General features: G+C 41.9%; 37 protein-coding genes and 1 riboswitch (1 of these 38 running past the window's edge). Of the genes, 32 read left to right on the forward strand and 5 right to left on the reverse strand.

Features of this window, described 5'->3' with window-relative positions; all coding sequences use genetic code 11:
* The first annotated feature begins 124 nt into the window (after positions 1-124).
* On the forward strand, positions 125-3,238 hold the full coding sequence (locus BSO02S_RS11815; protein WP_066067327.1) for an alpha-mannosidase: 3,114 nt from the start codon (positions 125-127) through the stop codon (positions 3,236-3,238).
* 53 nt (positions 3,239-3,291) lie between these two features.
* Here BSO02S_RS11815 and BSO02S_RS11820 read toward each other — a convergent pair whose 3' ends face one another.
* From BSO02S_RS11820 to BSO02S_RS11830, 3 genes are read right to left on the reverse strand one after another with little or no spacing between them, the layout of a single operon-like run.
* Positions 3,292-4,260: a sugar phosphate isomerase/epimerase family protein gene (locus tag BSO02S_RS11820; RefSeq protein ID WP_066067047.1), complete on the reverse strand. Its 969-nt coding sequence runs from the start codon at positions 4,258-4,260 to the stop codon at positions 3,292-3,294.
* A gap of 4 nt (positions 4,261-4,264) precedes the next feature.
* Positions 4,265-5,317: a Gfo/Idh/MocA family protein gene (locus tag BSO02S_RS11825; RefSeq protein WP_066067049.1), complete on the reverse strand. Its 1,053-nt coding sequence runs from the start codon at positions 5,315-5,317 to the stop codon at positions 4,265-4,267.
* On the reverse strand, positions 5,314-6,045 hold the full coding sequence (locus tag BSO02S_RS11830; protein WP_066067051.1) for a ThuA domain-containing protein: 732 nt from the start codon (positions 6,043-6,045) through the stop codon (positions 5,314-5,316). The genes BSO02S_RS11825 and BSO02S_RS11830 overlap by 4 nt, the downstream gene beginning before the upstream one ends.
* 211 nt (positions 6,046-6,256) lie before the next feature.
* On the opposite strand from BSO02S_RS11830, the gene BSO02S_RS11835 reads away from it, so the two are divergent.
* The 12 genes from BSO02S_RS11835 (at position 6,257) to manA (ending at position 24,974) form a co-directional block, all read left to right on the forward strand.
* The gene (locus tag BSO02S_RS11835) at positions 6,257-7,186 is read left to right on the forward strand and encodes an ABC transporter permease (protein WP_235846911.1); all 930 of its coding nucleotides are present in this window, start codon (positions 6,257-6,259) and stop codon (positions 7,184-7,186) included.
* A gap of 47 nt (positions 7,187-7,233) precedes the next feature.
* The gene (locus BSO02S_RS11840) at positions 7,234-8,226 is read left to right on the forward strand and encodes a carbohydrate ABC transporter permease (protein ID WP_066067054.1); all 993 of its coding nucleotides are present in this window, start codon (positions 7,234-7,236) and stop codon (positions 8,224-8,226) included.
* Positions 8,227-8,443: 217 nt separating this feature from the next.
* Complete coding sequence (locus BSO02S_RS11845) at positions 8,444-9,898, forward strand: ABC transporter substrate-binding protein (RefSeq protein ID WP_066067055.1); 1,455 nt, start codon at positions 8,444-8,446, stop codon at positions 9,896-9,898.
* A gap of 71 nt (positions 9,899-9,969) precedes the next feature.
* Positions 9,970-11,766 carry a sensor histidine kinase gene (locus BSO02S_RS11850; protein ID WP_066067057.1) on the forward strand — a complete coding sequence of 599 codons (1,797 nt, stop codon included), beginning with the start codon at positions 9,970-9,972 and terminating at the stop codon, positions 11,764-11,766.
* Positions 11,759-13,273: a response regulator transcription factor gene (locus BSO02S_RS11855; protein WP_066067059.1), complete on the forward strand. Its 1,515-nt coding sequence runs from the start codon at positions 11,759-11,761 to the stop codon at positions 13,271-13,273. The genes BSO02S_RS11850 and BSO02S_RS11855 overlap by 8 nt, the downstream gene beginning before the upstream one ends.
* Positions 13,274-13,690: 417 nt before the next feature.
* Positions 13,691-15,103, forward strand: coding sequence for a glycoside hydrolase family 1 protein (gene gmuD, locus BSO02S_RS11860; protein WP_066067061.1), 1,413 nt, complete (start codon positions 13,691-13,693; stop codon positions 15,101-15,103).
* A gap of 45 nt (positions 15,104-15,148) precedes the next feature.
* The gene (locus BSO02S_RS11865; protein ID WP_066067063.1) at positions 15,149-16,066 is read left to right on the forward strand and encodes an ROK family protein; all 918 of its coding nucleotides are present in this window, start codon (positions 15,149-15,151) and stop codon (positions 16,064-16,066) included.
* Positions 16,067-16,091: 25 nt separating this feature from the next.
* Positions 16,092-16,964, forward strand: a complete 873-nt coding sequence (locus BSO02S_RS11870; RefSeq protein ID WP_066067066.1) for an ROK family protein — start codon at positions 16,092-16,094, stop codon at positions 16,962-16,964.
* Positions 16,965-16,986: 22 nt separating this feature from the next.
* Positions 16,987-20,148 carry a beta-galactosidase subunit alpha gene (gene ebgA / locus BSO02S_RS11875; protein ID WP_066067069.1) on the forward strand — a complete coding sequence of 1,054 codons (3,162 nt, stop codon included), beginning with the start codon at positions 16,987-16,989 and terminating at the stop codon, positions 20,146-20,148.
* 173 nt (positions 20,149-20,321) lie between these two features.
* Positions 20,322-22,076 carry an ABC transporter ATP-binding protein gene (locus BSO02S_RS11880; RefSeq protein ID WP_066067071.1) on the forward strand — a complete coding sequence of 585 codons (1,755 nt, stop codon included), beginning with the start codon at positions 20,322-20,324 and terminating at the stop codon, positions 22,074-22,076.
* Positions 22,077-22,084: 8 nt separating this feature from the next.
* The gene (locus BSO02S_RS11885; protein WP_066067073.1) at positions 22,085-23,905 is read left to right on the forward strand and encodes an ABC transporter ATP-binding protein; all 1,821 of its coding nucleotides are present in this window, start codon (positions 22,085-22,087) and stop codon (positions 23,903-23,905) included.
* 82 nt (positions 23,906-23,987) lie between these two features.
* A complete protein-coding gene (gene manA, locus BSO02S_RS11890) occupies positions 23,988-24,974 on the forward strand; it encodes a mannose-6-phosphate isomerase, class I (RefSeq protein ID WP_066067330.1) in 987 nt (328 codons plus the stop codon).
* A 321-nt stretch (positions 24,975-25,295) separates the two neighbouring features.
* Here the strand turns inward: manA and BSO02S_RS11895 are convergent, their stop codons facing one another.
* Positions 25,296-25,775 (reverse strand): hypothetical protein, encoded by a 480-nt coding sequence (locus BSO02S_RS11895; RefSeq protein WP_066067075.1) that lies wholly within the window; start codon positions 25,773-25,775, stop codon positions 25,296-25,298.
* A gap of 207 nt (positions 25,776-25,982) precedes the next feature.
* On the opposite strand from BSO02S_RS11895, the gene BSO02S_RS11900 reads away from it, so the two are divergent.
* From BSO02S_RS11900 to BSO02S_RS11945, 11 genes are all read left to right on the forward strand, one after another.
* Positions 25,983-27,023, forward strand: coding sequence for a DUF3231 family protein (locus BSO02S_RS11900; RefSeq protein WP_066067077.1), 1,041 nt, complete (start codon positions 25,983-25,985; stop codon positions 27,021-27,023).
* Positions 27,024-27,246: 223 nt separating this feature from the next.
* Positions 27,247-27,708: a MarR family winged helix-turn-helix transcriptional regulator gene (locus BSO02S_RS11905; protein ID WP_066067079.1), complete on the forward strand. Its 462-nt coding sequence runs from the start codon at positions 27,247-27,249 to the stop codon at positions 27,706-27,708.
* Positions 27,709-27,711: 3 nt separating this feature from the next.
* Positions 27,712-30,834: an MMPL family transporter gene (locus tag BSO02S_RS11910; protein ID WP_066067080.1), complete on the forward strand. Its 3,123-nt coding sequence runs from the start codon at positions 27,712-27,714 to the stop codon at positions 30,832-30,834.
* Between the two features lie 258 nt (positions 30,835-31,092).
* Positions 31,093-31,725, forward strand: a complete 633-nt coding sequence (locus tag BSO02S_RS11915) for an FMN-dependent NADH-azoreductase (protein ID WP_066067083.1) — start codon at positions 31,093-31,095, stop codon at positions 31,723-31,725.
* 157 nt (positions 31,726-31,882) lie between these two features.
* Positions 31,883-32,422, forward strand: a complete 540-nt coding sequence (locus tag BSO02S_RS11920; RefSeq protein WP_066067085.1) for a hypothetical protein — start codon at positions 31,883-31,885, stop codon at positions 32,420-32,422.
* Positions 32,423-32,486: 64 nt separating this feature from the next.
* The gene (locus tag BSO02S_RS27065; protein WP_157081447.1) at positions 32,487-32,636 is read left to right on the forward strand and encodes a hypothetical protein; all 150 of its coding nucleotides are present in this window, start codon (positions 32,487-32,489) and stop codon (positions 32,634-32,636) included.
* A 113-nt stretch (positions 32,637-32,749) separates the two neighbouring features.
* On the forward strand, positions 32,750-34,903 hold the full coding sequence (locus tag BSO02S_RS11925) for a DUF5011 domain-containing protein (RefSeq protein WP_066067088.1): 2,154 nt from the start codon (positions 32,750-32,752) through the stop codon (positions 34,901-34,903).
* Between the two features lie 805 nt (positions 34,904-35,708).
* On the forward strand, positions 35,709-36,437 hold the full coding sequence (locus tag BSO02S_RS11930; RefSeq protein WP_066067090.1) for an amino acid ABC transporter ATP-binding protein: 729 nt from the start codon (positions 35,709-35,711) through the stop codon (positions 36,435-36,437).
* 17 nt (positions 36,438-36,454) lie between these two features.
* Positions 36,455-37,264, forward strand: a complete 810-nt coding sequence (locus tag BSO02S_RS11935) for a transporter substrate-binding domain-containing protein (RefSeq protein WP_066067091.1) — start codon at positions 36,455-36,457, stop codon at positions 37,262-37,264.
* A gap of 68 nt (positions 37,265-37,332) precedes the next feature.
* Positions 37,333-37,986, forward strand: coding sequence for an amino acid ABC transporter permease (locus BSO02S_RS11940; protein WP_066067092.1), 654 nt, complete (start codon positions 37,333-37,335; stop codon positions 37,984-37,986).
* 12 nt (positions 37,987-37,998) lie between these two features.
* Entirely contained in the window at positions 37,999-38,649 is a 651-nt protein-coding gene (locus tag BSO02S_RS11945) for an amino acid ABC transporter permease (protein ID WP_066067094.1), read from the forward strand.
* Between the two features lie 96 nt (positions 38,650-38,745).
* On the opposite strand, the gene BSO02S_RS11950 is transcribed toward BSO02S_RS11945, so the two are convergent.
* Positions 38,746-40,464 carry a sigma-54 interaction domain-containing protein gene (locus BSO02S_RS11950; protein WP_066067096.1) on the reverse strand — a complete coding sequence of 573 codons (1,719 nt, stop codon included), beginning with the start codon at positions 40,462-40,464 and terminating at the stop codon, positions 38,746-38,748.
* A 358-nt stretch (positions 40,465-40,822) separates the two neighbouring features.
* Between BSO02S_RS11950 and BSO02S_RS11955 the strand changes: the two genes are divergently transcribed.
* The 8 genes from BSO02S_RS11955 to BSO02S_RS11990 form a co-directional block, all read left to right on the forward strand.
* Positions 40,823-42,544 carry an N-tau-methylurocanate hydratase gene (locus tag BSO02S_RS11955; RefSeq protein ID WP_066067097.1) on the forward strand — a complete coding sequence of 574 codons (1,722 nt, stop codon included), beginning with the start codon at positions 40,823-40,825 and terminating at the stop codon, positions 42,542-42,544.
* 161 nt (positions 42,545-42,705) lie between these two features.
* Positions 42,706-44,136 (forward strand): amino acid permease, encoded by a 1,431-nt coding sequence (locus BSO02S_RS11960; RefSeq protein WP_066067333.1) that lies wholly within the window; start codon positions 42,706-42,708, stop codon positions 44,134-44,136.
* A 124-nt stretch (positions 44,137-44,260) separates the two neighbouring features.
* A complete protein-coding gene (gene hutI / locus BSO02S_RS11965; RefSeq protein ID WP_066067100.1) occupies positions 44,261-45,508 on the forward strand; it encodes an imidazolonepropionase in 1,248 nt (415 codons plus the stop codon).
* 27 nt (positions 45,509-45,535) lie between these two features.
* Entirely contained in the window at positions 45,536-46,702 is a 1,167-nt protein-coding gene (locus BSO02S_RS11970; RefSeq protein WP_066067101.1) for a M20/M25/M40 family metallo-hydrolase, read from the forward strand.
* 204 nt (positions 46,703-46,906) lie between these two features.
* Positions 46,907-48,427 (forward strand): histidine ammonia-lyase, encoded by a 1,521-nt coding sequence (gene hutH, locus BSO02S_RS11975; protein ID WP_066067103.1) that lies wholly within the window; start codon positions 46,907-46,909, stop codon positions 48,425-48,427.
* 121 nt (positions 48,428-48,548) lie between these two features.
* Positions 48,549-49,457: a DMT family transporter gene (locus tag BSO02S_RS11980; protein WP_066067105.1), complete on the forward strand. Its 909-nt coding sequence runs from the start codon at positions 48,549-48,551 to the stop codon at positions 49,455-49,457.
* A 200-nt stretch (positions 49,458-49,657) separates the two neighbouring features.
* Positions 49,658-49,739: riboswitch (cyclic di-GMP riboswitch) on the forward strand.
* A 372-nt stretch (positions 49,740-50,111) separates the two neighbouring features.
* Positions 50,112-56,963: a cadherin domain-containing protein gene (locus tag BSO02S_RS11985; RefSeq protein ID WP_066067107.1), complete on the forward strand. Its 6,852-nt coding sequence runs from the start codon at positions 50,112-50,114 to the stop codon at positions 56,961-56,963.
* 227 nt (positions 56,964-57,190) lie between these two features.
* On the forward strand, positions 57,191-57,671 hold the 5' portion of the coding sequence (locus tag BSO02S_RS11990) for a GGDEF domain-containing protein (RefSeq protein WP_066067108.1). It continues 380 nt past the right edge of the window; the window shows 481 of its 861 coding nt (coding positions 1-481); it begins with the start codon at positions 57,191-57,193; its stop codon lies beyond the right edge, outside the window.

Consider the following 57,671-nt stretch of genomic DNA (forward strand, 5'->3'; position numbering starts at 1 on the left):
GAACGGGAACTCAGAGGAGATCACAGTGCCCATGAGAGCAACCAAACGAAGGTACCGGGCACTCAGAGGGAATCTCAGTGTCCAAAATAACTTATTAAACCAACCAACCAAACGGGGTGAAGGCATGTTTTTAACCGAAAGAAAATTTGAAGCACGGATAAGGGAATTGGAAGGTTATCGTTATCGTGACTGCGTCAGCATTGAGCAATTTCACACACATGAGGATACAGGTGAGATTGGTGCCTTTCCGCCAGCCGTATACGGCGAAGAAAGCATCATGAAGATTGGCGACTATTGGAAGGGCCGCGACCGCTATATTTGGCTTCATGCTGATGTGGATTGCCACCTGCCCAACAACAATCATCAAGTCGCAGGTATCTTTTCATTTGGCAAGACGGGCGGAGGGAATAATTCCGGGTTTGAATCATTACTGTTTGTGAACGGCAAACCCTATCAAGGCGTCGACTCCAATCATGAGGAAGTGCTTTTTGATGAGGAAATCGCTAAAGGACCGATGCGTTTAGATTTCAGACTCTGGTCTGGACTTGAGGGCGGAGGCGTTCCGGTTGAAAATGAATTTAAACTGGAACAGGCAAAAATCGGCTGGCTTGACAAAAGAGTCGATAATTTATACTACACCCTTTTGGCCGCCTACGAAGTGTTAATGGAAACGGATCAAGCTGATTCTGCTTATACGACCATGAAACAAATGATTCAGGATGCCTTACAGCGAATAGATTGGACGGAACCTGGAAGTCCTGAGTTTTATGAGTCCTGCTATGGGGCGGAGACCGGTCTAACTGAGACGCTTCAGTCGATCGAAAAATCATCCGATGTGACGATTCATACAGTCGGTCATACCCATATTGATGTAGCTTGGCTCTGGCGCTTAAAGAACACAAGGGAGAAAGCAGCTCGTTCCTTTTCAACGGTCCTGCATTTAATGAAGCAATTCCCTGAATATTTATTCCTGCAAACGCAGCCACAGCTCTATGATTATATCAAAACAGACTATCCCGAAATTTACGAACAAATGAAGGAAAGAATTGCAGAAGCCCAGTGGGAAGCCGGCGGGGCGATGTGGCTCGAAGCTGACTGTAATATTCCAAGCGGCGAGTCGCTTGTCCGGCAAATCCTGCACGGCAAAAACTTCTTTAAAGAAGAGTTCGGCGTTGACTGTCAATACCTATGGCTCCCTGACGTTTTCGGTTACAGCTGGGCGCTGCCGCAAATTTTGAAAAAGGCCGGCATCAACACGATGATGACCACGAAAATTAGCTGGAATCAATATAACCGGATGCCGCATGATACCTTTCACTGGAAGGGAATCGATGGTTCTGAGATTTTAACGCACTTTATCACCACACCTGAACCATGGAACGGCCCGGATTCTTGGTTCTATACGTATAATGGCTACATTACGGCCAAAACGGTGAAAGGCGCTTGGAAGGGCTACCGCGATAAGGAATTATCAAAAGACCTGCTTCTATCTTATGGGTACGGTGACGGGGGCGGCGGCGTCAACCGCCATATGCTCGAAATGAGAAGACGATTGGACCAAATGCCTGGGATGCCAAATGTGAAAACAACAACGGCAGGGGAATTTTTCGAAAAGCTCCATGAAAATGTGGAGAAATCGAATGGCTATATTCATAAATGGGATGGCGAACTGTACCTGGAATACCATCGCGGTACCTATACAAGCCAGGCCTTTATGAAAAAACTGAACCGGAAGCTTGAGCTTTTATATCGCAGAGCAGAATTCTTGTCCTCCTGGATGTCCGCCGAAAATGGAGCGTGGCTTGGCGATGAGGAACTGAAAAATGGCTGGAAAATTATTTTAAGAAATCAATTTCATGATATTATTCCAGGTTCTTCGATTCATGAGGTATACGAAGATGCCAAGGAAGAATATGCTGAGGCGTTCCAAATTGTTAATAGAGTGGAATCGCAGATCATTCAAACCGGAGTGGAACAAGCGGACCGTTCTGTTGTTGTCTTTAATTCGACACATCGGAAAGGCAGTAAGAATGTGTTCATTTCCCAGTTTGCCGATTTTTCAGCAGGGAACTGGACAGATGGCAGTGGCAAACTGTTAACTCATCAAAAGCGCCCTGATGGCTGGCTCGTTGCAGTGGATGCCCTTCCATCGTTTGGAGCTCAAACATTGTTTTTTGAACCGCATGAAAATGCAAAGGAAACAAAAACAAACTTTAGCTATCAAGATCGAAAATTAGAATCGCCGTATTATCTCGTGGAGTGGAACGAGTTCGGACAGATCACCAAGCTTTTTGATAAAGAGGCGCAGCGCCATGTGTTAGCAGAAGGCCAAAGCGGCAACGTAATGCAAATTTTTGAAGATAAACCTCTTGCCCATGATGCCTGGGATATTGATATTTTCTACCAAGAAAAGATGGAGGAAATCCGTGATATCGCCACATTCAAAGTAGTGGACAACGGGGAACTTACTTTTGCGGTTGATGTCAAATGGAAGTATCATCATTCTGACATTTCTCAGCGGATTGTTTTTTATGAAAATGATCGCCGGATTGATTTTGAAACCAATGTTGACTGGCATGAAAAACGAAAATTACTCAAGGCCAGCTTTCCAGTCGATGTTCGCGCAACAGAGGCAACCTATGATATTCAATATGGCAATGTGAAGCGCCCGACCCATTGGAATACAAGTTGGGAAATGGCAAAATTTGAATCGGTCGGACACCAATGGGCTGATCTTTCAGAACCAGATTACGGAGTAAGTCTGCTGAATGACTGCAAATATGGGTATGACATTAAAGGAAATGTGATGCGTTTAACCTTATTAAAAGCAGCGACACATCCTGATCCGGAAGCAGATCAAGGCTTGCATTCCTTTACGTATTCGCTGTATCCGCATATGGGCGACTGGCGCCAGGCGAAGACCGTGGAAACAGCGTGGGATTTAAATGATCCAATTTTCGCTGTGGAAGGGAAATGGACAAAGGAAGATTCATTTATTGAAATGGATACAGACCATATTTGGATTGACGCGATTAAGCCGGCTTACGATGGCAATGGTGTGATTGTCCGGTTACATGAATATGAAGGACGTAGAGGCAAGGTGTCTCTGAACGTTCAAAAAGACATCACATCATGGGTTGAGACCAATTTGATGGAAGAACCAATCACAGAAGCATCGCAATCACCAATTGAGTTTGACATCAAACCATACGAAATCAAGACCTTTAGAATTTTATAATGGAAAAAAGATGACCGGCTGGAGTATTCCAGCCGGTCATCTCTATCATTCTGCTAAACCCACCACATTTGCGAGACAGGCTCCTCGATTAAAACAGACTTTAAATTAACGACCGCTCGGTTAAAGCCCTCATTAATGGACATAATTGGATCCTCATGTTCAATACTGACCACATAATCATAACCATACGTACGAAGTGCACTTAACATGTCGGACCATTCCTTTAAACTATGTCCGCAGCCAACTGAACGAAAGGTCCAGGACCGGGTTCTAATCTCTCCGTAGGGCTGCATATCCATTAATCCATACATATTGACTTGTTCCTGATCGATGTACGTGTCTTTCGCATGAAAATGATGAATGGCATTTTCTTTTGCCAGTATTTTTATCGCAGCAACCGGATCAATCCCCTGCCACCACATATGGCTTGGATCTAAGTTGGCACCAATCGCATCACATGTTTCCTTGCGCAATTTTAGCAGCGTATAGGGTGTATGGACTAAGAAGCCGCCATGAAGTTCAAGGCCAATCTTCACATTATGCTCCGTCGCATAGTGCCCAACCTCTTTCCAGTAGGGAATCAGCTTTTCTTCCCACTGCCACTTTAATACGTCACCATATTCATTTGGCCATGGTGTCACAGGCCAGTTAGGATACTTCGCCCCTTCATGGTCACCCGCCGTACCGGAGAAACAGTTGACCACAGGCACGCTTAGTAACGAGGCCAGTTTAATCGTTTTTAATAGAGTTTCATGAGACTTTTCGGCAAAATCTTTTTCAGGTGAAATCGGGTTGCCATGGCAGCTGAAGGCACTGATCATCAACCCGCGGTCTTTGACCTTTTGGGCATAGTCCACGCGGGCATCTTCGCTTTCCAATAACCCATCTAAATCACAATGATTGTTCCCTGGATAGCAGCCGGTCCCAATTTCAACGGCATGAAGGCCTGCTGCTTTTACAGTATCCAGCATCTCTTCAAACGATTTATCTGCAAATAATACGGTAAACACACCTAGTTTCATACTGTTAATCCCCTATTCTTGAAATCTGATTATCGACACGGACAATTTGCTTCGTTTGGTTTGACTCTAGTGCTGCCAGGATAACCGCTAATGATTTCATTCCTTCCTCACCAGGCACTGGCGGCACTTGATCAAGCAGGATAGAATCGACAAACTTCTCGACCACCTGAGAGGTGTTCTGCCCGCCCGCTTCATTCGATTGGATTCTTCCAAGTTCATATTTGACCACTTCCCCGTTGACATATTGAACAACGAGAGAATGGAGAGGGTCATCTTCTAAACGAAGAATCGCCTTTTCACCGTAAATAATGGTCGAGTTATCTTCCCTGCTTACATAGGCCCAGCTGGCAGCGAGAGTCCCAATGATGCCGCTTTCAGTTTTCAAAATACAAACCGCATTGTCATCGACATTAGCAAAATCCTTTGCGCTGGTTTCTACAAATGAACCGACCTCAACGACATCCTCATCAAGTAAAAACCTTAGTAAATCGGCTTTGTGGACACCTAGGTCGCCCATCGCGCCAACGAAGGCTTTTTCCTTTTGAAAAAACCAGCCGTCTTTGCCTTCGACGCTCCAATTTTCGGGGCCTCCATGTCCAAAGGTGGTGCGGAAGCTATAAATTTTGCCGATTTCTCCACTTTGAAGCAGCTGACGTGCTTTTTGATGGGAAGGGACAAAGCGCTGATTATGAGCTATCATTAACTTTTTTCCGCTCTTTTCCGCCGCGGCAATCATCGCTTCGGCCTCTTGTTTCGATGTAGCCATCGGTTTTTCACACAGGACATGGATTCCTGCTTCTAATGCCGCAATTGAAACCGGGGCATGAAGATCATTGGAGGTACAAACACTGACGGCATCCACCATGCCGCTGCTTAGCAACGCCTTAAAACTTGTAAAGGCAGCAACCCCGTATTTCTCTGCGATTTCATTCACCCGGTCTTCATGGATATCGCAAACAGCCGTTAACTCTACCTTTTGATTAAGCTTATATTCTGGCAAGTGGCGATGCTGGGCAATACTGCCACAGCCAATGACACCAACTCTTAACTTTTTCATTCTGATTTTTCTCCTTTCATTTCTTCGAGTGGTTTTCGATGTCCGTATACCGGACGTTCACGTTTGGCCGGCTCCGCCCATTTCAGCGCATTGATAATGACTCGCTGAATTTGTTTGTTGTGATAGGTCGGATAGGTTTCATGGCCTGGTCTAAAGTAAAACACCTTCCCAAGTCCGCGGTTATATGTACAGCCGCTCCGGAATACTTCTCCGCCTTCAAACCAGCTGGTAAAGATGAGCTCGTCAGGCTGAGGAATATCAAAATGCTCGCCATACATTTCTTCGTGTTCTAATTCAATATATTCGGGGATTCCTTCAGTAATCGGATGACCTGGGCTGATGACCCAAAGGCGCTCCTTTTCACCCGCTTCCCGCCATAATAGATCACAGCTGGTCCCCATTAATGCTTTAAATATTTTTGAAAAATGACCGGAGTGCAGCACAATCAGCCCCATCCCCTCAAGAACACGCTGTTTCACTTTTTCTACAATTGCCTCTTTTACCTCATCATGAGCGAGATGCCCCCACCAAATTAATGCATCCGTATTCTTTAGAACCTCATCTGTTAGGCCATGCTCTGGCTCATCTAAAGTAGCGGTTCTTACCTCAAAGCCTTCTACCTGCAGAAATTCTGCAATGGTTCCGTGAATACCGTTTGGGTATAGCTCTCGGACAATTGGATTCTTTTGTTCGTGGCGGTTTTCATTCCATACAGTCACTTTGACCATCATTCCACTCCTTTCTTTTCGTTCCCTAACGGAAAGAATTATTCATTATTCGGTTTTATAATATCTTTTCCATGGATAAATAGACATAAAGTTTAGTGATTTCTAAGATTTTTGCACTTAATCCCAAATTAGTCAACTATAATTGGGCACCTAAACACCGTAAAATATAGGTATGGAAGTGCTTACATTAAAGAGAGAGAGGAGGATACATGTGAAAAAGATAGTAAGTGATATCTATAAAAATAGAATCTGGTTACTCATGGTGTTACCAGGAACAATCTGGCTGCTATTATTCTCTTATCTGCCAATGTTTGGTCAAGTATTGGCCTTTAAAAAGTTTCGAATTGACCCGGATGGATTTTTTGCTAGTGTTATGCATAGTGAATGGGTTGGCTGGGAGAACTTTAAATATTTGTTTAGCACAAACGATGCCCTTGTTATTACAAGAAATACGATCTTGTATAATCTTGTCTTTATCGTATTAGGACTTGTGGCGGCGGTTGCCACAGCGATCCTACTCAGTGAGTTGGTAAATAAAAGGTTATCAAAGGTTTATCAGACTGGAATGCTGTTCCCGCATTTTATTTCGTGGGTTATTGGCAGCTACTTTGTATTCACCTTCTTAAGTTCGGATCGTGGCTTGTTAAATAATGTTCTTGGCTGGTTCCATATTGATGCTGTTTCGTGGTACAGTGAGCCTCAATATTGGCCGTATATCATCATTTTTATGAGCATCTGGAAAGGTGTCGGATATGGCAGTATCGTTTATTTAGCATCGATTGTCGGAATTGATCGAACGTATTATGAAGCGGCAATGATTGATGGTGCATCAAAATGGAAGCAGATTAAGCATGTGACCCTTCCGATGCTAAAGCCATTAATGATTATCTTAACCATCATGAATATTGGCAGGATCTTCAACTCCGATTTCGGACTATTTTATCAAGTACCAAGAGATTCGGGGGCCCTATATCCGGTCACAAATGTTATCGACACCTTTGTATACAGAGGGCTTATGACTTTAGGGGACATCGGTATGAGTACGGCAGCAGGTCTTTATCAATCGGCTGTTGGTTTCATCCTTGTTATGATTACAAACTATATCGTAAGAAAAGTTGATAATGAAAGTGCCTTGTTCTAATAGTGGATTCTTCACGAAAGGGGGAAAGTCGCCCGGCGGCTAAGTATATGCCAAATGATCTAAATCAAACTCAAGTTTCTGTCGTAGCATCACAGCCATTGGATCAGTTAAAACGGGGTGGGGCAAAGATTAAACGGAAAAAGACAAGAGATTATCATGAACTGCATCCCGTTGTAAATACCATTTTCAGTGTGTTGTTAGGTATTTTTACGATAATGTGTGTCTTTCCATTTATCTATGTTATCATCATTTCTCTTACAAGTGAGGAAAGTATTGTAAGAAATGGCTTTCAAATTATCCCGGCGGAATGGAGTACCGATGCTTATCGTTACCTATGGAATGTCAAGGATCAATTGCTCGGTTCTTATGGTGTAACTATTTTGATTACAGTAGTAGGAACGGTTATTAGTGTGTTGATGATTTCCTTTTATGCTTATGCGATTTCGAGACCTCAATTTAAATATAGAAGATTCTTCACATTCCTAGCATTCTTCACGATGCTGTTTAGCGGCGGATTAGTTCCAACCTATATTGTGGTTACGCAATTTTTAGGATTGAAAAATACAATTTGGGCGTTAATCCTGCCACTTGTTATGAATGCTTTTTATATTATCATCATGAGAACCTTCTTTATGAAATCTGTTTCAGAATCCATTTTGGAATCTGCGAGAATTGATGGGGCAAGTGAATGGCGGATCTTTTTTCAAATCGTCTTTCCGCTTTCGCTTCCAGGGATTGCCACGATTGCTTTGTTTAGCACATTGGGTTATTGGAATGATTGGTTTACGGCATTACTTTATATTGATGATCCAAAATTAGTGCCGCTCCAAGCCTTACTCATGAAAATTGAAGCCAATCTTGAATTCATGAAGCAAAATGTTGATGTCGGATTAATGCAGCAAAGTTTATTTGATACGCTGCCGCAAGATTCAGCCAAAATGGCCATGGTCGTTATCGCCACCTTACCAATAGCAGTTTCTTATCCGTTCTTTCAAAAGTACTTTATTAGCGGACTGACTATTGGCGGCGTTAAAGAATAGGCTTTGTTAAAAGGTTAATGTTGATTTTATAACACTGTTGATTGGAACGGAAGGCGTGAAGACTCCTGCGGGAGGACGGGGCAGGGGAGACCCCGCAGGTGCGAAAGTGCCGAGGAGGCTCCCCAGACCGCCCTAAGGTGCGCGAAGCGCCTTTCGTTACAATCAACAGCCAAGTTTAACAAAACCAAAGAATAAAAAGAAAAAGGGGAGTATAAGGATGAAGAAAAAGTTAGTATTATTACTTGCATTAGTTTTATCCATTGGAACCATTCTAGCTGCATGCAGCAGTAAAGACAGTTCTACTTCGGATAAAGGCGGGAAAGATGGTCAGCCATACGAAATTAAATGGTATACTATTGGAACCCCACAAAAGGATACAGATAAAGTATTTGCAGAAGTGAATAAGTATTTGAAGGAAAAAATCAATGCTACCGTTAAAATGCAGCAAATTGACTGGGGCGATTGGGCACAAAAATCCCAAGTTATGATTAATGCAGGCGAACCATTTGATATTATCTTTACGAATGGTACGGATTATGTACAGAACGCACAAAAGGGCGCTTTTGTGGCAATTGATGATCTGTTAAATAAAGAAGGTAAGGACCTTAAGAATGCTGTCAATCCAGCCCTTTTAGAAGGAAATAGGATCAACGGTAAAATTTATGGTGTTCCTACGAATAAAGAAGCGGCTCGACAAACTGTTTATACATTCAATAAACGCCTAGTAGATAAATACAAATTCGATCTTACAAAAGTGAAAACGTTGGAAGACCTTGAACCAATGTTGAAGACGATTAAGGAAAACGAATCGGGCATTACTCCAATGGCAACATTCAAAGCGTATCTTCCATATGACTATACCTTTAATAATGAAATGCCATTTGCCTTCCCGATTGAGGGTGACAGAGACCATGTTGTTAACCAATTTGATACGGATTTAGCGATGTCAACCTTTAAAACCATGCACAGTTATTACAAAGCTGGATACCTTAAAGAAGATGCAGCAACAAGCAAAGACAGCTGGCCAATGGATGTAGAAAACTGGTTTGTCCGTATGGGCGATTCACAGCCATATGCTGATTTACTGTGGTCACGTTCAGCAAAATATGATGTCGTTTCTGTACCTGCTGAAGAGCCTACAACGTTTAACGATTCTGTTTCTGGTTCGATTCAGGCCATTTCTGCTACATCTAAGAATCCTAAAAAAGCTATGGAATTCTTAAATCTGCTTAACACAGATTCATACCTTCGTAACCTTGTTGATAAAGGAATTGAAGGAGTACATTACAAAAAGAATGATGATGGAACAATTGAAGATCTTCCAGCACGTATAGATAAATATAATATTCCAACTTATTCTATCGGAAACTTCTTCGTCTTGGATTTATATAAAGATGATCCAAAGGATAAATGGGACAAATTCAAGGAATTTAATGAAGCGGCTAAACCAGCACCAACGCTTGGTTTCCACTTTGACAGTGATCCAGTAAGATCAGAAATTGCATCGATTACGAATATTTCTAAAGAGTTCTATCCAGCATTGGCAACAGGTTCTGTTGACCCAGAAAAATATCTGCCAAAATACAATAAAAAGTTAAAAGAAGCTGGGCTTGATAAAGTCTTAAATGAAATTCAAAAGCAATTTGATGACTGGAAAGGCAAACAAAAATAAAATATAGTAAAATCAAGCTGGGTGGAATATTCCAGCTTGATTTTATTTCAATGTAACCAGAGGATATCTAAATGGGAATGAGAAAAAAAGGACGTTTTAACCAAAAAATATTTAATAAATTATTTTTAACATCTTCCATCACCATCATTATGACCGTCATTATCTTAATTGTTACGATTACCAACTATTATTCGGATGTGATTATTCAAAAGGAAGTCAATATTAATACAAGAACATTGGAAAGAGTAGAGGATTACTTTTCCACGAAAGATGCAGATATCAGCAGGGTGATTAAGGACCTTTATATTAATGGCGATATGATTGATGATATTTCCTTTGCCCTTCACAATGGCTATGGAAAATATTTAGAATACCGCTTAACTAAATATTCGAAGGACAAATCTTTTACGCCTAGAAATATAGAAACCTATTTTAATGGCTATTTCAGCCAAGATAGCGATCTAAATGCAATTAGTTTGCGTTCATTAGAAAATCCCTTGATTGAATATTTGTTAATCAATAATAATTTGCGCTGGAATAAAAGCATTGTTGATCATGTAACACCCCCAGCACCATCCCTCTCACAGGGGCCTCCAAGAATAAGTGAAGAAGGTCTGCCAAAGGGACGGGAATTAAGAAACACCATTACGAGAAAAGTAGAAATTAACAATCCAGTAACGCTTACAAAAATAGGTGAGATATCCATTTTCTACTCCACCGATCGTTTAGACAAGATGTTGAAAAAGCATGAAGGGGCGCCCGCTTCATTCTTTTTACTAGATGCGGACGGCAAGATTATTTATTCGCTTAATAAGGGAATTCCTTTGGATATAATCAATCAAATAAAACCTGAAACCAATGAGACGAAATTAGCGTGGAAACATGAAAATTATTATATTAACACCATTGCCAACAAGGGAGATTATACGTATGTAAGTGTGATTCCTGACAAAGGATGGCAAAAGTTATCGATTGTAAGGGGAACGATGTGGGTTGTTATTATCTTCCTCATTATTATTGCCATTTTGATCTCTTATTCCTTTACGCTAAATTATTCGCGGCGAATTAACACGATTGTCTCCATTATTCGCCAGGTGGAAAAAGGAAACTTAGAGGCACGTATTCCGGAATCCAAACATGAGGATGAATTATCAAAGATTGCGGTCAATATCAATTCCATGTTAGGGGAATTGAATAATTATATCGAACAATTTTACCTGCTGAATATGAAGCAGCAGCAGGCAGAGTTAAAAGCCCTTCAAGCACAAATTGATCCGCATTTTTTATTCAATACGCTTGAAGCAATCCGAATGGTTGCTGTCGTAGAGGGTTCGAAAACCTCAAGTAAAATGATTTTCCATTTAGCCAAACTTTTTCGCTATTCCTTGGAATCTAAAGACGTCGTACCTTTATATACCGAAATCGAATATGTCAATCAATATTTAAAATTGATGCAGTTTAAATACCCCAATAAACTAGAGGTCCATATGGAGATACCTAGTAATGTGGAACAAATACTACTGCAAAAATTAATTCTGCAGCCAATCATTGAAAATTATTTTGTTCATGGTTTTAAAAAAGATCGGACGGATAATGTGCTATTCATTCGCGCTGCAAACCTTGGCGAAAAAATCGAAATACGTGTAGAAGACAATGGCAAGGGGATGACCGAAGAGGAACTTTCCAACATTGTTCATCATATCAATCGTGAAGAGGGCGATGAAATGAAATCAATCGGGTTAAGAAATATCCACCAACGGTTAAAAATTAGATATGGAGACCAGTTTGGCATTTCACTAAAAAGCTTTGAAAACGAAGGAACGATTGTCACGCTAACCATTCCAGTGCAGGGGATTCATCATGTATAAGGTACTGCTGGCTGATGATGAATCTCTGATAACATTAGGACTGAGGGCGATTTTGGATTGGGAGGATTACGGGTTTGAAATTGCTTATACAGCGGAAAGCGGCGAAGAAGCCCTCAGCTATCTCAAGGATCATCCAATTGACCTTCTAATTACCGATATTTTAATGGCGGAAATGTCTGGATTGGAATTAATTAAAGAGGCGAAGCAAATTCAGCCCCAGATCAAAAGTATTGTCTTAACCGGTTATCAAGAGTTTGGATTTATTAAACAAGGGCTGCTACTAGGTATTGAAAACTATTTAGTGAAGCCCGTGGATGAGGATGAATTATTGACGACTATCCAAAATGTTGGCCGCAAACTAAGTACTGTGCCGGTTGTAGGGGCATCAAGCCTGACAGAGGATACGACAACCTTGATGGATAATACGTTATGGCGTTTCCTAAATGGTGAAATTGATAAAAATGATTGTCTTGAAAGACTATCATTCTATAATATCCAATTTACTGAGCTGATTTATAATGTCTCGATTTTAAATTTTGAACAGTACCATAAGACTGAAATCACAAAGAAGATTCGAAGCATTATTGAAGAACATTATTCCGCCACATGCCTTTATAGTCCCAATCATGAATTAATCATTATTTTTGGCGGAACGAATGAAGAGGAATTAGTGAAATGGAACCAAAGTTTGGTGAATCGACTTTGTGAGGAACAAAAGGAGACGGGTTTATTCTATTTATCTATGGGAAGACCGGTAAAAACAATCGATGAATTAGAGGAAAGCATGATCAATGCCAGTGAATATAGCTTATTGCAACTTTATTCGGAGCCAAACGTGCTTATTTCGAAGGGATTTACGATTGACCGGCAGGAAGAATTAAAAAAGCAGCAGGATTTTAAAGAAACTATTGTCAAGCGGATTTTAAATGCAGATGAAGAAACATTACCAATGATTGATTTATTCTTGGACCATTTGACCAAGCAATCAAAATTTATTTCACCGCAGGTTGCAAAAAAATATACATTTGATCTGATGTCCTATATTCATTTTTCCATACAGCCAGATAATCTTTCTTCTTATACGGCCGCAGTTGAAAGAATTGTCTATAGCTCCGATATCGCTCAGGTAAAAGCTATTTTGAGAGAGTATTGTCATGAATTAATACTTTCTATTAATAATCAAGTTCACATGAGGAGCCCGATTGTCCAAAATGTTCTTCAGTTTATTCATGCCCATTATGATCAAGGGATATCCTTAAAAACATTGGGTCAACAGTTTCATGTAAACGCTATCTACCTTGGGCAGTTATTTCAAAAAGAAGTCGGGGTTGTCTTCTCTGAATACCTTAATCGTTATCGGTTGGAAAAGGCAAAGGAATTGCTAAAAACCACTCATTATCGTGCGGGGGAAATTGGGAAAAAAGTAGGTTATTCGGATACTACTTACTTTTATAAACAATTTAAGAAAACGGTTGGTACAACACCAAGTGAGTGGAGGAAAATTTAACGAAGAAAAAGACGAATTGACATATGATTATGGTTTTTAAGTGCAGCAGGGATTTAAAAAAACAGAACCGGGCAGTTATTGCCCGGTTTTGTTTTGGAGCTTTTCACTTATTCATACAACACTAGTGATAAAAACAGTAAATCTTAATTTTATTAACTATTATGGAAAGCTATCTTTTTTTAAAATAAATATATAGAAACTATCTAAACACATAAAGGGGAGGAGCAGAGAGGGATAAAAAGGTGTTGCCTATCAGAATGACACCTAAAATCATCTGCAAAGAAATGAAAGCGTTTATATTTACTGCTATAGGTGATCTCAACGAACATAGAGCGAAAACAAAAATAGAAAATGCCATCTACACAAGAATGTGGAAAAAAGTCTTAACATAATTCGTTTTTAAAAGAGGAGATAATAATGGACAATACTTATCATGACAATAACCTTACCTATCGTTTTCCTGAAAACTTCTGGTGGGGGAGTGCGGCATCAGGTCCGCAAACGGAGGGTGGAGCGGATCTGGACGGAAGGAAACCCAGCATCTGGGATTATTGGTATAGCATTGAACCAAATTGTTTTCATAATGGTGTAGGGCCTGAGAATACATCTAACTTCTATCATATGTTTAAAGAAGATATCCAACTAATGAAGGAAACGGGTCACACTTCCTTCCGTACATCCATCCAATGGTCGCGATTGATTCCGGATGGGGTCGGGGAAGTGAATCAGAAGGCAGTTGATTTTTACAATCGCGTCATTGATGAACTAATCGCAAATGATATTGAACCATTTATGAATCTCTACCATTTCGATATGCCGATGTGTATGCAGGAAAAAGGCGGCTGGGAAAGCCGGGAAGTCGTCGATGCTTATGTGAAGTATGCGGCAACCTGTTTTCGATTATTTGGGGACCGGGTCAAGTATTGGTTTACCTTTAACGAACCAATCGTTCCTGTTGAGGCTAGTTATTTATATAATTTGCATTATCCAAAAATAGTAAATTTCAAACGAGGAGCGTCTGTCGCTCATCATACGATTGTGGCCCATGCAAAAGCGGTAGAGGCTTTCAAAAAATGGAATGGAGACGGCAAGATTGGCATTATCCTTAACTTAACGCCCTCTTATCCACGAAGCCAGGATACTGAAGATGTAAAGGCTGCCCATATTGCGGACCTTATCTTTAACCGAAGCTTCCTTGATCCAGTCACAAAAGGTGAGTACCCGCAAGACTTGATTGCGATTTTAAAAGATAGAGAGCTACTTCCAACAGTGGAACCGGGAGATTTAGAGGTCATCCGTAACAATCCGATTGATATTTTAGGCGTGAACTACTATCAGCCGCGCCGTGTCAAAGCAAAGGAAGAGCCGGTGCCAGCAGGAACTCCGTTTATGCCGGAACATCTATTTGAACCCTATATCATGCCAGGCCGGAAAATCAATCCGCACCGCGGCTGGGAAATCTGTGAAGAAGTCATCTATGACATTATGATTGATATTCGTGACCATTATGGCAATCTCCCTTTCTTTATCTCAGAGAATGGAATGGGTGTTGAAGGGGAAGCGAAATTTCGGAATGCCGAAGGATTCATCGAGGATGATTATCGTATTGAATTTATCGAGGAACACCTGAAGTGGGTGCATAAAGGTCTGCAAGAAGGGGCCAATTGTCTTGGCTATCACCTTTGGACCTTTATGGATAACTGGTCATGGACAAATGCCTATAAGAACCGCTATGGATTAGTAGAGGTAGATATACAGAACAACTTTAAACGAACGATTAAGAAATCCGGCCGATGGTATCAACAGGTATCTGAAAACAACGGTTTTTAACGATATACAGGGATTGGAGAAAATTTTTAAAGGAAGGGGAATCCAATGAAAGCCTACATGGTATTAGATATCGGCGGGACATTTATAAAATATGCCGTGATGGATCAAGCGGCAAAGAGGCTGGCGAGCGGGAAGCTTCCAACTCCTATGGAAGGTTTAGAGACTTTTTTGCAAAAAATTTGCGCTATCGTAAAAGAGTATAAAGATTCCTATGAACTCCAAGGCATTGCCTTAAGCTCTCCTGGTGCTGTCGATGTAAAAACAGGATGTATTGGCGGCGCGAGTGCTATTCCCTATATCCATGGAGGATCCATGACGGACTTGCTAAGGGAACGGACAGGTCTTCCGGTATCAATTGAAAATGATGCCAATTGCGCCGCTTTGGCGGAAGGCTGGTTAGGGGCAGCTAAGGATACGGATTACTATATTTGTATTGTGATTGGTACGGGGATTGGCGGCAGCATTGTCATGAACCATACCATTCTCCGCGGGGCAGCGCTCCATGGCGGTGAGTTTGGGTACATGATTTTGGACGGGTCGCTCCAAACGGGTAAGAATCCGCTGCAATCAACCTGGAGTCTATCTGCCTCAACGAATGCCCTTGTCAGAGAAGTGGAAATGAAAAAATCATTGGCACATGGTTCATTAGATGGAGAGGAAGTATTTCTTCTAGCGGAGGCAGGAGACCTCGTTGCCCAAGAAAGTATTGCTCATTTTTATAAAAGAATCGCGATTGGGATTTATAATTTGAAATATGCTTTGGACCCCGAAAAAATTCTAATTGGCGGCGGGATTAGTAAGCGCGGAGAAGTGATCGAAGGGATCAACCGAGAATTAACGTTATTAAAGAATGAAATCTCGACGCTGCATATAGAAGTGGAAGCCTGCCAATTTGATAACGATGCCAATTTAATGGGAGCCTTGTTTCATTACTTAAAGATGCATCCCGCATCAGTACTATAAAAATAACGTTAGGGAGGAACCCAAGATGTTTGGTGCGATCGAAGCTGGAGGGACAAAATTTGTTTGTGCGGTCGGAGACGAGTGGGGGAATATTATTGACCGGGTCAAGATTCCAACCACCGTGCCGGAAGAAACGATGGCCGAGGTAATGGCCTTTTTTAAAAAATATGAACTTGAGGCGATTGGGATTGGCTCATTTGGTCCTGTTGATGTCAATCCGGAAAGTCCAACCTATGGCATGATTACCTCTACACCGAAATTGGCATGGAGGAATTTTCTGTTTGTGCAAGCCATGAAGGATGCTTTTTCCGTGCCGATTGGTTTTAATACCGATGTGAATGCAGCGGCATTGGGGGAAGCCGTCCACGGTGCGGCAAAAGGTTTGGACAGCTGCTTGTACATTACAGTTGGGACGGGAATTGGAGCGGGCGCAGTAGTACAAGGCCAGCTTCTTCAAGGACTGTCGCACCCTGAAATGGGCCATATCCTTGTAAGGCGTCATCCGAATGATCACTATCAAGGGAAATGCCCTTATCATGGCGATTGTTTAGAAGGTCTTGCGGCAGGTCCGGCGATTGAAGAACGCTGGGGAGAAAAAGGGATCAATCTAGTGGGTCGTGAGGAAGTATGGGAATTAGAAGGTTACTATATTGCCCAAGCCCTGATGCAGTATATTTTAATTCTATCACCAAAAAGAATTATTCTAGGCGGCGGTGTGATGAAGCAGAAACAAGTATTCTCTTCAGTTTATAAATATTTGCCGGAGCTGCTTCATGATTATGTTTCCTTGCCGGAACTGCCGGAATATATTGTAAGTCCTGGACTTGGCGATGATGCTGGGATTACGGGCTCGCTTTTGCTTGCACAGCAGGCGTTCAAAGAAGAAATCAAACGATAATATTGGACGGGGGAATTGCTGAATGGTGCAGAAAAAGAAACATGACTGGGAAAACCTTTCTGTCCTGCAAAGAGGCAGGCTGCCTGAACGGGCATACTTTTTATCGTTTACCGATGATCATGCTGCCCTAACCTATGAAAGAGGAAAGTCGCAAGGGTTTAAGCTGTTAAATGGGAAATGGAAATTTCATTACGCAGAAAATCCAATGCTGGCACCAGCGCAATTTTTCCATGAGGAATTCGATGTAAGCGGATGGGATGACCTTATGGTTCCTTCCCACTGGCAGCTTAATGGCTACGGAAAGCCGCATTATACGAATGTTCAGTATCCATTTCCAGTTGACCCGCCGTATGTCCCAACAGAAAATCCGACTGGGTCATACAAGAGAAATTTCTATATCCCATCGGAATGGCTGCAGCAAAAGGCCATCTTACGATTTGAAGGCGTCGACAGTGCCTTTCATGTTTGGGTAAATGGCAGGGAGGTTGGTTACAGCCAGGGAAGCCGGATTCCAGCAGAATTTGATATTTCTCCCTATATTCGTGAAGGGAATAATACGTTAGCTGTCAGGGTTTATCAGTGGTCTGATGGCAGTTACATAGAAGATCAGGATATGTGGTGGTTAAGCGGCATTTTTCGTGATGTGTATATATTGGCAAAACCTAAGGTCCATATTCAAGACTTGTTTGTCAGAACTAAGTTGGATGAAAACTATGAAAATGCCATTCTTAAAATTGATACGGTCATTGAAAATGGCGGCGAGCAGCAGATTGAAAATTATCAGCTTGAATACCGCCTTCTCAATCAGGAAGGAAACGTAGTTTCTGTAAAATCAAAGGATGTATTCGCCCCAAACCATCAATCTGTCAAGGCACAAATCGACATTCCGGTAGAAAATCCAGAAAAGTGGTCGGCTGAACATCCTTATTTATATCATTTGCTGGTTACCTTGAAAGATGCTGATGGAAATACGCTGGAGATTGTGTCTAATAAAACCGGGTTTAGATCCATTGAACTAAAGGATGGGGTCTTCCTGGTGAATGGTAAAGCCATCAAACTAAAAGGTGTCAACCGGCATGACCATCATCCGGATTTAGGGCGTGCTGTTCCGCTTCAAGCCATGGAGAAGGACATCATCTTAATGAAGCAGCATCATATTAACGCTGTAAGAACGGCCCATTATCCCAATGATCCAAGGTTTTACGATCTTTGTGATGTGTATGGTCTTTATGTTATTGATGAGGCAGACTTGGAAACCCACGGGATTGACTATGTAGGTCCAAGCAATAGGTTAAGCGATGATCCAGAATGGGAAGAGGCTTATGTAGACAGGGCTAGGAGGATGGTTGCTCGTGATAAGAATCATCCGTCGATTATTATGTGGTCATTAGGAAATGAATCAGGATACGGTTGTAACCATGATGCCATGGGCAAATGGATAAAGGAAAACGATTCCACGCGTCTCGTCCACTATGAAGGTGAGTCGGCGAGTATCATGCAGCAAGACGAGAATGATCCTAAAAGGGATCCATCCGTTTCGGACGTTCATACATCCATGTATACCTCTATAGAGATACTTGAAAAATGGGGGCAGAGAACAGAACTAAAGAAGCCGCATATTATTTGTGAATATGTCCATGCGATGGGAAATGGCCCTGGCGGATTGAAGGAATATTGGGACCTCTTTTACAAATACAGAAGATTGCAGGGCGGCTTTGTCTGGGAATGGTGTGATCACGGCATCCGTCAATTTACCGACGAGGGTGAGGAATACTTTGCGTACGGCGGTGATTTTGGCGATACCCCAAATGATTTTAACTTTGTCATTGACGGGCTCGTCAGGCCGGACCGGACACCCTCCCCAGGTTTAATTGAATATAAGAAAGTCATCGAACCGGTACATGTTGAGGCGGTGGATTTGAAAACAGGGGAAGTGCGAATCACCAACCGTTATGATTTCGTTTCCTTTGACCATTTGAACTTGTCCTGGTCGATTGAGGCAGATGGTAAGCCGATTGAACATGGTAGGATGCCGGCACCGGCGATAGCACCAGGTGAAAGTGCACAGCTTTCGATTCCATTTCAGCTTCCTACCATCATCAAAAAAAATACAGATTATTGGCTAAACCTGCAGTTTACGCTGGCAGCTGATACGTTATGGGCGAAAACAGGCTATGAAATGGCTTGGGCACAGTTTGAATTGCCTGTAATAAGCACGTATCGTGAAGAGGAAGCCCAACCGTTGTTTGCACTGCTTGAATGTTTGGAAGCCAATAACAGATTAGTGGTAAAGGGTGAAGATTTCTCTGTTGAATTTCATCTTGTCTACGGAACAATCGATTCATGGACCTATCAAGGACTTCCTCTTTTAATGGACGGTCCAAGGCTGCATTTCTGGCGGGCGTTAATCGATAATGATCACCGCTCCGCTGTCAACTGGAAGCAATTTGGCTTACACTGGCTCCAGCACCGGGTCGATGGTGTGGAGTGGCAGCAATCAGAGAACAAAGACAGGGTAGTGATTACTTCTCGCGTACGGATCGCTCCGCCAATACTTGCTTGGGGGATCCGCGCCGTTTATTCGTTTACGATTTTTAACAGCGGTGAAATATCTATCAATGTGCAAAGCACTATAGAAGGTAATGGACCAAAAACACTGCCGCGGATTGGCTTGCAAATGAAGCTGCCAGTCTATTTAGATGAAGCAGCATGGTATGGAAGAGGCCCAGGGGAGGCCTATAGCGACAGCAAACAAGCCAACCGTGTTGGTATTTACACGAAAATGGTGGAGGAGCTTTTTACCCCCTACATCTATCCGCAGGAAAATGGCAACCGCCATGAGGTCCGCTGGGTATCCATCACGAACAGCAATGGAATAGGCTTTGTCGCTGCGGGAAATCCAAAGCTCGATTTCAGTGCGCACTATTATTCAACGGAAAACCTTGACCAAGCGCAGCATACGTACGATTTGAAAAAACAGGATACGATTACCTTTCACCTTGACTACGGGCAGCATGGGCTTGGATCCGCAAGCTGCGGACCGGATGTGACGGAACCGTATCAGTTAGAAAATAAGGATTTACAATTCGCCGTATCCTTAAAGCCATTTTCAACAGCCGAACATTCACCAATCGAAATCGGCAAGTCTTTAAGGTCCAAGAGGGCTTGGAATGAAGGCAATTAGTTTTCAACGATACAAAATGTAAAAGTCCATGTCTTCTTTTTAGATCATATTTCATGGAAAAACGTTTTTAAAAATAAATTTAGATAACCGAAATTTTAAAATTTAGAAATATTTTCGTGTCCTATTTTATATGATTAAAGCATGCAAAAATTTTTATCAAAAGGGAGGAAAAAATGTTAGTTTTTAAAAAATTAAAGTCGTTTTATCTTCCTTTTAAACAGGATTTCATTTGGTCGACGCTTTTTCTCATCATCATGGCTGGTATTACCGTTGTTTATCCTGTCATTTTACAGATGACAATTGACGATGTGGTACTTGGCAGGCAATATAGCTGGGTGCCATGGATTTCCCTGGGGTTTATCGTGATTATGGCAGTAAAGGGACTATCGGCCTATATTCAGCATTATTTGGCAGATATGTTTGGCATTAAATCAGTGTACAGTTTACGAAATGCCTTATATGAAAAACTGCAGCGGCTGTCGTTCAGCTATTATGATAATGCGAAAACAGGAGATTTAATGTCACGTTTAACCGCAGATGTCGAAGGCTTTCGCTTTTTTGTATCATTCGGGTTTGCAGAGGTACTCCGTTTTGTTATTCAAGTCAGTGCCAGTTTGTGTGTGATGTTCTATTATTCCGTTTCCCTTACCCTGGTAACCATGATTGCGCTGCCATTTTTGAGTGTTGTTGTTTATAAGTTCGATCGAGCCGTACACCCAGCTTTTCGCGGGATCCGTGAATCGTTCGGACGATTGAATACAAAAGTACAGGAAAATATAAGCGGGATCCATACGGTAAAGGCCCTTTCTAAAGAAGGGATTGAGATTGAGCGCTTTAATAAATCAAATCAAGATTATAGGACGAAACAGCTTCGTACTGCATCCGTGTGGTCAAAGTATTTTCCACTAATGGAGGTAATCGGAAATATTTCCGTTGTCGCTTTATTGGCATTTGGAGGATATCAGGTTATAAACGGAGCCTTAAAACCTGGAGAACTTGTCGCCTTTTACAGTCTTGTTTGGTATATTATATGGCCAATCATGAACCTTGGATTCACCATTAATATGTTCTCTCAGGCAAAGGCCTCCGGCGAGCGGCTTCTTGAAGTATTGGAAGCAGATGAAACCATCTATGATGAAGAGAATGTAAGAAGCAGCGGAAAAATGGATGGGCATGTGGCCTTTCGTGATGTGACCTTCCGATATCATCAAGAGGAAACTGCTGCTCTAAAAGAGGTAAGCTTTGATGCGCCGCCAGGTTCAACGATTGGCCTGATTGGCGCAACCGGGTCCGGAAAAACCAGCATGATTCAGCTGCTATCCCGCTTTTATGAAACGGCCGCGGGGGATATTTTGATTGATGGCCATCCGATTAAAGAGTATGGGTTAAAAACACTGCGTTCGCAGATTGGAATCGTGTTACAGGAAACTTTTCTGTTTTCGTCTACCATCAAAGCGAATATTGCTTACGGACGGCCGGATGCGACGATGGAAGAAATTATCGATGCAGCGAAGCGTGCTCAAGCTCATGATTTTATCATGGAGCTGCCTAACGGGTATAACACGATGCTCGGAGAACGGGGAATGGGTCTATCCGGGGGGCAAAAACAGCGGATCGCGATTGCCCGGGCCTTCTGTATGAATCCGGCTATTCTTATTTTAGATGATTCGACAAGTGCCGTGGATATGGAAACGGAATTTCAAATTCAAAAAGCTCTTCGAGAAGTCATGAAGGGGAGGACCACTTTTATTATTGCCCATCGGATTTCATCCTTGAAACATGCAGATGAAATTCTAGTGTTGGAAAATGGGAGAATTATCGAACGTGGACCACATGAGAAGCTGGCAGCCGGTAACGGGGCATATCAAAGGATTTATAACATTCAATACCAGGACAAGAAAGCAATTATGCAAAAGGCAGTAAGGTAGGTGGAATCATGGAAGAAAATCAAAAGAAACAACTGATATTAGAGCGGTTTCACTACTCTCAGGATGAAGTGATTGATAAATCGTTTAACTGGAAACAAATGTGGCGCTTGTTGCAGTATCTGAAACCCTATGCTAAAAATTTATTGCCCCTTTCGTTTATGACGGTCATCATTTCAACAGCGATTCGTTTAATCATTCCGATTTTGATCGGGGTTTATACACTTGACAGGGCGATTATTGAAAAAGATACCACCTTATTAATGAAGCTTGTTCTCATCATTTCGGGGTTATATGTATTATCGTATGTCGTCAATTTACTAAGAATCCGCTGGATGAATGAGCTAGGGCAGAATGTCATTTATGATCTACGAAAGCATTTGTTCACACATGTACAATCATTATCACATAAGTTCTTTGACCAGCGTTCGGCCGGGTCCATTCTGGTTCGGATTATGAATGACATTAACTCCCTGCAGGAATTGTTTACAAGTGGTGTGATTAATCTATTAACCGATTTCCTGCTTTTGTTTGCTACCATTTTTATTTTGTTTTCCTTAAACGCCAAACTCACCCTTGCGATTATGGTTATATTGCCGATTATGTTTTTCATCTCCACAAGCCTTAGAAAAAAAATCCGGCTGTCGTGGCAGGCGGTTCGGCTTATCCAGTCAAAAATGAATTCCCATTTGAATGAAAGTATCCAAGGAATTCGGGTTACGCAGGCATTTAGCCAAGAAAATGAAAACATTCAATTTTTTAAGGGAATCAATCAAGAAAACTATCAAACTTGGAAACAGGCTGTGCAAAAAAATGCGATGTTTGGACCAATTGTCGAGATGACGAATGCTGCAGGGACGGCTATTCTAATCTGGTATGGGGCTTTCCTTGTTGCAGGCGGTGAATGCACAATCGGGGAATTCGTATCATTTGCCTTTTATTTAGGCATGTTTTGGGAGCCGATTTCCCGGCTTGGGCAATTGTATAACCAGCTCCTGATTGGGATGGCGTCCTCGGAGCGGATTTTTGAGTTTTTAGATGAAAGACCGATTGTGGCAGAGACTCGAAAGCCGTTGGTGCTTCCTTCCATCCAAGGGAATATTGATTTTGAGAATGTCGAGTTTTCTTATGACACAGCTCGGAATGCATTAAACGGGGTTTCCTTTTCTATAAAAGCGGGTGAGACCGCAGCGCTTGTCGGGCATACTGGATCAGGAAAGACGACGATTGCAAATTTGATCAGCCGATTTTATGATTCGACTGAAGGTATTATCAGAATCGATGGTCAGCCGATTCAAGAATTGTCAATCTCAAGCCTGCGTTCGCAAATTAGTGTGGTGCTGCAGGATACATTTATTTTTTCAGGTACGATTATGGAAAATATCCGCTTTGGCAATCCGAAAGCAAGTGATGTGGAAGTGATGGCTGCAGCGAAGGCAGTAGGTGCTGATCCATTCATTACCCAGCTATCAAATGGATATCAAACAGAGGTGGAAGAGCGGGGCAATGTTTTGTCAGTGGGAGAACGGCAGCTGCTTTCCTTCGCAAGGGCCCTTCTAGCTGATCCAAAAATTCTCATTCTAGATGAAGCAACTGCCAGCATTGATACGGAAACAGAAGTAAAGATACAAACGGCTTTAAAAACGTTATTAAAAGGCCGCACAGCCATCATGATTGCTCACAGATTATCCACGATTAGGGAAGCCGACAAAATTATCGTACTCGACCATGGAAATATCCTTGAGCAAGGAAACCATGTCACATTAATGGCCAAACAAGGAGTTTACTACGATTTAGTGAAAGCCCAATACAAGATGCTCGATGTGGGCTAATCGGGGTGCCTGAGGGCGCTCCTCTTTATGGTAACCCGTTAGCCCTTCAAAATCTCTTGGAGAATGAAGTTTGCTAGCTACAATGATAGAATGCAGTATAGTTGATTTGTGTGGAGGTAATAATTTGCAACCGTTATTTTTAAAACCAGTTTTTAAAGAAAGAATTTGGGGCGGAACCGCCTTACAAAAGGAATTTGGGTATAAAATCCCAACGGAAAATACAGGAGAGTGCTGGGCGATTTCTGCTCACCCAAACGGTCCTTCCATCATTGAAAATGGTTCGTTTGCGGGCATGGCCTTGAACGACTTATGGCGTGAACATCCTGAATTATTTGGGAATCCTGAAGGAGAGGTATTTCCTCTGTTAACGAAGATTTTGGATGCGAATATGGATTTATCCGTACAGGTTCATCCGGACGATTCCTATGCAATGGTTAATGAAAATGGTGAGCTAGGCAAAACAGAATGCTGGTATATCATCGACTGTAAAGAGGATGCGGACATGATCTTTGGTCATAATGCCGGTTCTAAAGAGGAATTGGTTGAGCAAATAAATGCCGGGAAGTGGAACGATTTACTGCGCCGAGTGAAGATTAAGCCGGGCGACTTTTTCTATGTTCCTAGTGGTACGATTCATGCATTGTGTGAAGGAACCCTAGTTTTGGAAACGCAGCAAAGTTCCGACACAACCTACCGGGTTTATGATTATGATCGTCGGGATGCAGAAGGGAATTTGCGCGACCTTCATTTAGAAAAGGCGATGGAAGTAACGACTGTTCCGCATAAGGATACGGTAAGTACGCCTGTAGTTAAGGCGCGGGGAAATGCTAGGATTACAACTTACGTTGAGTCTGATTTTTTCTCTGTCTATAAATGGGATGTTAGCGGTAAGTCTGCTTTTTCTTTTAATGATCAATATTTGCTTCTTAGTGTCATTAAAGGAGAAGGGTCACTTTTCCATTCTGGAGAGCATTATGAATTGAAGAAGGGGACTCATCTGATTATCCCTGTTGGCTTTGGTGAATTTGAAGTGGATGGAGATTGTGAATTGATCGTTTCGCATACATAATTGGGTGTAATAGTAGAACTTTTCAAGAACACAAAACAGGTTTTCAATCTAGGGATAGCAGGAAATTTAGATTGAGGTTGCAAGTGAAATTGTGAAGGTGGTTGGTTGTCACAATATCCCCCAGGGACGACACAAGATTCCCATAAGTGAGGTTACTCCGTTTTCCCGCTGACTAAACTTAACAAATAGGCCCCATACTGGTATGGGGCCATTCCAGTTGAGCAGCCGAACTGAGATCCTTTTTCAAGGTTGCATTTTCTCGACATTCTTTAGGTTAGAAATTTTTCTGCCAAGTGTGTTTTCCCAAGGAGCGATTGGATTTCACTCTTTCGGAAGGTACATTGTTTGATGGGTTAGTCTTTCATAAACTTTTTGGAATCCGTAGTTTAGGAAGGCATCTGCCAAAACTAATAGAAAGAAATAACTAGATTTCACTTTTATTGTAAAAATATTGAGTTTTTTGAATAGGGCTATGACCGGAAAGGCATAAATTAAATCTCCCACTATATTGATTAAAGCGTATAAAAGAAACTTCCCCTTTGATAAATAAAAAACCCATATATTCAATACGATGTAAGGACCAAATAAAAGAAGGAACGCCGTATGTGTCATATTTTTTTGACCGCCTTTTACCTTCCACCATTTATGTGTAGTAAAGAAAAAAATTTCGCACATAAGGATCATCGAAGAAAACAAGGTAACTGGTAAATATTTGACGAACAATTTCTTTTTATCGGGAAGAAAAATAACAGAAAGCCAAGAAACTAAAAACAGGGAAATCCTAATGCCGACTTGTAACATGTAATCATTCCTTCTAGTTTTTAATTAGTTTCGTAATAAAAATATATTCTTATTCAACGGGTTTATAAAGTTAAAAGGGAATAGCTATTTGCTAGACGGGTATGGGAGTTTTTCTTTTCAACTATGAATAATTTTTGGTGAATAAATCATCCTAATAAAGGTTTGAAGGTTATGTGAAATATTAAACCTTTAGGGAGGAAAACTCTAGTGACGATTTCAAATGATGATGAAAAAGTGATAGCTGAACATAATATTGGACTAACTGCATCGGAAATGGGTTTTCTTTGGGCACAATATATAAACGATTCCTTAGCCATTTGTATTATGAAATATTTTAAAAATATTTGTAAAGATAAAGAAATCCTACCTCTTATTGAATATTCCTTAAGTATCGCCGAAAATGACATTAAAATTATTACAGAAATTTTTACTAAAGAAAATCACCCTATACCAGTAGGATTTACTGATGACGACGTAAATATGAATGCACCAAGATTGTTTTCAGATGTATTTATCCTCATGTATATTCAAAAATTAGAAGCTATTGCAATGGCAGGTTTTGGTCTAGTAATTGGTGTTTCGGCACGTTCGGATGTAAGTGATTTTTTTAGAAATTTACTATTATCTGTTTCTGAATTACATGATCAGTCGAGAAAGGTATTATTATCAAAGGGTGTATATATTAGACCACCGCAAATACCAACACCAAATAAGGTGGATTTTGTAGAAAAACAAGGTTTCTTATTTGATTTTTTAGGTCAGCATAAGCGGCCATTAACAGCAATTGAAATTACACATCTTTTTATAGGTATCCAATCGAACGCTTTAGGGAAAGCTTTGATGATGGCTTTTGCCCAAGTGTGTAAGGATGAAGATGTAAAACAATTCTTTTTGGAAGGGAAAGGAATTTCTACTAAGCATGTGAAGAAATTTAGTTCAATCCTTATTAGCGAGGATATTCCTGCGCCAATGGGCTGGGATGCCCTCGTTATGGATAGTACCGTTGCGCCCTTTTCCGATAAATTGATGATGTTTCATACCACATATTTGATTGCCGTCGGGATAGGGAGTTACGGCACAGCAGCTGGAACTTGCCAAAGAATGGACTTAAATGCAACCTATACTCGCCTTGCGGCTGAAATTGCTTTGTTTGCGGAAGATGGTGCGAATATATTAATAAAAAATGGTTGGTTAGAAGAACCACCAAAATCAGTCGACCGCCAAGCCCTTGTTAAACAACCAAAGTAAATTAGGTGCCTGGCACGCCCCGAATTTTGTCGAAGTTTGATGGGTTGTGCCACTGAATAATGATAACAATCATCTCCCGGGCGGTAGATGTTGTATGGAGAAGTGTTAGCCATTGCACTTCTCTTTTTTATTCTGTTTTTACCGTTGACAACCAACTAAGCATGTAATAATCTTAAATGGAAAAATGGTTCAATTGGTTAACCATTAGCGAGGTGAACTTTATATGGAAGATACGTCCATCAAAGAGTTGGTTGATAGTTATATTAACCTAACCTTCTCGATTGAGAAGAATAGCGTGCAATTAATTAAAGGACAAATCAGAAACGATTTAACAAACGACCAGCATTACATACTTCGGTACATTAACCAGAAGGAAGAATGTACCTCTTCAGAGCTTGCTGAGGTGTTTCATGTGAAAAAGAGTGCGATTACCGCCATTATTGAGCGATTGTGGAAAAAAGGATTCATCCAGCGGACGCGCGATGAACAGGATCGGCGTGTCGTCTATCTTACCTTAACAGATGATGGGAAAGATTTATTTCAGGAAACAGAATTACGGATTTATCAGCTGGTCGGGTCATTGATTAATCAATTTGATCAGGACGAAATTGAAGTGTTTATGAAAACATATGAAAAGCTGAATCGAATTATTTTGGCAACCAAAGAAGAGATGTTGGGGGAATAATCTGTGAAGAAAATCATTAAAGGAAAATGGTTTGTCTTACTTGCCTGGATTGTTGTCGCGGTTGGTTTGTTATTTGTTGCACCAAACATGGCAGACCTTGTGAAGGAAAAAGGTGAAATTAAGGTTCCCAAGGGCTATTCATCCGCATTGGCCGGACAAATCATGGCTGAAGTCCAAGAACAAAAACATATTGGTAATACGGCAACCGTTGCTCTTGTTTTTCATAGTGATAAAAAGCTGACGAAAACGGAAATATCCGAGGCGGAGCGGGGCGTTCGCGAGCTCGAGGCGGGTAAAAAGAAGCTGGGAATTACCGAGATTTTGACCCACTTTACTGAACCGAATTTAAAGGATCAACTCGTTTCAAATGATGGAAAAACGATTATGGTATCCATTAAACACACCCGGAATCAGAAGATGGGAGAAAAAGAACTACGCGCGCTTTTTTATAAAACGATTGATGATGTGAAGGTCGATCATTATTACACAGGCGGCTGGCTGATTAATGAAGCATTAATGACCAGCTCGCAGGAAGGCTTGAAGAAAACAGAGGGGATTACGGTCGTCTTTATTTTAGCCGTCTTACTGCTCGTCTTCCGCTCTGTCGTTGCTCCCGTCATTCCGCTAATTACGGTAGGGTTCAGCTATTTAACGGCGCAATCGATTGTCTCCTTTTTAGTTGATAAGGTTGACTTTCCAATTTCGAGCTACACACAGATTTTCTTAGTCGCTGTCTTGTTCGGTATTGGAACGGACTATTGTATTTTACTATTAAGCCGCTTTAAAGAGGAGTTAGCTGACCACGAATCGATTACAGATGCGATTGTTGCGACCTACAAAAATGCCGGCCGAACGGTGTTCTTTAGTGGGGTTGCCGTTATGATTGGCTTTGCCGCTATTGGTTTTTCGCAATTTCAATTGTATCAATCCGCAGCAGCCGTCGCTGTAGGGGTCGCGATTCTGCTTATTGCCTTATTTACGATTGTTCCGTTTTTCATGGCTGTGCTTGGGTTGAAAATTTACTGGCCATCCAAAAATGCAGCAGGGCACAGTGAAAACAAATTGTGGGGGGCAGCAGGGAAATTCGCACTGGCTAGACCATTACTTGCCTTATTAGTTGTCGCTGCGGTTTGTGTCCCTTTCCTTGTCACGTATGATGGGAAATTATCCTTTAACTCGCTTGAAGAGGTGAGTGGTGATATTCCAGCCATCAAGGGCTTTAATGCCATTGCCGACAGTTTCAGTCCCGGCGAGGCGATGGCGACACAGGTCGTCATTAAGAATGATGAAAAAATGGACTCGATTGAATACTTGAATCTGACTGAAACGATTTCACAGGATTTAGAAAAGGTTAATTTAGTGGATAAAGTCCGTTCGGCAACAAGGCCTGTTGGCGAGCCGATTGAAGATTTATATCTTTCAAAACAAGCCAAAACATTGGGAGAAGGCCTTGGTGAAGGGAAGAACGGCATTGATAAAATAAGCGATGGATTGCATCAAGCCGAGGGTGAATTGGCCAAATCTTCACCACAATTAAAAACTGCGACCGATGGCATTGGCACCTTGGTGTCAGGCACCAGTCAGCTTCAATCAGGTCTAATTGAAATTCAAAGTAATTTGGCGAAGATTGAGGATGGAATTCGAAAAGGTTCGGCAGGTTCGACACAAATAAAGGATGGCTTGGCTCAGGCTAAGTCTGGTGCAGAGCAATTAGCAGCAGGGCATCAACAGCTGCTAAAAGGATACCAAGACATTGGCGGAAATCTAACGAATCTAAACAAAGGGTATCAGCAAATTGGCCAAGGATTGGCCGGAGTCTCAGCCAATCTAGCGCAAATTACGAATGAGGATTTTTCAAAAATAGAGTCGGACTATAAAGGGATTAATAATTCTCCTGAATATGGAAAGATTAAAGGGACTGTCTTAGGTGTTCAAGGTCCCTTAGCTGATTTGTCAAAGAATTTAACACAGTTAAATTCGGGGCTTAAGCCACTAACCGCTGGGCTAAATACGGCTACTACCAATTATAAGAAAATAGTCGCTGAGCAAGCGGGGCTAGCGAACGGCATGCAAGCCTTAATCAATGGGATTGCAAAACAGCAGGCCGGTTTTGACCAATTAGCCAATGGTCAAGGACAGATTGTCAATAACTTTCCAAAAGCTACGAATGGTTTATCAGGTATTATCCAAGGACAGCGTAAATTACTTGAAGGATTCGGTGGTTTAGGCGATCAAATGACTAAATTAACAGATGGTCTGGGTCAAAGTGCGGATGGACTTGATCAAGTTTCTAAAGGGTTAGCGTCTGCCCAAGATTATGTGTCAGGTTTGTCCGTCAGCTCTGCGTTTTATTTGCCGGAGGAGATGCTGACAAGTAAAGACTTTGCCCAAGTACTTGACACTTATTTCTCACCAGACCGCAAAGTGATGACAATGGATGTGGTTTTTAAAGAAAGTCCTTATTCAAATGAAGCGATTGATCAGGTCAAGGAAATTAAGTCGACCATTAAACAGGCAGCAAAAGGGACAAAGTTGGAAAATGCCGTTGTCGCCGTTGGCGGGATCACCAGTACCAATGCAGATTTAGAAACGATGTCCAAGCAGGACTACAGCCGGACGGTAATCTATATGCTAATTGGGATCTCGATTATCTTGATTTTCTTATTCCGTTCAATCATTATGCCGGCTTATTTGATTGTTTCGTTAATTATTACCTATTATACGGCGATGTCGATTAATGAAGTGATCTTTACGAAGATCTTTCACTATACGGGCATCAGTTGGGCGGTTCCGTTCTTTGCCTTTGTCATCCTCATGGCACTTGGTGTTGACTATAGTATTTTCTTAATGGATCGGTTTAATGAGTTTAGAGAATTAACGGTACGTGATGCCATGCATGTAGCCATGAAAAAAATGGGTACCGTCATTATTTCTGCCGCTATTATTTTAGGGGGGACATTTGCGGCGATGATGCCTTCTGGAATGCTATCACTATTACAGATTGCCTCGATCATCTTAACAGGACTCTTGCTATATGCATTTGTTATCTTGCCGCTGTTTGTTCCAGTCATGGTAAAAACCTTTGGCGAAGCAAACTGGTGGCCGTTTAAACGACCAACAAACTAATGTAGCGGTGCCAGGCACGCCCCGAATTTTGTCGAGATTTGTAAAGTTTAAGAGTAATAATGTCTTATTTTATGTGATTTTGATTAAATTCCCGGGAACAGGATTTGAGTCTGACAGAGAAAGGTCTTTGGGCTTTTTTATTAAATGGTGATACTTACCTTCATATCCAAATGTATTTCGGTTGACGATTAATTGTAATTCATATATTATTAATCCGAGATAAATTCAACCTAGATGACTAAAAGGAGATTTAAATATATGAATGTATTAGTTGTTAAAGCAAATAACCGTCCAGCTTCTGAAGCTGTTTCAAGTAAAATGTATGAAACTTTTATGGAAAATTTAGAAGGCGTAAATGTCACAACTTACGATGTTTTTGCAGAAGATATGCCTTACTTTGGCCAAGATTTATTTAATGCTTTTGGTAAGATGCAATCAGGTGAAACGTTGACAGATGTTGAGCAACGTATTTTAGCTGCAAAACAAAAAGCGATGGATGTCTTAACAGCAGCAGATCTCGTTGTGTTTGCCTTCCCACTATGGAACTTAACAATCCCAGCTAAATTACAAACATTTATCGACTATGTATATGCAGCTGGTTTTACCTTCAAATATGACGAAAACGGCCAATTAGTCAGCTTAATGACTGATAAAAAGGCGATTATTCTGAGTGCACGCGGTGGCATTTACTCTACTCCAGAGGCTGCACCAATGGAAATGGCGGCAACTTATGTGAAAAACGTTGTTGGCGGTGTATTCGGTATGGAAATCGTGGATGAAGTTATCATCGAAGGGCACAATGCAGCTCCAGACAAAGCACAAGCCATTATCGCAGAAGGTTTAGCAAAAGTGGCAGAGGTTGCTAAAAGAAATTCCGCAGTCCTAGTTTAAACATTCGTAGCTTACTAAGGGTGTCAGGCACCATGTGAACTTTTCACATGGTGCCTGACACCTTTTTCTATTTATGGTTCATGCATTTTACCACAGCCTGCAGTTTCTTTCCCCTAAAAAATGGTACAATTAAAATTAAAAAGGGAGATTAGTGGAAATGAAAATAAGGGAAGTGAGTATTGGAGTTATTGTTGTTTTTATCGTTTTATTGGCGTTTGCAGGTTATATGATTTTTATTAAAACAAAAACTACTCCAACAGGTATTCCATTAACACCACAAAAGGCGGATGACACATACGGGGCAGGGGATATGAAACAAAAAAATCAAGAAATAGAAGATACTCTTGTAGGAATTGTATTTGACAATGCTGAACAGGATGCTCGTTTTCGAAAATTAGTCGGAGAGGATTATTCCCTCTTTTTGGATACCTTTATGATCGTAACGGATGAGGAAGATATAGACGGCTTTGGGTCTAAGGTGAAAGGTGGATTTATCCGGGGATTAGAGAACAGCGATTATGGGGTTATTATGTTCAATAATACCCATATGTGGGCCGCTGTTACTCATTCTGATAACGACTACAACCTAGCCATAAATTACTATACAAATGACCCTAAATTTAAGAAAAAGCTGCCCAAGACGATCAAGAAGTACCTTCCGGAAGGCTATGACAATATTATTTATAAATCAAAATAACGATTCTTTCATATGAAAGGGATCTTATGTATTATGGTAAATTGAAAGAAAGGAATCAATCGTGATGGGAACGTTTGATATTCGTTATATTTCGAAATCTGAACAAGTGGAATTGATCTACCAAAATGGAAAAACGGATGTTTTAGCATCTGTACTCCGACAGGCCTTGATTATCGAAAATGTGGTATGGTTTAAAGAACGGAATCATCATTGAAATTTTTTAAATCAATATTTCATTATTAAAAAAGGAAAAAATCTTAAATCCAATCGAAACAATGACACCGTGGGAATGGTTCGCATGGTCTTTAAGGGAGAGTGAATGTTACTTTGAGAAAGATCATTTGTTATGTCGTCATTTTTACGTGCTTTGTCGCTTTCTTACCTATTCCGACATCTGCAGAAATAGAACAAGAGAGCCCAATTACATATATTCCGAACGATGACAATTTGCTAGTTGGGAGTATTGATCGGGAAGGGCAAATTTGTACCTATGATATTACGCCTGCATCTAGTGGAGATATGGTGATTTATAAAGCAAATGATCTAAGAATATGGCCTGTCTTATATGATGAAAATATGAAACAAATGGACGTTATTCGTGATCCATCGGTTTTTCATGTAGAAAAAGGACACCATTACTATTTAAAGGTACAAATGGTGATTAATATTCCTGAAACAACGGGTGAGTACAAATTTAAGATTATTCTTCCAAGTGACACTCCATCTTGGAATAGTAAATATGAGCCGAACGACACGCTCGGGCTGGCGTATCCTTTTCAAAGCGGACAGATACTATCGGCAGATATAGAGTTTCCTAGTGATCGTGATCTCTACAAGATAGATGTCACAAAAACGGGTGAAATCTTTGCAACAATAACAAATCAAGATTATTTTATGCAGATATTTGACGAAAGCGGAAAGAATTTAAATTGGTATATTCAAACGGAATCATATGGAGAAAGTGTTCGTAAGTGGGTCACACCTGGTCGGTACTACATATCGATTGGTTCGAATATAAGAGAGAAAATTCCATATCGTTTACAAATCACTTATCCAAATAATAATATTAATTTAGTACAGAATTCTTTTGGTGAACCAAATAATGTATTACAGGAAGCAAAGCTTCTTGAACGGGATAAACTATATCATTTTAAATTTGAAGATGAAACAGATGTGGATTGGTACAAATTTGTTCTCACTGAACCCAAACGAATAGTCATTGAAGGTACACAAGAGCAATTTGGAATTGGGCCGATAGAGGGGTATAGTGGAAATGGAGAATTGGTTAGGGAAATTTCACATTACTGGAATACTCAGTCTCAGCCTGATTATTATCAACAATATTCCGATGTTCTTCCTCCAGGCACATACTATATTTTTGTGTTCAGATACAATAAATTTATAAAATCGGGAAATTACACCTTAAAACTCACGACTGTTTCGGTTGATGACATCACATATGCAGACACTAAACGGCTTCCTTTAAATCAACCATTTACTTCGAAAATGGATTATTCATGGGATAAGGATCCTTTTGTATACATGGACACAGCTTTTGATGGATGGCTCCAGCTTCGTGTTCACTCTAAGTTTCCTTCAGGGCTGGAAATATTTTATGATTATGGCAATCAAGAAACCCCAGTAATTACACGAGATGGCAATGATACCGTCTATACTTTTCCTGTAAGGAAACAAACATATTACTATTTAAATATATTTGCGCTCAATGGTGAATATGGGGATTCGTCAACTTATACAATCTTAGCAACAAGAAAACCAGAAACAGCTCCTGAAATTACTGGCGTAGTTGATAAAAGCATTCCAATCGACACAGAATTTGATCCAGCGGCGGGAGTGAAAGCAAGGGACACTACAGATGGAGATTTAACATCTTTTATCCAAATAAGCGGCACTTTTAATGTTAAGGTCAAGGGAGTTTATTGGCTAACGTATACCGTTAAGGACAGCTGGGGATATGAAAAAAAAGTTACCCGTAAGATAACCGTATATGATAACGTAAAGCCGTTGCTAAAAGGAATAACAAACAAAACCATCTACATCAATTCAGCCTTTAATCCGCGAACCGGGGTAGGAGCGTATGATAATGTGGATGGAAATTTAACTTCGGCTATTAAAATTAGCGGAACAGTCAACACCAAGGTAAAAGGAGTTTATGCTCTGACTTACTCGGTAAAAGATAGCTCAGGCAACACTTCCACAATTGTCCGGAAAGTAACAGTAAAAGACAATATTAGGCCAGTCATTTACGGAGCAAAATCGAAGACAATAAAAAAATACTCTTCCTTTCGCCAAAGATCTGGTATAACCGCAAAAGATAACTCCGATGGGAACTTAACTAGCAAAATCAAAATTAGCGGATCAGTTAACACTCGGAAAAAAGGGACGTACACCTTGACCTACTACGTGTATGATAAATCAGGAAATAAAGCAACCGTCAAACGAAAAATCACTGTGAAATAAGCTAATGGTTGTAAGTGGCAGGATGCATCCAGAGAATTTCCAGTATTATAGGAAATCCCTAAAAGGGATTTTTTTTTGCTTTTTCAACTTATATTAGAACATTACTCCTCGTTAGTGGGATCATTACACAATATTGCGCGTAGATTGAATTTGCACATTTTTGGCCAATTCTGTCTTACTTGCCCTGGTGGCTTATGAAGGAAATTCCATGAAGTTTCCCCCAATAACGTCTATTGGATACCCTTTTCAATATTTTTTAGTAGGAACGTGTCCCAATAGCGCCCGTCTACTTGGATGTTTGAAAGGGTCTTCAGCCTAAAAGTAGAAGTAGAACCCGTCTGTGGGGAAAATACAATGATTTAGTAGAATAATGAAGGTTGGAGAGAAAGTAATCAGAATTTGTGGAAAGATGAGTTATTGTCTGGGAAATTTTCTTAAGAATCTCGACAATTTTCTTTTTTTAGTAGCAGTGCCATTGCCTATAGAACGGCAGTTTAAGCCGTTCTAACCAAACGATTGAATAGTATAATATAGCTGGAATTTAGTCGAAAAGATGTCAGGATTTTAGGATTAAACGATCTTGAACAGTGGGTAGTTTCTGATTTACGTAAGTTACAGAGAGGGGTAAAATTATCAGGAATATTTCCAAATTTCCGAATTGGTGTTTACTTGATAAGGAATAAAATGTAGTATATCTATATACCGTTAATTATTTGTCTATTCTAAAGAGTCGAAAGTTTGCTTCTTTTGGCAATTTGACAGGGTACATACTGTACAAAAAAAACAACAGAGAGGGGGATGGGGGATGATTCGGTTTGATTCTGTAAACAAGTATTATGGAGACTTTCATGTTCTCAAAAATATAAATCTAGAAATTAATAAAGGTGAAGTGGTCGTTGTTATTGGTCCTTCTGGATCGGGGAAGAGTACGATGCTTCGCTGTATTAATCGGCTGGAAACGATTACTGACGGAGAATTGACCGTTAACGAGTTGAAAGTAAATGATAAAACAACAGATATCAATCAGTTAAGGCGAAATATCGGTATGGTATTTCAGCACTTTCACCTATACCCGCATAAAACCGTTCTTGAAAATATTACGACCGCACCCAAGATGGTATTGAAACAATCGAAAGAGGAAGCTGAAAAAGTGGCAAGGTATTACCTTGATAAAGTGGGTATACCTGATAAGGCAAACTCTTATCCATCTCAGTTGTCGGGGGGCCAGCAGCAAAGGGTTGCGATTGCAAGAGGACTTGCGATGAAGCCGGAAATTATGCTGTTTGATGAGCCTACATCTGCTCTGGATCCAGAAATGATTGGCGAAGTGCTAGACGTTATGAAAACGTTGGCAAAAGAAGGGATGACGATGGTCGTCGTTACCCATGAAATGGGATTTGCAAGAGAAGTGGCCGACCGGATTATCTTTATGGATCACGGCCAAATACTTGAACAGGGAAAACCGGCTGATTTTTACGCGAATCCAAAAGAAGAGCGAGCTCGCCTATTTCTCAGCCGTATATTAAATCATTAAACTTAAGGGGGATTTCTATGTTTAAGAGTAAAACTACTAAAATTGCCGGTGTTCTTTTATTATCGGCTTCCATGCTTCTTTCAGCGTGCGGCAAGGATAAAGAAACATCAGGTTCCGCAAAAAATGCTTTAGAACAAATTAAAGCAAACGGTAAAATTGTCATCGGTGTAAAGTATGATACAAGATTATTTGGACTTAAGAACCCATCTAGCGGCGAAGTAGAAGGTTTTGATATTGATATTTCAAAAGAGTTGGCAAAAGACATTGTTGGCGATGAGAAAAAGGTTGAGTTTAAAGAGGTTACATCCAAAACTCGTATTCCGATGTTAAACAATGGCGATATTGATGCGATTGTAGCAACAATGACGATTTCAGAGGAGCGCAAAAAAGAAGTTGATTTCTCAGATGTTTACTTTGATGCAGGACAATCACTGCTCGTCAAAAAAGGAAGCTCAATCAAGGGCCTTGAAGATTTGAAAAAGGGTACAAAAGTTCTTGCAGTTAAAGGCTCAACATCTGCAATCAATATTCGCGAAAAGGCTCCGGAAACAACTGTTTTGGAATTTGAAAACTATACAGAGGCTTTCACAGCATTGAAATCCGGTCAAGGCGATGCTTTAACAACGGATGATTCTATTCTATACGGAATGGTTGACCAAGATGCAAACTATGAGTTGGTCGGCGGAACGTTTACAGAAGAGCCTTACGGAATTGCCGTTAAAAAGGGAAATAAAGAATTAGTTGATGCGATTAACAGCGCTTTAAAGAAGATGAAGGATAACGGAAAGTACGATGAAATTCACAAGAAATGGATCAAATCTAACTAACATCTTCTGTTATCGGGATGGGTAACAAGTGCCCATCCTGACTACTTCTTAGGAAAGGGGAGATCCATATGATTGATTTTTCAATACTGATAGATAACTTGGATACATATTTAGAAGGATTTAAGAACACTATACTGGCCAGTATCATTGCGCTGATCGGGAGCTTTATTATTGGCGTGATTGTAGCCGTAATGAGAATCTCACCGATTAAACCTTTAAATTGGATTGGCAGCGTATATGTTGAGTTTATCAGAAATATTCCTCTTCTTATCATAACTTTCTTCTTTTATATCGGTCTTCCTTCAATCGGTGTAACCTTAACCGGATTTGTGGCAGGGACGATTGCTCTTGCCATTTATACGGCTTCATTTATTGCGGAAGCGATTCGAGCTGGCATACAAGCTGTACCGAAAGGTCAAATGGAGGCAGCAAGATCATCGGGTCTCACTTATTTGCAGGCAATGTGGACAATTATTTTGCCGCAAGCGATCAAAATAGTCATTCCTCCAATTGGCAACCAATTTATTAATCTTGTAAAAAATTCCGCTATTTTGGGAATGGTTGCCGGTTTAGACTTAATGTACTTCGGTGACCTTGTATCCTCCCATACTTTTGTTACCTTTGACGTCTATATTTTTGTAGCGTTGTTTTACCTTGTGTTAACAATACCATTAAGTCTGGGCGTTGGTTATTTGGAAAAACGCTTGGCTAGAAGCCATTAAGGAGGGGGAATTATGGATATTGCAGGAGCTCTCTCAGTCGATCATTTAAAATTCCTCGCTGATGGTTTTAAGGTGACACTTTTTATTGCCTTTATTTCTATTATATTAAGCTTTATTATTGGCATTTTATTAGGGACGTTACGATTTGCAAAAATTCCATTCCTATCGAAGGTCGTGGCAGTGATTGTCGAAACGATTCGAAATATGCCGCTGCTGCTTATCATTTTCTTTACCTTTTTTGCCCTGCCGGAAATAGGAGTGAAGCTAAGCCCCACGGCTGCAGCGATATCGGCACTGACTTTGTTTGAGTCAGCGATGCTGGCTGAGATTGTCAGAAGCGGCTTGAATTCCATCGATAAAGGACAAATTGAAGCGGCCCGTTCATCAGGGTTAACGTATATCCAAACATTACGGATTGTTGTCATGCCACAAGCCTTAAGGCGAATGGTTCCTCCGATTGTCAGCCAATTTATCTCTTTATTGAAGGACACTTCGCTGTGCGTGGTTATTGCTTTACCAGAATTCATGCATAATGCCCAAATTGTCTATGCCCAAAATGTGAATTACGTTATTCCGATCTTTGTCGTCGTGGCGTTGATGTACTTTATTGTGAACTATTGCTTGTCGTTAATTGCCCGCAGACTTGAAAGCAAGCAAGCATAATTAAGATGAAATCTGCACGAAAAATAGGTAGTACCAAAAAAGGAAGCTGTGACGCCCATGTCACAGCTTCCTTCGCTATTATTGGTATAAACTTCATTAACTTGGCTTTTCTAATCCATGTTTTTTGATATGGTATTGCAGACTTTGGCGTGTAATGCCAAGCTTTTTGGCAGCTTTAGAGATATTCCAATCTGATTGTTCCAATGTCGATTGAATAAAATGTTCCTTTGAGTTAGCAAATAGGGATTTCAGTGGATTTTTTACGACTTCCTCTATTTCAGCTACTGACCCGAGCCCCTTATTGTCCACCAATATCTTTCTCCTCATATAGGCTGGCAGGTGATCCACATCAATGATTGGATCAGACTCGCTTACGCGGATAATAATATTCTCAACTAGGTGCTCTAATTCGCGCGTGTTACCTGGCCAGTTGTATTGATAAAGAGTGGTCAGTAATCGTTTCGACATGGCCGGGACGGATTTATTGAATTTTTCCTGAAAGCTTTCGAGGAAATAATCAATAAAAAAGTGAATATCTTCTGTGCGTTCACGTAGTGGCGGAATGAAAAGACTTGTATGGGCAATTCGGTAAAATAAATCAAGCCGCATTTTTCCGTCTGCAATTAATTTCTCTGGATCTTCATTGGAGGCACTGATTACGGTGCACTTAACAGGCGTTATTTCGTTCGATCCTACCCTGCGCACGATTCGTTCCTGTAACACCCTTATTAGCTTTGATTGCAGGGTGATGGGCATCGAATTAATTTCATCAAGAAAAAGTGTGCCGGCACCGGCATGTTCAAAAAGACCAATCTGATTGACTGCGCCGGTAAAGGCCCCTTTTACGGTACCGAATAAAGTGCTTTCTAATAGATTCTCGGGAATGGCCGCACAATTGATGGCGATAAAGGGCTGCTTTGCCCTAGGACTATGATTATGTATACTTTGTGCAAAAAGTTCTTTTCCCGTCCCCGTCTCGCCGACAATGAGAACATCCGTATTGTGAACGGCGATATTTTGCGCTTCTTTTAATAGATTTTTCAGTGCCAGGCTGCTTCCTTTAATATTCTCAAAGGTAAAAGTGGTTCCGTTGCTGAATTCACCATGATTTTTTTCCGTGGGGAGTTCCTTTCGCTTTTGTTCAATGGTTTCATAAAGTTGGTCTCTCAGCTTTGATTCATTTGTACTTATGGAGTAAACTGCAACGGTTTCTCCATCTTTTTGGATTGGAAAGGTACTATAATTGACATATTTCGGAACGCCATTAACCTTAGAATGGGCCCTGTATCTTGAGAAGATGGGCTTTCCCGTTTTAAAGGTATGTCGATGTTCTGAATTCTGCGGTTTATCGTAGCCATAGGCGGACCAAAGTGGTTTCCCAATCATCTCCTGTCTATTTAAGCCCTCCATTTTTTCCTGTGCTAGATTATATAATAATATTTCTCCCTCTTGATTGCTCATCATGACGCCTTCGTTTAGGGTATCGATCATTTTTTCAAGACAATACAAACGCATTTTTGGATTTTTTAATAGGTCAGATGCATCCTCAAGGCAAAGAAGGGTATAGAGCTGATCGAGTGAAAGATGCTTTACCTCGATTGAAAATTTCCTTTGGTTGATCGTAAATGAATAGGTTTCATTTTCGGCAAAACACATCTGTTCACAGGGAATTAATTCGCAAATAGGCATTCCTTCGATGATATTTAGGACAGGGAACTCTTTCGTTTCATGCCAAATAACCTGATACTCTTCATTTAAAACAATGACCCCGCTAACAAAACTTTTCATTAAAGAACCGATTGATGCTGCAAACACGGCATGACCCCCTGATTCATTGACATCCAGTTTCTATTATAATATTTATTTATTATTTTAAATAGTCTGAATGCAGATTCCCTCTGCACCCTAACCCTTATTTATGCAAAATTAATCTGCTCTAACAAAATGTAACCGGTTACAACGCTAAACTCCAATTTGCACCGACCGTGTCGAAAAACTGCAAAAAACATCTGCGTTATTTTTGGTGAAATGGACCTGGACAGTGCGCCTTTTTTAAAATAAGTGCCTTTAAAAAGGGGAATTATAGAAAATTCACGCTAATTAAATAAGTTTGGCACGGAAATTGCAATATACATATATGAGTGGTAAAAACATTTAATTAGGGGGAAGAAACATGTCAAAACCAGAAATCTTATATTCAGTAAAAGCACAAAGAGGGCCAGAACTCCGCTGTAAAGGCTGGAGACAAGAAGCAATTTTACGAATGTTAGAGAATAATATGGAGAATGCCGAGAAACCAGAAGAACTGGTCATCTATGGCGGGATCGGGAAAGCGGCTCGGAACTGGGAGTCCTATCATGCCATTGTGAAATCCTTAAAAGAGTTAGAAGATAATGAAACACTTGTTGTTCAATCGGGAATGCCTGTTGCGGTATTTAGAACACATAAATATGCTCCAACGGTTGTGATGGCGACAACGAATATCATGAAAGCGGACTGGCCAACTTTCTATGACCTTCAGGATAAGAACTTAACGATGTATGCCAATTATACGGCGGCACCGTGGGAGTATATTGGGACACAAGGTGTCATCCAAGGAACATTTGAGACGCTTTCGGCGATTGCCCGTCTTCACTACGATGATTCCCTTGTTGGAAAAATCCTTTTAACAGCTGGAGCCGGCGGGATGGGCGGTAACCAAACAAGAGCGATGACCATGCATGGCGGTGTGGCGATTCTATGTGACTCGAATATTGAAATTATTAATCGGAGAATTGAAAAGAAATTTATTGACTGTGTCGTAGATTCATTGGATGAAGCAATTGCAATGGCAAAACAGTATGCGGCTGAAGGGAAGCCACTGGGTGTTGCTATCGTGGGCAATGCTGCAGATATTTTTGAAGAATCAATCCAAAAAGGCTTCTTGCCAGATATTGCAACCTCGATGACACCGGCGCATGACCCCATCTCCTATCTGCCAGCAGGCTATTCGGTAGAAGAGGCGGAACAATTGCGTGACACGAACCGGGAGCTTTATTTAGAAAAAGCCCGCGAGACAATGATTCGTGAGTTGAACGCGTTAATTAAATTCTTGGATCTTGGCGTTCATTCCTTTGAATACGGCACAAGCATCCGCAAAGAGTGTATCGACGCTGGAATGGATGCGAAAGAAGCAAAGCGTCTTCCTGGTTTCGTTGCGGAATACATCCGTCCGTTGTTCTGCGAAGGCCGTGGACCTTTCCGCTGGATTTGTCTATCCGGGGAAGCCGAAGATTTACGGAAAATTGACGATATGATACTGGAAAAATTCAGTGATGACTTGCTTGTCACACGTTGGATCAAGCTTGCGAAAGAACATATTCCTATTGAAGCACTTCCAGCACGTATTTGTTACATGGGCTTTGGTCAGCGTAAAGCCTTTGCATTAGAGGTAAATGATATGATTCGACGCGGCGAGCTTGCCGGACCAGTTGCCTTCTCTCGTGACAACTTAGACTCCGGTTCGATTGTGAACCCAACGTTTGAATCTGAAAATATGAAGGATGGCGGCGATTTAATTTCAGACTGGCCGGTATTGAATGGTTTATTGAATGCGGTTGGCATGTGTGACCTGATTGCGCTTCAAGCAAACTATTCCATGGGTGAAGCGGTTCATACGGGGGTTACGATGGTAGCGGATGGAACAGCCGAATCGGACATGAGACTGGAAGTGGCGATGACTGTTGACTCTGGAATTGGGGTGGTCCGCCATGCACAGGCTGGTTATGAAACGGCCCGTGAGGTAGCGAACGGAAAGGGGAAATTAACGAAGGACAGCATTAAGATTCCGCTTTGGTGGTCACCAAAGGCAACCTTCGGACCCAAAGATTTAGAGCGTGAAGGTGTGAAATCGTAAGGTGAAATGGCTGGGGGAGATTTCTTCGAAAAGAGTTGAAACTCTCCCTTTTAAAGGTTCCTGCCAATGCATGCATCATTTTTTCCAAGAAAGTTTAAAGGGGTGTTCGTTTGGAAAATCGACCGTTGCAATTAGAACCAAAAGTGGAGCAAAGAAAACCCATGGAAAATTTACAAAAAAAGTTAAAAACGCGCCATATTACGATGATCGCACTAGGGGGGACAATTGGAACTGGGGTTTTTCTAGGAAGTGGTCCGGCCATTCATACAGCGGGTCCGGGTGGGGTTTTAGCAGCCTATGGAATTATTGGAATCATGGTGTATTTTGTGATGACCAGTCTTGGAGAGCTGGCAACGTTTATGCCGACCAGCGGCTCGATTAGTACGTATGCGACTCGTTTTATTGACCCTTCACTGGGGTTTGCGTTTGGCTGGAACTATTGGTTATCGTGGGCGATGACTCTTGCAGCGGAGCTTTCTGCTTCGGCTGTGATTATGAAATTCTGGTTTCCTGAAAGTTCGTCCTTGGTATGGAGCGGATTATTTTTAGCGATGCTATTCTTCTTAAATTATTTATCTGTGAAGGGATTTGGAGAAGGAGAATATTGGTTTTCGTTTATTAAAGTCGCCACGATTATCATCTTTATTGTGGTTGGGATCTTGATGATCTTCGGCATTATGAATGGCCATTCGGCCGGCTATCAAAACTTTACCGTTGGCGATGCTCCGTTTGTTGGCGGATGGGTTGGAACGTTAAGTATCTTTCTCGTTGCCGGGTTCTCTTTTTCTGGGACAGAGTGTATCGGTGTAGCTGCCGGTGAAAGTGAAAATCCTAGAGAAAATATACCGCGTGCCATCAAAAGTGTCTTTTGGCGGATTCTTCTATTTTATGTACTTGCCTTAGTCGTCATCTCGTTCCTGGTCCCCTATACGAACGAAAGTCTTCAAAATTCAAGTGTAATGGCCAGTCCGTTTACGATTATTTTTAAAAGAGCAGGCCTTGCGTTTGCAGCGTCCTTGATGAATGCGGTTATTTTAACGTCTGTCTTGTCTGCGGGCAATGGCTGTCTTTACGTGACAAGCCGGATTATGTATGCGATGGCTCAGGAAGGGCAGGCACCGCGGATTTTTGCAAAAGTAAACAAACGCGGTGTCCCAGTCATGGCGCTCCTTGCGACAACACTGATCGGTGCCTTGGCGTTTCTTGCGTCTATCTATGGTGATGGAACTGTTTATATTTGGCTGATGAATGCCGTCGGGGTAACAACCTTTATCTTTTGGCTCGGTATCGCTGCAAGCCATTACCGTTTTCGAAAGGCTTATTTGGCTCAAGGGTTCTCACTTAAAGATCTTCCCTATCGTGCAAAATGGTATCCCTTTGGACCGATATTTGCCTTCGTCGTTTGCCTGGTCATCTTAGTTGGCCAAAACTATCAGGGGTTTATTAGCGGTCATATTGACTGGAAGGGTATTCTAGCTGCCTACCTTGGTATCCCTCTGTTTCTTGTCTTTTGGTTAGGTTATAAATTTATTAAAAAAACAAAAGTGATTCCATTGGAAGAATGTAAGATTGATATCCATGAATTTCAGTAAACTTTAGCGGGAGCGCAAACATTGTTTGGCACGAATTCATGTTGTGTGCGATTTTTAAAGCCTGAAACGCACGAAGCGGTCCACAACAAGACAAGTGAAAAATTGACAGGGAGGTATGTGGAAAATGTCCGAAACGATAGTGAAGACAAAGGCTGATTTAGTGATTGGCCATGCCGCCGAGGCTGTAACCTGTGTGGGAGAAAGGATGGAGGATATCGGTGTCATCACGAACGCCTGGATTGCCATCAAAGATGACAATATTGTCGGGGTTGGCTCTGAGGAAGAGATTAAAGGGCAATTCGAATTCAATCAAAGTCAGTTGATTGATGCAAAAGGCAAGGTGGTCGTTCCTGGTTTCGTTGATTCACACACCCACTTAGTTTTCTACGGCACCCGGGTCGAGGAATACGCGGCTAAACTAACAGGGAAGCCTGAAAAAATAGAAAAGCTCTCCATCACAACGGGACCGAATCGAACGGTTGAACTTACCCGCAATACTTCGGTCGAGGAATTATTGGCACAGTCAAAAAAACGGATGATGACCATGCTCGAGCATGGGATTACCACGGTGGAAAGCAAGAGCGGCTATGGTTTAACGACAGAAAGTGAACTAAAAATTCTGGAAGTCAGCAGAAGGCTGGGGGAAGAAACGCCGCTTGATGTCATCAATACATTTTTGGGGGCGCATGGCTTTCCGGAAAACATGACGAAAAGTGAGTATCTTGACGTGATTATTAATGAGATGATCCCCAAAGTGGCGGAACGCAAGCTTGCGGAATTCTGTGATGTCTGGTGTGATGAAGGTTATTTTACGGCGGCGGAGTCTGAGCTGATTCTTAAGACAGGGCTAAAGTATGGGATGAAGCCAAAAATCCATGCCGATGCCTATTCCTACATTGGCGGGTCCGATTTAGCTGCCGAAATGAAAATGGTTTCGATTGACCATTTGAACTATACACCGGTTGAGGCGATGAGAAAGTTAGCGGAGGCAAAAGTAACGGGTGTGCTCATGCCGGCCCTTGATTTTGCGGTCAGTCATAAGCGCCCGTTCGATGCGCGGCAGATGCTTGATTTAGGGATGGAGATTGCGCTCGCTACCGACCTTTGCCCTGCCTGTTATACAGAATCGATGCAGTTCGTCATTACGCTTGCCTGCCGCTTGTATAAGTTCTCCGTAGAAGAAGCGATTAAGGCGGCTACCGTTGGTGGAGCAAGGGCGTTAGATTTAAACGATCGGGGCGTCATCCAAGTTGGAAAATTAGCCGATTTGCAGATTTGGGATGTGCCAACCTTTAAACATGTTGCCTATGAACTGGGAACCAATATTGTCGAAGCCGTTATTAAAAGTGGAAAAATAGTTGTAAGCCGTTAATTTACTTGAAAAATGGAGGTTTTTAAAATGACGACAAAACTTACATCCAGTGCAGCTGATCACGTAAATGGCGAGCGTTTACTAGATTTATTTTTGGAATTAGCGAAACTAAACGCGCCAAGCGGGGAGGAGCAGCTTGTTGCCGATTATTTAAAAAAGGCCTTACCAGACCTTGGCTTTACGCTTGAATTTGATGAAGCCCATAAAAATTTTGATGGTGAAGTCGGAAACTTAATTGCCTGGCATGAGGGGACAGATTCAGCGATTCCACCCTTATTCTTCTCGACCCATATGGATACCGTGTTGCCGACAGAGGGTTTAAAGCCTGTCATAAAAGACGGGGTAATTCATTCGGATGGAACGACCATTTTAGGGGCAGATGACCGGGCCGCTCTAGCCGCCTATTTAGAAGCGATAAGAGCGATTGTTGAGGGTGGAATTCCGCACGGTCCGATTGAATTTATTTTAACGGTTAATGAGCAGCCAGGACTAGTCGGTGCGCGCTACATGGATTATTCAAAAGCGAAGAGTAAAACTGGCTATATTTTTGATAGCAGCGGTGATGTCGGCCAAATCATTTTAAAAGGACCTTACAGCTCCCGGATTTGGATGGAAGTAGAAGGAAATGCCGCCCATATTGCCCTTAATGCGGAGGAAGGAAACAGTGCCTTTCTACTTGCGGCGGACGGGTTAACGAAGATGAAGCTGGGTACCATTGATGATGAAACGCTTGCAAATATTGGCATTATTAAAGGCGGAGAATTAACTTCTATTATTCCAGGCAGCGTTACCGTTGCGGGAGAGGTGCGCAGTTTTTCCAAAGATAAATTGGATGCGCAGCTGGAGCATATGGGGAACGTCATGAAAGAGGCAGCTGCGAAAAAAGGCGGAAAGGTGAGTATTAAAATCGAGAAGAAATATAGCGGATTTAATATTCCAACCGAAGATATTTTGGTTAAAACAGCAGAAACCGCCGCACAGAATATTCAAGTGAGGTCTTATTTAACGGAAACATTAGGCGGAGCTGACACGAATGTTCTCAATGAGAATGGCTTAACCTGTTTAACGCTTGGGCTTGGATTCCAAAATATTCACTCGTTTAGAGAGTGCATTAGTGTCGAGAATCTAGTGAACACTGGAAGATTGACCGCGGCTCTTATTGAGCAATGGTATCTGAATCATAAGGAAGATTAATCGTGAGTTTCGTTCGCTGACGGGTTTGTGGTGCCGCCTGAGTTAATTTTCTGATAAATTAGGTTGGGGAACCGTGGCTTTATGCATTATAATTTAAGTCACAGTGCCCATGAAGGCGGAAAAAGAGGCAGAGCGGGCACTCAGCAGGAGTCACAGTACCACTTGAGGTCAAAACTTTTAGTCATTGCAGGGGAGAGGACATAGATGAGCAACAGTGGATTAATCGGCCTGGAAGTAGTGGAATTAGATGGTTTAACGTTAGATCGCAGCAAAGTACAAAAAGTAGTCGATGGGATTGCTAAAGTTTCCCTACCTGAGGGAAACCGAGTACGCGTCCGCGACAGCCGGAACCGAATTGAAAAGCAAATTAACGATGGAAAAATTGTCTATGGCGTGAATACAGGCTTCGGAAAGCTAAGTGATATTGAAATTCCTAAAGAGGATATTGCCAAATTACAATTAAATTTGTTGCGCGCTGATGCTGTAGGAGTAGGTGAACCGCTGCCAAAGCCAATCGTCAGAGCGATGATGACGCTTCGCGCGAATGCATTGGCGAAAGGTTTCTCCGGTATTCGGGAAGAAACGCTGCAATTACTTATTGATATGATCAATCACGAAGTTCATCCAGTTGTTCCTTGTAAAGGGTCAGTGGGCGCAAGCGGAGATTTGGCACCGCTTTCTCATGTGGCGATTGTGCTTGTCGGGGAAGGAAAGGCAGAATATAAGGGAGAAGTCCTGCCAGGTGCGGAAGCATTAAAACGGGCAGGCTTAAAGCCAGTTACTTTAGAGGCAAAAGAAGGGCTTGCGTTAATTAATGGAACACAGGCGATGTGCGGTGTGGGTGTGGTTGCGTTAAATGAAGCAGAAAGACTCGGTCTAGCAGCAGATATGGCAGCGTGCTTGACGATGGAAGCTTTACATGGCGTTATCTCTGCTTTTGATAGCGAATTACTTGCGGTTCGTCCGCATCCAGAGCTGGAATTCGTGGCCTCGAGAATGAGGGGCTGGTTAGCGGGAAGCCAGCGGATTACACGTCAAGGTGAAATGCGGATTCAAGACGCCTATTCCATTCGTTGTATTCCGCAGGTTCATGGTGCCTCATGGCAGGCATTCAATTATGTCGAGGAACGTCTAAAGGTAGAAATGAACTCCACAACGGATAATCCGATTGTATTAGAGAGTGGAGAAGTCATCTCGGGTGGACATTTCCACGGACAGCCAATTGCCCTTTCTATGGACTTCCTAAAGGTTGGGGCAGCGGAGTGGGCGAATATCTCTGAGCGCAGAACAGAACGGCTTGTTAATCCGCAATTAAGCGGTCTATCGCCATTTTTAGCAGTAGATCCTGGCTTAGAGTGCGGGCTGATGGTGGCTCAGTATGCAGCAGCATCGCTTGTTTCTGAGAATAAAGTCCTTGCCCATCCAGCAAGCGTCGATTCCATCCCAACCTCAGCCAACCAAGAAGACCATGTCAGTATGGGGACCATTGCCTCCCGTCAAGCAAGGGAAATCATTCACAATTCTGCTAGAGTAATAGCTGTCGAGATGATCTGTGCATCCCAAGCCATTTACTTAGAAAAGGCAGAAAACCAACTGGCTCCAGCCACAAGGGCCTATTTAGAAAAAGTAAGAGACATTTGCCCGCCGCTTGAGGGCGACCGTGCGATCTCAGACCAAATGGAAGAACTAGCACAGTTTATTTTAAGAGATGATCGTTTGAAGTGAGGCAAGTGAAGCAAGTGAGGCAAGGGGACGGTTAGGCGGTTCTCTTGCTTTTTTTATATTGCAATATTTCGAATTCCGTGATAACCTTGTCGCTGAATCATTTTGATTGAGGTGAGAAGAATTGAACACCAAAGCTTTTATCATGGCATCCATCACTGTTATCATTTGGGGATCGTCTTTTGCCTCAATCCGGGTCGGATTACAGGGGGGCTATTCCGCGGGTCACTTAATTCTTAGCCGTTACTTGATTGCGTCGGCTATTTTTGCTGTTTATGCATTATGGCCTGGGGTTAAGTTTCGTTTGCCTAAAAAAGAAGATTTACTTAGAATTTGCGTTCTTGGCTGGGTCGGTATCAGCATCTATCATATTGGGGTTACGTTCGGTGAACAAACCGTGTCAGCGGCGACTGCGGGGATGTTAGTGTCGTCTGCACCCATTTTCACCGCACTTATTTCCGTATTCATATTAAAAGAACGCATGGGTTTGTATGGCTGGATTGGCTTAGCGTTAGGATTTATCGGGATTGGAATTATTACAATAGGATCAGCAGGCCCGTCCTTACAACTATCGAAAGGAGCTTTCTTAGTGCTCATGTCCGCTGTTGCCACATCGGTGTTGTTTGCGTATCAAAAACCGCTTTTGAGCCGCTATACATCGATTGAATTAACAGCCTATTTCACCTGGGCCGGAACGCTGCCATTTCTCATTTTTTCTCCTGGACTCCTTTCCGATATTCAACATGCGACCATGGGAGCCAATTTATCTGCACTGTATATTGGTATTTTTCCAACGACCATCGGCTATGTCACATGGGCACTGGCACTCTCATCCGGAAAGGCGAGCGCCGTTACAAGCATGTTATATATTGAACCAGTATTTGCCATACTTGTCGCAGGAATCTGGCTTAATGAATGGCCAACGGTTCTTTCGATTAATGGCGGTGCGATTGCAATTGCCGGAGTCATTGTTGTCAATTTGCTAGGGTCAAAGCAGCGCGCCCCAGCAAAGAAAAAGTATAAGGCGGCCTAATTGCGGGTTTTCCACTGGGAGAATTAGGATCCATCGAGTTATTCTCAATCATAAGAAAAGGTAACTTAATAGAATGAAACAGATAGAACCAAGGGCTAACCTTGGTTCTATTTGGGTTGTTATTTTTTAGTTTATTCAGAAAATATCAACTTCCAATAGGTTAACAAATGTGGTACTATTAGACTAGGATTAATTTGGTAATCTGATAAAGGCAAACCTGTTGAAAAATAGGGACGCAAAGTCACAGGTCTAAGGGAGTACTATGACGGCTGGACTGCCGGATTTAATTATTTCAAGGGAGTGTTCTATTTGAAGATTAAATCCATTATTTGCTTCTTTCGTAATAGGCATAAGTACAATTATTACACAAGTAAATGCATCAGATGTGGAAAGAGTAGTAGAAACACTGCCAACTGAGCCCTTAGGGTTCTTTTTTTGTTTAACGGTGCCTGGCACGCCCCGAAATTTGTCGATTCCACGCGATGAGGTTGATGTTTCCTGTAAAGGTATTCTGAAAAAATATTGCCAATATATGCAGTTTAGTAAATAATTAGGTAGAAAAGGAAGGATATTTGACTAAGACAATTATCACTGATTTAAAAGATTAATAGATGGATCCAAAATTGGAGAGGGCGGAATATTCGGTTGAAAATAATGAATTTCAAAGCATTCGTAGCATTTATCCTTGTATTACAACTAGTCTTGGCAGGACCACTTAGTACACTGCAGCATACTAACGCAGCCGGCACTAAGATGACAGAAAAAGTCATCCATGAATTTACGCAAAACACTTGGGCGTATAGTAAGCTAGCGGACGGTCCAAGTGGCGATCTTTATCTTTCCCATGTGAAAAATAGTACGGAGATTGCCGTCAAAAAATGGGATCAGAATAATTGGAATGAGATCACATCGATTAAGACGAGTGCCACTGGCGATACTGGATTGAATGGTCCGTCGGATTTAACCATTGATGCCAACAATCAAGTCCATTCAGCCTTTTTATTTTACCGGGGCTCAGGTGTTACTAGCTACAGAGGAGTAAAGTACGGGGTTTATAAAAATGGGAGCTGGTCTTTCCAAGAGATAGAAGCGTATTCTGACTCGAATGGCTGGAAAAACATGTCTGATCCTAGTGTTGCCGTTGATGCAAACGGAAAAGCACACATCGTTTACCTTTACAGCGATGCCCACGACCCAAGAAAGTATGAAGTTCACTATGCAACAAATCAGTCTGGGGCGTGGAGTATCAAGACCATTGCTAGCGGGGCAAGTGCGATTGATGAAGTGCACGACCCGCAAATTGAAGTTGATCAAAACAATAACATCCACATTACCTATGTGAAAGAAGACAATCAGAATGATGTGTATGGAAATTATTATTACACTCACAAGAAGGTAAGTGACACATCGTTTTCTGCTCCGGAAAAAGTTATCAACGCAGTTGCGGAACAGAAAGACTATATCTACACACCATTTGCAGTAGATGCTACTGGAAATGTCTCCTTTTCTTACTACGAAGGTGACTATTATACAGAAAATACACCATTTACCACCTATTTTCAAACCAATCAATCGGGTACGTGGAAACGGGAAGTCGTTTACAACGATACGAATAAAATCTCTTACCCTGTCAAAGTAACGAACAAAGACGGCAAAAGCATTTTATTAATGTATTCAGAATCGTGGGATTGGCCGCCATCCCAATTAGGTTTTTTCACAATGGTAAAGGATGGCGGAGTATGGACGAAAGGGACGACCGAAGTTTCTCCGAGCCTAACCACAGTTACGCCAAGTGAACTCACATATTCCGTCAATGCAAATGGCAACTTTATGGTTGTCATGCTGGATGATGGTTTACGAAAAATATCTTATCTCAATGGGACAAGTGAAGAATTTGGTTTAGTAACAAAGCCACCCATATCTAGTAATGCTGATTTAAGTCTGTTAGCCATTAATCCGGGAACATTGTCGCCAGGATTTTCACCCGCTACAACCAGCTACACTGCGTCCGTAGGAAATGATGTCCAAGCGGTCCAGGTAACTCCAACCACCGCGGATGCAAAGGCAAAAGTAAAAGTGAATGGGACCTCCGTTGCCGGGGGTACGTCGACTTCAGTCCCATTGAGTGTCGGAAGTAATCAGATTACGGTAGCTGTAACAGCGGAAGATGGCAAAACCGTCAAAACCTATACAGCAACTGTGACAAAGGCAGCCCCGTCAAGTAATGCGGATTTGAGCCAGTTAACCGTTAGCCAAGGGGCGTTGGATCCCGGTTTTTCAGCTACAACAAAAGACTATACAGCCTATGTGGATAATAATACACAAACCATTCAGGTAAAACCGACCGTTGCGGATTCCCATGCAACAGTAACCGTCAATGGCCGGGCTGTGAACAGCGGAAATGACAGTCAGCCCATGGATTTAACCGTTGGAGCGAATCCAATTCGTATTGTCGTCACGGCTCAAGATGGAACAACAAAAACCTATACCGTTACGGTTATGAGGGCAGCATCGAGTAATACGGACTTGAGTCAATTAACCGTCAGCTCTGGTGAATTGAATCCATCGTTTAACACGGCCATCAAGAATTATAACGTCAGTGTCCCTAATCGTACGGATCAAATTCGCTTGACTCCAACCGTAGCTGATGAGAATGCTAAGGTGACAGTAGGCGGAAATCGTGTGACAAGTGGACAGGCATCGGATCCACTAAGTCTAAAACTAGGAAAAAACCCGATTCTTATCGTCATCACGGCGCAAGACGGAACAACTGCGACCTATACGGTGGTTGTCCATCGGAATAACCCGCCCGGCCTAACAGATACCACCTTTACGGTGAATGAAAATGCGCAAACAGGGACGACAGTAGGAACATTAGCTGCTGATGATCCTGATGGCGATTCGCTTAGCTACAGTATTTTATCCGGGAACACGGACAAAGTATTCGATTTGAATCCGGCAACCGGGGAGATAAAGGTAGCCAATGGCAGTCTCCTAGACTTTGAAACAACGACTTCCTACACTATAGCCGTGCAAGTAAGTGATGGAGTCGATAAAGCAACGGCTAATCTAAACATTAACGTCAATGATTTAAATGATAATCTTCCCGTTCCAAAAGGGTTTACCAAAGCGATTGATGAAAACACAGCAACTGGCACAGCTGTTGGAACGGTAACGGCAACAGATGGGGATGCCGGAAGCCATTTTACCTATAAGATTACAGCCGGGAACACGGGAGGTGCGTTTGCGATTGACCCGCTTAGCGGCGAAATGACCGTCTTAGACTCAAGTCAACTCGATTATGAAACGGTCAAAAGCTTTACGTTAACCGTCCAAGTCAGCGATGGCACGAATACGGCTGTTACAACGGTGACTATCCACTTAAATAATTTGAATGACAACAGACCGGTCGTGAAAGATGCAAGCTTCCATGTGGATGAAAATGCGGTGCTCGGAACAATGATTGGAACCGTGAGCGGCAGTGATGCTGATGGCGATTCGCTCCAGTACGGAATCATCGCAGGAAATGAAGCGGGTGCCTTCGCGATTAATGCCGCAACAGGAGAAATTTTTGTAGCGGATAGCAATCAACTAGATTACGAGACGAAAACATCCTATCAATTAACGGTCCAAGCTAGTGATATGATCGTTCCGAACACGATCATTTCTCCTTATGCCTTATTAACAGCATTTTTTGCTAAAAATAATACCGAAACCGATATCGCGACGATTACCATTAACGTCAACGATCTCAATGATAATTCGCCTGTACCACATGGATTTACGAAAAACATCGATGAAAATACAGCGAACGGTACAACCGTTGGCACCGTAACGGCAACAGATGCCGATGCCGGCAGCCAATTTACCTACAAGATTACTTCAGGAAATAATGCAGGTGCGTTTGCGATGGAGGCGGCTACTGGAAAAATAACCGTCGCGGACTCAGGTCAACTGGATTATGAAACGGTCAAAAGTTTTACCTTGACTGTCCAAGTTAGTGATGGCACGAATACGGCCGAAACAACCGTAACCATCCACTTAAATAATCTCAATGACAATACACCGGTTGTCAAAGCTGGGGAATTTTCTGTGGATGAAAATGCCGCAAACGGGACAACGGTGGGGACGATGAGCGGCAGTGATGCTGATGATGATTCACTCCATTACGGAATTGTCGCAGGTAATGAAAATGAAGTCTTCAAAATTGATGAAGCAACAGGGGAAATAACCGTTGCCGACGGTCGCAAGCTCGATTATGAAACGAAACCAACGTATGAATTAACGGTCCAAGTTAGTGATACCATTTTTCAAAAAGACGGTTTCGTTTCTCCTTACGGACTAGTAGCCGCGCTTAGCAGCAGCGAATCTGATCTGGCTACGGTGATCATTCACGTTAATGATCTCAATGATAATTCGCCTGTACCGCAAGGATTTGCGAAAACCATCGACGAGAATACCGCGAACGGTACAGACGTTGGAACGGTAACGGCAACAGATGCCGATGCCGGAAGCCAGTTAACCTACAAGATTACTTCAGGAAATGCGGCATCAGCGTTTGCGATGGATGCGGCTACAGGAAAAATAACTGTCACGGATGAGAGACAGCTAGATTATGAAACCGTCAAGGGCTTTATGTTAACCATCCAAGTAAGTGATGGCGCCAATACAGCGGATACCACAGTGACAATCAACCTAAATAATCTCAATGACAATGCACCGGTGGCAAAAGATGCGGCATTTTCCATTGATGAAAATGCCACACTCGGAACCGTGGTTGGAACTATTTCGGCAAGTGATGCCGATGGGGACCTGCTAAGCTACAGTATCGTGGCGGGAAATGAAACAGACGCCTTCGCGCTGGATACGGCCACTGGAAAAATAACAGTAGCGGATTCCGCAAAACAAGATTATGAAACAATCAAAAGCTTTGCGTTAACTGTCATGGTGAATGATGGTAAGCATACCGCGGCTACAGCCGTCACCATTAGTTTAAATAATCTCAATGATAATTCACCGGTAGCGGATTCCGCGGTGTTCACCGTTGATGAAAATGCCGCAAACGGAACCACAGTCGGAACTGTTACGGCACGTGATACCGATGGGGATTCACTAAGCTACAGCATCGTTTCAGGAAATGAAACAGACACATTTGCGCTGGATGGTGCTACTGGAAAAATAACTGTCACGGATAGCGCCCAGCTAGACTATGAAACCATCGAAAGTTATCAGCTAACGGTGCAAGTCAGTGATGGAACGAATACAGCGGCAACAAGCGTGACTATCCACGTAAATAATTTGAATGACAATCGACCGGTGGCAAAGGATTCCAGCATTGCTGTTGATGAAAATGCTGCAAATGGAACCGTAGTTGGAACCGTTACGGCAAGTGATGCCGATGGCGATCCGCTTACGTTTAGGGTTGTCAAAGGAAATGAAGCAGACGCGTTCACAATTGATGGTGCTACTGGAAAAATAACCGTAGCGGACGAAGACCAGCTGGATTATGAAGCCATCAAAAGCTTTATTTTAAAAATAGAAGTCAGTGATGGAACAAATCTGACAGATGCAGCCGTGACCATCAACGTAAATAATCTCAATGATAATGAACCGGTTGGAAAAGATGCGGTGTTCACCGTTGATGAAAATGCGGCAAACGGAACTGGGGTTGGCACCGTTGCGGCAAGTGATGCCGATGGCGATTCCCTCGGTTACCGTATCGTTTCAGGAAATGAAACAGATGTGTTTGCGCTGGATACGGCTACTGGAAAAATAACGGTCGCCGATGGCAGCCAGCTAGACTATGAAACGATTAAAAGTTTTGCCTTGAAAGTACAAGTAAGTGATGGAACCCATACCGTGGGTAACGTGGTGACCATCACCGTAAATAATCTCAATGACAATGCACCAGTTGGAAAAGACGGCGAATTTTCTATTGATGAAAATGCCGAAAATGGTGCTGCGGTCGGAACGATAGATGCTAGTGATGCCGATGGTGATGACCTAAGCTATCGGTTTACCGACGGAAATGACGCAGGCGCGTTCGCGCTGGATGATGCTACTGGAAAAATAACCGTCGCCGAAAGCAGTCCATTAGATTATGAAAATGCTAAAAGTTTTGCCTTGGAAGTCCTGGTTAGTGATGGAACCCATACCGCAAAAGCAACCGTGACGATCAACCTGACTAATCTCAATGACAACCCGCCGGTCGGGAAAGATGCAGCTTTTACCATTGATGAAGAGGCTGCAAACGGAACCGCGCTAGGAACCGTAACGGCAAGAGATGCGGATGGAGATGCGGTCAAGTATACAATCTTGGCAGGGAATGACGAAGGAATTTTTACAATGAATGAAACGACCGGAGAAATCACGGTCGCGGGTGCATCGTTGTTAGATGCGGCAGCAAAAGCGCACCATACATTGACTGTCCGGGTAAGTGATGGACAGCATACGGCTGCTTTAACTGTCACCATTCATGTTCTTTCCAGTGACGTCACACTCAGCCAGTTAACAAGTAACCATGGCGACTTAAATCCTGCATTTAAACCAGGAACGACTCACTATTCGCTGAACGTCGGGGAAGGTGTTCATACGATCAAACTAACCCCAACCGCTACGAATCCGAATGCCACCGTGAAAATTAACGGGAAAGTGGCAGTGAGCAGTCAAGAAAGTGATGCCATTCGCTTGGATAAAGGGAAAAACACGATTACTATTGTTGTAACCGCACAAAATGGGCAAAAAGCCACGTACACCCTAACGGTGACACGCCTGCAAAAGGTTGTTACGGCTGACCTAGTACGTGAGGGGGAAACTGTAACCGTTTCGGATGAGGCAGTGAACCTGCTTGATTATGAAGGGACCCTGGTGATTGAACTAAAGAAGGGCCTAAATAAGGTAAAAACAGTCAAATTTACGGCTGAGCAATTAGAAACGTTAATCAAAAGGCATGCGATGATTAAGATAGTGAAAGAGGATGTGCAACTGCTGATCCCGGCAGCCAACTTTGCTAAAGGCATTGATCTCGTGATTAGTTTAGAAAAAGTCGAGAAAAATCCGAAGAAGCTGCCTTCATCTGATTTGGCGGTAAGCGCGGTATACGACTTCACGATTAAGCAGGGTGGCAAAATAATCAGCCATTTTGACCAGGATATTGAACTTGCGTTTCCAACTGCTGGTTATGATCATCCTGAAAAATTAAAAGTGTACTATTGGAATGAAGCGAAGACGAAATGGGAAATAGTCGGCGGAACGTTTAAAGATGGTCAGATTAAAACAGCAACCGACCACTTTAGTACCTTTGCAGTCTTTCATCCTTCAGATCTCGTGGTGGAAAAACCATCACCAGGCACTGATTCCCCTGGGGAAAAACCATCATCGGGATCGGATTTACCGAAGACGGCAACAACCATGTATAATTGGCTATTTGCAGGAATTCTTTTCTTAATCACTGGAGGATGCCTGTTCTTAGTACAACAATCAAGACAAAAGGATAGAAATAGTTAATCCAAACAAAAAGGCTGAATTTCAAAGTTGTTTTAGTTACGACTTTAAATTCAGCCTTTCTTTTTAGTTTTAAATTTACTGCTTAGAAAGTTAAAGGAGAGCTAGTGATTCATTCCTTTGTTTATAGACAATTGTAATTAATGTAAATTACTAGTTTTCCCTCCAATTTTCGACAAGTTATGATACTATCAAAGAAAATACAGGAGTCGAAGGGGGAAAGAACATACATGTCGTTAAGTGTTAAGTGGGAAACGCTTCAAAGAATGCCTAAAATGATGTTGGGGCTGTGCATCGTATTAACGGTGATTCCGGGTTTTTTAGCTCGATTGGATATGTTTTATATTGATGATATGGTTTGGTTTTTATTGCTATTCCCATGCTTTATTTTTTCCTATTATTTAGGGTTTGCCGGCGGGCTCTTTGCGGCATTCGCGGTTAATATCTATCACTTGTTTTGGTTTATTTATGAAAAATACCTGCGAATGGCGGAATTAGTTAACCAGGAATTATCCCTCCATATTGGGGTGGCAATCGTCACTTTTTTGTGTGCGATGGGTGTTGGACTATTATCGGAGAAACTAACCGAAAAACAACTGCAGCTGCATAGTATGAATCAAAAATTAAAGCATTTAGCCTTGTATGATTCTCTAACAAGCCTCCCAAACCGCCATTATTTCATGGAGAAATTATCTAAATATTTACTGGATG

The organism is Neobacillus soli NBRC 102451 (assembly GCF_001591665.1).
GTDB classification, from domain to species: domain Bacteria; phylum Bacillota; class Bacilli; order Bacillales; family Cytobacillaceae; genus Neobacillus; species Neobacillus soli.

What these genes read in the sequence shown, in the direction of transcription:
- BSO02S_RS11820 (WP_066067047.1), bottom strand. Translation starts at nt 4,260, where the DNA reads ATGAAACTAGGTGTGTTTACCGTATTATTTGCAGATAAATCGTTTGAA.
- BSO02S_RS11855 (WP_066067059.1), top strand. Translation starts at nt 11,759, where the DNA reads ATGTATAAGGTACTGCTGGCTGATGATGAATCTCTGATAACATTAGGA.
- BSO02S_RS11880 (WP_066067071.1), top strand. Translation starts at nt 20,322, where the DNA reads ATGTTAGTTTTTAAAAAATTAAAGTCGTTTTATCTTCCTTTTAAACAG.
- BSO02S_RS11870 (WP_066067066.1), top strand. Translation starts at nt 16,092, where the DNA reads ATGTTTGGTGCGATCGAAGCTGGAGGGACAAAATTTGTTTGTGCGGTC.
- BSO02S_RS11895 (WP_066067075.1), bottom strand. Translation starts at nt 25,775, where the DNA reads ATGTTACAAGTCGGCATTAGGATTTCCCTGTTTTTAGTTTCTTGGCTT.
- BSO02S_RS11885 (WP_066067073.1), top strand. Translation starts at nt 22,085, where the DNA reads ATGGAAGAAAATCAAAAGAAACAACTGATATTAGAGCGGTTTCACTAC.
- BSO02S_RS11970 (WP_066067101.1), top strand. Translation starts at nt 45,536, where the DNA reads ATGACGACAAAACTTACATCCAGTGCAGCTGATCACGTAAATGGCGAG.
- BSO02S_RS11830 (WP_066067051.1), bottom strand. Translation starts at nt 6,045, where the DNA reads ATGGTCAAAGTGACTGTATGGAATGAAAACCGCCACGAACAAAAGAAT.
- BSO02S_RS11865 (WP_066067063.1), top strand. Translation starts at nt 15,149, where the DNA reads ATGAAAGCCTACATGGTATTAGATATCGGCGGGACATTTATAAAATAT.
- BSO02S_RS11915 (WP_066067083.1), top strand. Translation starts at nt 31,093, where the DNA reads ATGAATGTATTAGTTGTTAAAGCAAATAACCGTCCAGCTTCTGAAGCT.
- BSO02S_RS11845 (WP_066067055.1), top strand. Translation starts at nt 8,444, where the DNA reads ATGAAGAAAAAGTTAGTATTATTACTTGCATTAGTTTTATCCATTGGA.
- BSO02S_RS11840 (WP_066067054.1), top strand. Translation starts at nt 7,234, where the DNA reads ATGCCAAATGATCTAAATCAAACTCAAGTTTCTGTCGTAGCATCACAG.
- BSO02S_RS11955 (WP_066067097.1), top strand. Translation starts at nt 40,823, where the DNA reads ATGTCAAAACCAGAAATCTTATATTCAGTAAAAGCACAAAGAGGGCCA.
- BSO02S_RS11930 (WP_066067090.1), top strand. Translation starts at nt 35,709, where the DNA reads ATGATTCGGTTTGATTCTGTAAACAAGTATTATGGAGACTTTCATGTT.
- BSO02S_RS11985 (WP_066067107.1), top strand. Translation starts at nt 50,112, where the DNA reads ATGAATTTCAAAGCATTCGTAGCATTTATCCTTGTATTACAACTAGTC.
- BSO02S_RS11960 (WP_066067333.1), top strand. Translation starts at nt 42,706, where the DNA reads ATGGAAAATTTACAAAAAAAGTTAAAAACGCGCCATATTACGATGATC.
- BSO02S_RS11850 (WP_066067057.1), top strand. Translation starts at nt 9,970, where the DNA reads ATGGGAATGAGAAAAAAAGGACGTTTTAACCAAAAAATATTTAATAAA.
- manA (WP_066067330.1), top strand. Translation starts at nt 23,988, where the DNA reads ATGATAGAATGCAGTATAGTTGATTTGTGTGGAGGTAATAATTTGCAA.
- gmuD (WP_066067061.1), top strand. Translation starts at nt 13,691, where the DNA reads ATGGACAATACTTATCATGACAATAACCTTACCTATCGTTTTCCTGAA.
- BSO02S_RS11945 (WP_066067094.1), top strand. Translation starts at nt 37,999, where the DNA reads ATGGATATTGCAGGAGCTCTCTCAGTCGATCATTTAAAATTCCTCGCT.
- BSO02S_RS11815 (WP_066067327.1), top strand. Translation starts at nt 125, where the DNA reads ATGTTTTTAACCGAAAGAAAATTTGAAGCACGGATAAGGGAATTGGAA.
- ebgA (WP_066067069.1), top strand. Translation starts at nt 16,987, where the DNA reads ATGGTGCAGAAAAAGAAACATGACTGGGAAAACCTTTCTGTCCTGCAA.
- BSO02S_RS11940 (WP_066067092.1), top strand. Translation starts at nt 37,333, where the DNA reads ATGATTGATTTTTCAATACTGATAGATAACTTGGATACATATTTAGAA.
- BSO02S_RS11825 (WP_066067049.1), bottom strand. Translation starts at nt 5,317, where the DNA reads ATGAAAAAGTTAAGAGTTGGTGTCATTGGCTGTGGCAGTATTGCCCAG.
- BSO02S_RS27065 (WP_157081447.1), top strand. Translation starts at nt 32,487, where the DNA reads ATGGGAACGTTTGATATTCGTTATATTTCGAAATCTGAACAAGTGGAA.
- hutH (WP_066067103.1), top strand. Translation starts at nt 46,907, where the DNA reads ATGAGCAACAGTGGATTAATCGGCCTGGAAGTAGTGGAATTAGATGGT.
- hutI (WP_066067100.1), top strand. Translation starts at nt 44,261, where the DNA reads ATGTCCGAAACGATAGTGAAGACAAAGGCTGATTTAGTGATTGGCCAT.
- BSO02S_RS11935 (WP_066067091.1), top strand. Translation starts at nt 36,455, where the DNA reads ATGTTTAAGAGTAAAACTACTAAAATTGCCGGTGTTCTTTTATTATCG.
- BSO02S_RS11905 (WP_066067079.1), top strand. Translation starts at nt 27,247, where the DNA reads ATGGAAGATACGTCCATCAAAGAGTTGGTTGATAGTTATATTAACCTA.
- BSO02S_RS11920 (WP_066067085.1), top strand. Translation starts at nt 31,883, where the DNA reads ATGAAAATAAGGGAAGTGAGTATTGGAGTTATTGTTGTTTTTATCGTT.